This is a genomic window from Streptomyces populi, from assembly GCF_002911015.1.
Lineage (GTDB): Bacteria > Actinomycetota > Actinomycetes > Streptomycetales > Streptomycetaceae > Streptomyces > Streptomyces populi.
In genome coordinates this window covers 1-44535 of the sequence record NZ_KZ626908.1, presented here as the reverse complement: position 1 = coordinate 44535, position 44535 = coordinate 1, and the positions used below count along the sequence as shown (strand labels likewise).

Below are 44535 nucleotides of genomic sequence, written 5' to 3'. Positions count from 1 at the left end.
CCGGGTGCCGGGTGCCGGGTGCCGGGTGCCGGGTGCCGGGTGCCGGGTGCGCCCCACGGTTCCCCGGGGCTGTTGACCCGCGGGAAGCTCGCCGGATAGCTTCATTCAACGGATTGTTGATTCCGTGGCGCGGAAAACGGGAGGCTGCCGGATGGGCCAGGATCAGCAGGAGAAGGTGGCGACGAGCCTCTCGGACGCCGTCACCGAAGCGGCCGGAGCCTTCCTCGCCCCCGTCGACGCGGAGCTCGAGCGCCTCTATCCGGGAGACCCCGGCACCCGGCAGCCCGTCCACACCGTGTACGTCCCCGCGGACGCGTTCGACGCCGGCACGGTCCGCACCTGGGGCGACCGCGCCCTCGCCGCACTCGACGAACACGCCCCCGACCCCGCGTCCTTCGCCGCTGTCCTCGGCCTCACCGACGAACTGGCCGGGCCCGTGTACGACCGGGTACGGGCCAAGCTGGAGCGCGAACCCGTCGAAGACCTGCGCGTCGACTTCGAGGACGGCTACGGTCCGCGTCCCGACGCCGAGGAGGACACGGCGGCGGCCCGCGCGGCCCGGCTGATCGCCGGGGCGTTCGAGAACGGCACCGCGGCCCCGTACATGGGCATCCGCATGAAATGCATGGAGGCGTCCGTCCGGGACCGGGGCATCCGCACCCTCGACGTCTTCCTGACGGGCCTGATGGAGGCGGGCGGCCTGCCCGACGGGCTCGTGCTCACCCTGCCCAAGGTGACGTACCCGGAACAGGTCACCGCGATGGTCCGGCTCCTGGCGGAGTTCGAGAAGGCCCGGGGCCTGGAACCCGGCCGGATCGGCTTCGAGATCCAGATCGAGACCAGCCAGGCGATCCTCGCCGCCGACGGCACGGCCACCGTCGCCCGCATGATCCAGGCGTCCGAGGGCCGCGCCACCGGGCTGCACTACGGCACCTTCGACTACAGCGCCTGCCTCGGCGTCTCCGCCGCCCACCAGTCGAGCGACCACCCGGCCGCCGACCACGCCAAGGCGGTCATGCAGGTCGCGGCCGCCGGCACCGGCGTACGCCTCTCGGACGGCTCCACCAACGTCCTGCCCGTCGGGCCCACCGAGAAGGTCCACGCCGCCTGGCGCCTGCACTACGGCCTCACCCGCCGCGCCCTGGCCCGCGCCTACTACCAGGGCTGGGACATGCACCCCGCCCACATCCCGACCCGCTACGCGGCCGTCTTCGCCTTCTACCGCGAGGGCTTCGCGCAGGCCGCCGCCCGCCTGTCCCGCTACGCCGGCCGCGCCCCCGGCGACGTGATGGACGAACCCGCCACGGCCAAGGCCCTCAGCGGCCATCTGCTGCGCGGCCTGGACTGCGGCGCCCTGGACGTCGCGGAGGTGGCGCGGGAGACGGGCCTGACCCGCCCCGAACTGGAGGCCTTCGCGGCGCCGCGGCGGGGTGACCTCACCGCGACGGACCGGTAGCGGCGCCGGTCACGGCCCCGCCCGCGCCGGGTGCGCGGGCGGCCGCGCCCGAGCGGCCGGAGGCGGTGCGGCCGGGGCTCAGCTCGTCGGCGGCAGTTCCCCCGAGCCGCGGGTGATCAGCCGGGTCGGGAGTTCGATCCTCTCCGGGGCTATGAGGTTGCCGTCGAGCTGGCGGAAGAGGCGTTCGGCGGCGGTGCGGCCGAGGGCGGCGGCGTCCTGGGCGACGACGGTGACCCCGGGCTCCAGGAGGTCGGCGAGCTCGATGTCGTCGAAGCCGACGAGGGCGACCGGGCGACCGCGCTCGGCGATGACACGGACGACGGTCACGGTGACACGGTTGTTGCCCGCGAAGACCGCGGTGACCGGCGAGGGTCCGGACAGCATGTCCTCGGCCGCCTTGCGCACCCGCTGCGGGTCGGTGACACCGAGGGACATCCACTCGTCCTCGACCGGTATGCCCGCGTCCTCCATGGCGGCCCGGTAACCGCGCAGCCGCTCGGCGGCGGTGTGGATGCGCGGCATGTCGCCGATGAAGCCGATCCGGCGGTGGCCGTGGGCGATCAGGTGGGCCACGCCGTCCCGGGCGCCGCCGAAACTGTCCGACAGGACGACGTCGGCGTCGATCCTCCCGGCCGGGCGGTCCACGAAGACCGTGGCGACGCCCGCCTTCATCTCCGGCTCCAGATAGCGGTGGTCGTCGCCGGCCGGGATCACGACCAGCCCGTCCACCCGGCGCGCGCAGAGCGCGAGGACCAGTTCCTGCTCACGGTCCGGGTCCTCCGCGCTGGAACCGTTGATCAGCAGGGCTCCGTGCGCGCGGGCCACCTCCTCGACCGCGCGGCTCAGCGGCCCGTAGAACGGGTCCGCGAGGTCCTCCAGGACCAGCCCGATGCTCGCGGTGCGGCCCTTGCGCAGCACCCGGGCACTGTCGTTGCGGCGGAAGCCCAGCGCCTCGATGGCCTCCTGGACGCGGCGCTCCGTGTCCGGGGTGACGCCGGGCTCGCTGTTGACCACGCGGGAGACCGTCTTGAGACCGACTCCCGCACGCGCCGCCACGTCCTTCATGGTCGGACGGTTTCCGTAGCGGTTCTCGGATCGGCGGGCGGTCTCGGCCACGATGTGCTGTCCTGTCCTGTCGTCCACGGGGATGCGTAGGTCCATGGGGTTGTATGAGGATGTGGCGTCGAGCATAGAGCCTGGACAACGTTGTCAGATGCGGGAGACACTGTCCACCGCAATCTCCGGCCTGCGTCTTCCCCAGGGCGCGCGGTCCCCGTGGTCCGTCGGCGCGCCCCGCGCCGCGTACGACGGGGCCCGGTTCCGCCGGTTCCCGGCCGAAGACCCCGGACCCGCGGCGCGGCGGGCCCGGCACGACACCCCATGGGAGACCTGACTCTGATGCACACCGACCTCGTGGCCGCGCTCGACATCGGCGGCACCAAGATCGCCGGAGCGCTGGTGGACGGCCACGGACGGATTCTCCTGCGCGCGCAGCGCCCGACGCCCGCCAAGGAGGACGGCGGCACCGTGATGCGCGCCGTCGAGGACGTCATCGGCGAGCTGGCCGTCTCCCCGCTCTGGAGCAGGGCCGCGGCCCTGGGCATCGGCAGCGCCGGCCCGGTGGACGCCTCCGCGGGCACGGTGAGCCCGGTGAACGTGCCCGGCTGGCGGGGCTACCCGCTGGTCGAACGGGCCTCCGAGGCCGCGGGCGGACTCCCCGTCGAGCTGATCGGCGACGGTGTCGCCATCACCGCCGCCGAACACTGGCAGGGTGCCGCCCGGGGGCACGACAACGCGCTGTGCATGGTGGTGTCCACCGGTGTGGGCGGCGGGCTGGTCCTGAACGGGCAGCTGCACGCGGGTCCCACCGGGAACGCGGGCCACATCGGGCACATCAGTGTCGATCTGGACGGCGATCTCTGCCCCTGCGGTTCCCGGGGCTGCGTCGAGCGCATCGCCAGCGGCCCGAACATCGCCCGCCGCGCGCTGGAGGGAGGCTGGCGGCCCGGTCCCGACGGCGACACCTCGGCCGCGGCGGTCGCCGAAGCCGCCCGCGCCGGTGATCCGGTCGCCGTGGCCTCCTTCGAGCGGGCGGCGCAGGCTCTCGCGGCGGGCATCGCGGCGACCGCGACCCTGGTCGAGATCGACATCGCCGTGATCGGCGGGGGAGTGGGCAAGGCCGGCGACGTGCTCTTCGCGCCGCTGCGCCGGGCCCTGGCCGACTACGCGACGCTGTCCTTCGTCCGGCGCCTGACCGTGGCGCCCGCGCTGATGGGCACCGACGCCGGGCTGGTCGGCGCGGCCGCGGCGGCACTCACCCGCAGGCCACGGACGGCCGGGGCCCGCGTCTGATCCGGCCGCCCCGGGCCGCGGCTTCCCGCGTCCGGGGCCCGGACCGGAGGGAGCCGCGGTCCTCCGCCGGGTGCCGCGTGCGCCCGCGGTGCCGGCGCGCGGCCGTGGCGTCGGGTCCCACCGGGCGCCCGCCCGGACGGTCCCACCGGAGCGCCGGGCCCGGCAGAGGTGTCCGGACGCAGGTGTCCGGACGCAGGTGTCCGGATGAAGGTGTCCGGATGAAGGTGTCCGGATGAAGGTGCCGGATCCACCCGTGACCCCGTCCGGCCTTCGCAGTTGAACCGGGCATGAAGAAGCGCAGCATGCTCGCCATCGCCTCCCTCGCCACCGGGTTCGTCGTCGCGGCGATCACCCCGTCCCACGCCCTGAGCGGGGACTCCCTGAGCGATCAGAACGTCAAGGACACGCTCAGCTCGGTCGATCACGCCGTCGACACCGGCGACCTGGTGGCCGACGAGGGCGCTCTCGGCGTCCAGAACGGCTGAGGGACCGCCGCGCCGCGCCGGTGCCCCCGCCACGGGGGCACCGGCGCCGCCTCGTTCGCACCCTCATCAGCGGCTGGTTTCCGTGGCAGGGTGGAGCGGGCAAGCCTCAGGGGGCCACAGAAGAGGGGGAATCGTGATCGTCTGGATCAACGGTGCGTTCGGTGCGGGGAAGACCGCCACCGCACGGGAACTGATCGAGCTGATCCCGAACAGCACGCTCTTCGACCCCGAGGTCGTCGGGGGCACACTCGCGCAGCTGCTCCCGGCCAAACGCCTCGCCGAGGTCGGCGACTTCCAGGACCTGCCGATCTGGCGCCGGCTCGTGGTCGACACCGCGGCCGCCATGCTCGCCGAACTCGGAGGCGTCCTCGTCGTCCCCATGACCCTGCTGCGGCAGGAGTACCGCGACGAGATCTTCGGCGGTCTCGCAGCGCGCCGGATTCCCGTGCGCCATGTGCTCCTCGCTCCGGCTGAAACGATCCTGCGGGAGCGGATAGCCGGTCGGGAGGTGCCTTTGGACCTGCCCGACGGCGAGATGCGCGTGCGCCAGTGGTCCTACGACCACATCGAGCCCTACCGGGCGGCGCTCGCCTGGCTCGCCTCCGACGCCCACCCCGTGGACACCAGCACGCTCACCCCGTACGACACCGCCGTGCGCGTCGCCGAGGCCGTACGCACCGGGGAGGCACCCGTGTGCGACATCGTGCAGACCCCCGAACCCACCGCCGAGACGGTCGCCGCCGGAGTGCTCCTCTTCGACGAGGACGACCGCGTCCTGCTCGTCGACCCGACGTACAAGGCGGGATGGGAGTTTCCCGGCGGGGTCGTCGAGGCCGGCGAGGCCCCCGCCCGCGCCGGCATGCGCGAGGTCACCGAGGAGACCGGCATCACCCTCGACGAGGTGCCCACGCTGCTCGTCGTCGACTGGGAGTCGCCCGCACCGCCCGGCTACGGCGGTCTGCGGCTCCTCTTCGACGGCGGACGCCTCGACGAACAGGCCGTCCGGGGGCTCCTGCTCCCGGGCCCGGAACTGCGTGGCTGGCGCTTCGTCACCGAGCAGGAGGCGGCCGACCTGCTGCCGCCCGTGCGCTACGAACGGCTCCGCTGGGCACTGCGGGCCCGTGAGCGCGGCGCGGCGCTGTACCTGGAGGCCGGGACACCGCTCGGCTGACATCCGGTCCGTCCCGTCGCGCCGAGGTCCTCCGCGCCGTCGCCCCGCCGTGGCCCCGGCCGGTGGGACCTTCCCCGCGCCGCCCGGTCCGTACGACGGGCGCGTACGGACGGACCTCCGGTCGCCCCGGTGTCCACGCCGCACCACCACCGTGCGAGGCCCCGTGCCCCGTCGGCCCTCCGGGAGGGCTTCCCCCGTGGTGAACCGACCGGACACGGGCGGACACAGGCGGACACGGGCGGATACGGCAGGACGCCGCCGGACATGGGCAGGGCCCGCGCCGGCCGGCGCGGGCCCTGCCCATGTCCGCGGACGGTCAGCTCGCCGCGTAGTTCCGGAGGAACAGGGCCTCCGCGACCGACAGGCGCTCCAGCTCGTCCGGCGAGACGCTCTCGTTCACCGCGTGGATCTGCGCCTCCGGCTCGCTCAGGCCGATGAGAAGGATCTCCGTGTCGGGGTACAGCGAGGCCAGCGTGTTGCACAGCGGGATCGAGCCGCCCATGCCCGCCGACTGCATCTCCTGGCCGGGGTAGGCGACCGCCATGGCCTCGGCCATCGACGCGTACGCGGGGCTGGAGGTGTCGGCGCGGAACGCCTGGCCCTGTCCGATCCGCTCGGTGCTCACCCGCGCGCCCCACGGAGTGTGCGCCTCGATGTGCGCCTCCAGCAGCTTCGTCGCCTCGACCGCGTCGACGCCCGGCGGCACCCGCAGGCTGATCAGTGCGCGGGCACCCGCCTGCACCGACGGCGTCGCCCCGACGACGGGCGGGCAGTCGATCCCGAGGACCGTGACGGCCGGGCGCGCCCAGACCCGGTCGGCGACCGTGCCGGAGCCGATCAGCTCCACCCCGTCGAGCACCTTGGCGTCCTCGCGGAACGCCTGCTCCTCGTACTGCAGGCCGTCCCACGCGGCCTCGCCCGCCAGGCCGTCCACGGTCGTCGAACCGTCCTTCGCCCGCAGCGAGTCCAGGACGCGGATCAGCGCCGCCAGCGCGTCGGGCGCCGCACCGCCGAACTGCCCCGAGTGCAGGTTCCCTTCGAGGGTGTCCACCTGGACCCGTACGAGGGTCATGCCGCGCAGGGTCGCGGTGACCGTCGGCAGGCCCGCGCGGAAGTTGCCGGCGTCGCCGATGACGATGGTGTCGGCGGTCAGCAGCTCCGGGTGCTGCTCGGCGTAGCGCTCCAGACCACCGGTGCCCTGCTCCTCCGAGCCCTCGACGATGACCTTGACGTGCACCGGCACGCCGCCGTTCGCCTTCAGGGCGCGCAGCGCCAGCAGATGCATGACGACACCGCCCTTGCAGTCGGCGCTGCCCCGTCCGTACCAGCGGCCGTCGCGCTCCACCAGCTCGAACGGGGGTGTCGTCCAGGCCGCTTCGTCCAGCGGCGGCTGCACGTCGTAGTGCGCGTACAGCAGGACCGTCTTCGCGCCCTCCGGGCCCGGCAGGTAGCCGTACACCGACTGCGTGCCGTCCGGGGTGTCGAGCAGTGCCACGTCCTGGAAGCCCTCCGAGCGCAGCGCGTCCGCGATCCAGTTCGCGGCCCCCTCGCTCTCGCTCCTCGGGTACTGGTCGAAGTCCGCCACCGACTTGAAGGCCACCAGCTCGGCGAGTTCCGTCTTCGCCCGGGGCATGAGCGAGGCGACGGTCTCGGCGACCGGATTCGACGACATGGGCACGCTCCTTGTAGGTGCGACGTTGTACTTCTGTGTACAGATGATCGAGTGATGCGGACTGGTGTACAGGACGCATCCGTTGCAGATCCTCCCACAGCGGCTCGCGGTGACGCCCGCCGTAGGATGCGGGGGACAGGTGCGGCAGACGGCTGGACTGGGAGCAGTAGACCAACGTGAGCAGCGAGAACTCTCCGGCGGACGACGAGCGGCGCCCGGCGGACGACGAACAGCGGGTGTGGGACGTCGTGGTCGTCGGCGCGGGGCCGGCGGGCGCCTCGGCCGCCTACGCGGCAGCGGTCGCGGGACGCAGCGTCCTGTTGCTGGAGAAGGCCGAACTGCCCCGCTACAAAACATGCGGCGGCGGCATCATCGGTCCCTCGCGCGACGCGCTGCCCCCCGGTTTCGAGCTGCCGTTCAGGGACCGGGTGCACGCGGTCACCTTCTCGATGGACGGCAGGTTCGTCCGCACCCGGCGGTCCCGGAGCATGCTGTTCGGGTTGATCAACCGCCCGGAGTTCGACCAGCAGCTCGTCGAGTTCGCGCAGAAGGCGGGCGCCGAACTGCGCACGAGTGCCACGGTCTCGCGCGTCGAGCAGCACGGTTCGGCGGTCCCGGACCGGCGCACCGTCGCCGTGGTCCTCCAGGGCGGGGAGACGATCCTGGCGCGCGCCGTGGTCGGCGCCGACGGCAGCGCCAGCCGGATAGGAGCGCACGTCGGTGTGAAGCTCGACCAGGTCGATCTCGGCCTGGAGGCCGAGATCCCGGTGCCGGAGACGGTCGCCGAGGACTGGCGCGGGCGCGTCCTCATCGACTGGGGCCCCATGCCCGGCAGTTACGGCTGGGTCTTCCCCAAGGGGGACACGCTCACCGTCGGCGTGATCTCCGCGCGTGGTGAAGGCGCCGCCACCAAGAGGTACTTGGAGGACTTCATCGCCCGGCTCGGCCTCGCCGGCTTCGAGCCGTCCATCTCCTCGGGCCACTTGACGCGCTGCCGTGCCGACGACTCGCCGCTGTCGCGCGGCCGGGTGCTCGTCTGCGGTGACGCGGCGGGGCTGCTCGAACCCTGGACCCGCGAGGGCATCTCGTTCGCGCTGCGTTCCGGGCGGCTCGCGGGGGAGTGGGCGGTGCGGATCGCCGAGGCGCACGACGCGGTGGACGCCCGGCGGCAGGCGCTGAACTACGCCTTCGCGATCAAGGCGGGGCTCGGTGTCGAGATGAGCGTCGGCAAGCGTCTGCTCGCGGCCTTCGAACGGCGTCCCGGCATGTTCCACGCCGGCCTCACCGGCCTGCGCCCGGTGTGGAAGGCGTTCACGGGGATCACCCGCGGCTCCACCACGCTCGGGGAGATCGTCCGGACCCACCCGGCGATCGGGCGCGCCCTGACCGCCCTCGACCGGCGGCCCCCGGTGGCGGAGGCGGCGGCGGAGTAGCGGACACGGCCGGCGTCGGTTCCGGGGCGTGATCCGGAGGCGGGCGGGCGCGGCCGGTGTCAGCTCTCGACCGTGATCCGGAAGACCGGGTGGTCGGGGGCGATGCGCCGCAGCTCCTCGTCGGGGGAGTCGGGTCCGACGCCGGCGAAGAACACGCCGACCTCGGCCTTCCAGCGCTTGAGGTAGGCGCGCAGCAGCGGCACCTTGTCGTCGTCGGCGACCTCCACGGCGGTGAAGGTGTCGACCTTCTTGCCCAGGCGCAGTTCGCCCCCGCCGGCCGCCCGCATGTTGTGCGTCCACTGGACGTGGCCGCGGGGTGCGAGGAGGTACTGCTCGCCGTCCACGGTGAGCAGATTGACCGGGGTCGTCCGCCACTCGCCGCTCTTGCGGCCCCGGACGGCCAGGACGCGCGAGCCCCAGACGCTGAGACCGCGCCTGGTGATCCAGGCCACGACGCGGTTGAAGACGTTGATGGTGAACCAGCCGGGCTTTTGGACGTGTGCGGACACGGTGACCTCTCGGGGTGTGTGGGACGTGCGGGGTCTGCGGGACATTCGGTGAGAGCGCCGATCTGTTTTGTGAGCACTGCTCTCGCTCGAGAAGAGTCTGCATCGGATCGGTGATCCAATGCAAGAGCGGTGCTCTCGTTTTTGTGCGCTGCTCTCTTTGGTGACTGCTGATCGCCCTGCGGATCGCCGATCTGCTTTCGGATCACCGCTCTCGTTTGTGTGCACTGCTCCGAAAACGTGGGACACTGCACCGTATGAGTACCGCGCGAGGGGCACGTGCCCGAGCCAGGATCGAGGTCACGGCGGCCATCAAGGACGAGGCGCGCAGACAGCTCGCCGCGGAGGGTGCCGCCAAACTCTCACTGCGGGCGGTGGCCCGCGAGCTGGGGATGGTCTCCTCCGCGCTCTACCGCTACTTCCCCAGCCGGGACGACCTGCTGACCGCGCTCATCATCGACGCCTACGACTCCCTCGGCGGGGCCGCCGAGTCGGCGCACGCCGAGGTGGCCGCCGCAGGCCCCCGGGAGCGCTGGAACGCCGTGTGCGTGGCGGCGCGACGCTGGGCACTGGACCATCCGCACGAGTACGCGCTCATCTACGGTTCCCCCGTCCCCGGGTACGTCGCGCCGCAGGAGACCGTTCCGTCCGCCTCCCGGGTCGGCCTCCTCCTGATCGGAGTCGTCCGGGACGCGTACCGGGACAAGGGCGTGGCCCGGACGCCGCTGCCCGCCGGACTGAAGACCGAGGCGCGGCGGATGGCCGCCGATCTCGCGCCCGATCTGCCGCCCGAGGTGGTGGTGGCGCTGGTGGCCTCGTGGGCGCAGCTCTACGGACTGATCGGATTCGAGCTGTTCGGCCAGTTCAATCGGGTTGTGGAGGACCGTGAGCCGTTCTTCCGGCATGCCGTGGAGCGGCTCGCGCATGACGTGGGGCTGGTGTACCCGGAGCCGGACGGGACGCCCGGCGGGCCGCACTCGGCGTAGACCCCCGAAGCGGGCGGCACCACCCCCGAAGCGGACGGCACCGGGCACGGACCGTCGGCGCGGGCCGCGGACGGCGGGCGGCCCGCGGACGGCGTGGACCGGGCCCTGCGGTGCCGTGCTCCGGGGGGAGGCCGTACTCCGTGGGGAGTACGGGTGATCACCTCGCCCGGCGGACGCCGCCGCCGTGGTCGGCCGTCTAGCGTGACGGACATGGAAGAGCAGCACGCCCCCGCGGCACCGGCGCGGGGCGGTCCGCCGCGACGGCGCCGACCGCCCGGTTGGGACCGCTGGAACGACGAGGAGCGCCGCGCGCGATGGCCGTGGCGTTCCACGCTGCTGCTGACCGCTTTCGTGCTCGTCGGCTCCAACTTCGCGGCGCATGCCCAGCACAGCGACCGGCTCGCCCTGGCCCCCTTCTCCCGGGCGCTCCTCCTGGCCGGCTCCGGCCTGCTGCTCTGGCGGCAGCGGTACCCCGTGTCCGTCGTGTTCGGCACGGCCGCGGTGGCCCTGGTCTACGTGGCCGCGGGATATCCCTACGGGCCGGTCTTCCTCCCCGTCGCGGTGGCCTGCGTCAGCGCCGTGGCCGCCGGGCACCGCAAGGCGGCCTGGACGGCGGTCGGCCTGTTGTGGGCGGGGCACGTCCTGGTCTCCCACTGGCTGTACCGCCGGCTGCCCCCGGCCGGCGACCACCCCCCGTCGTGGATGCAGGAGGTCGGCATCGCCACCTGGGCCGTGGCGGTGCTGGCGCTGTCGGAACTGGTGCGCGTGCGCCGTGAGCAGTGGATCCGGGAAAGAGCCGAGCGCGCGCAGGCGGCCCGGCGGCGCGCCGACGAGGAACGGCTGCGGATCGCCCGGGAACTGCACGACGTGCTGGCGCACAGCATCTCGGTGATCAACGTCCAGGCGGGCGTCGGCCTCGCGCTCCTCGACTCCGACCCCGAACAGGCGCGTACGGCGCTCACCACCATCAAGGCGGCCAGCAAGGAGGCGCTCGGCGAGGTCCGGCAGGTGCTCGACACCCTGCGGGCACCGGGGGAGGCGCCGCGCACGCCCGCCCCCGGGCTCGACCGGCTGCCCGAACTGGTCGAGCAGGCGGCGGGTGCCGGTCTCACGGTCGAGATCGAGGGCGAGGTCCCGGCGCCGGCCCCCGGCACCGACCTCGCCGCGTTCCGCATCGTCCAGGAGGCGCTCACCAATGTCGTACGGCATTCCGGGTCGCGTCGCGCGCGGGTGCGGTTCGAGCACGAACGGGGTGTGCTGCGGCTGGTGATCGACGACGACGGTCCGGCCACCGGCGCGGACGCGGGCGGAAGCGGCAACGGGCTCGCGGGGATGCGGGAGCGCGCCGCCGCCCTGGGTGGCACGATCGAGGCCGGCCCGCGCGACGACGGAGGATTCCGGGTGCTGGCCGTACTGCCGTGGAAGGCCAAGGAGGAGAACCGGTGATCCGCGTACTGCTCGCCGACGACCAGTCGCTGGTCAGGGCCGGCTTCAAGGCGCTGCTCGACGCGCAGCCGGACATCGAGGTGGCCGGGGAGGCCGCCGACGGCGAGGAGGCGGTGCGCGCGGTCCGTGAGCTGCGCCCGGACGTCGTCCTGATGGACATCCGGATGCCCGTGCTGGACGGCCTGGCCGCCACGCGCCGCGTCACCGGCGACCGGGACCTCGGTGAGGTGAAGGTGGTCATGCTCACCACCTTCGAGCTCGACGAGTACGTCTTCGAGGCCATCCGCTCCGGTGCTTCCGGCTTCCTGGTCAAGGACACCGAGCCCGATGAGCTGCTGCGTGCGGTACGGGCGGTGGTCGAGGGCGACGCACTGCTCTCGCCCGGGGTGACGCGTCGGCTGATCTCCGAGTTCGCGGCGCGTTCCAAGGAGCCCGGGTCGGCCGCGTCCCTGGCCGAACTCACCGAACGGGAACGAGAGGTGATGGCGCTGGTCGGCATCGGGCTCTCGAACGACGAGATCGCCCGCCGACTGGTCGTCAGCCCGCTCACGGCCAAGACCCACGTCAGCCGGACGATGGTGAAGCTCGGGGCCCGCGACCGCGCCCAACTGGTCGTGCTCGCCTACGAGTCGGGGTTGGTGCGGCCCGGCTGGCTGGGCTGAGTCCCGGCGCCCTCCTGGCGGAAGCGGTACAGCACGGTGGCGACCCGGAGGGGGAAGAGGGTGGCGGCCAGGACGCCGCCGGCCGTCACGAGCATGTGGACCGTGCCCGGCGACAGAGGGAGGAAGAGGGCGGGTCCGGTGACGAACCCGGAGGCGACCGCGGCGACGAACGCCGCGCTGGCGAGGGCGTATCCGATCTCGACGGTGGCGGCGTCCCGCTGCGCCTGGCTCCTTCGTGTCCGCGTTATGTCCGTACCGCTGCGACAACTGTCCTTGTATGCCCCGTTGTTGTTCATGAGGTGAGTCAACAGTCGTGCGCCCGGAGGGGCAAGTTCCCCCGCCGGGCGCACGTTCTGGACTGTCACCGGTCGTGTACGGCGACGGGTTCCGTCATCGGCTCCGCCGTGGTCCGACCGGCCGGGCCGGCCTGACCGTCGTGTCCGGACACCGAGGGCAGGCCGGACCGGGCGACGACGACGGACTCCCGCGGCCGTCGCGTGCGCAGGCCGGGCAGCGTGATCAGCAGTCCGGCCAGGGCGATGCCGGTCACCACCACCAGGCCGGTCCGGTAGCTGTCGAGGACGTCCTGGGGCGAGGACCCCCCGGAGGAGCTCGCGGTGACGACGGCCGTCACGACCGCGAGGAAGAGCGCGCCGCCGACCTGGATGGAGGTGTTGAGCAGACCCGAGACCATTCCCTGCTCGCGGTCGTCGACGCCGTTGGTCGCCTGGATGTTGAGGGACGGGAAGACCAGGGCGCACGCGGCGCCGATCAGCAGCATGGTCGGCAGGACGAGCGTCGCGTAGACCGGGTCGAGGTCGACGCGCAGGAAGAGCGCGTACCCGGTGACCATCAGGGCGAAGCCCGCCGCGATGAGCCGGGGCGTGCCGAACCGGTCGACGACGGCGCCGACCTTCGTGGAGGACAGCGCCACCAGTGCTCCGGCCGGGAGGAAGGCGAGCGCGGTGTGCAGGGCCGACCAGCCCAGCAGCGACTGCATGTACAGCGTCACCAGGAACTGGAAACCGACGTACGAGCCGAAGAAGGCCATCGCGCCGAGCTGGGCCCGGATCTGGCTGCCGGAGCGCAGCACGCCGAGCCGGATCAGCGGGCTCGGGCTGCGGCGCTCGACACCGGTGAAGACGGTGAGCAGGACGGCGACGGCGAGGAAGCTCAGCAGGGTCCGCGCCGATCCCCAGCCGACCGTGGGCGCCTGGACGACGGTGAAGACGAGCAGCAGCATCGAGGCGGTGCCGAGGACGGCGCCGGGGATGTCGTAACCGCCGTGGTCCTTCTCGCGCTCGCTGCGCGGGATGAGCCGCAGGCCCGCGAGCAGGGCGACGACGGCGACGGGCGCGGGAAGCAGCATGGTCAGCCGCCAGCTCGCCTCGGTGAGCAGACCGGACAGGACCAGGCCCATGGAGAAGCCGGTGGCCGCGCAGGTGGTGTAGATCGAGAGCGCGCGGTTGCGCAGCGGGCCCTCGGCGAACGTCGTGGTGATGATCGACAGACCCGCGGGCGCGGTGAACGCGGCGCTCAGGCCCTTGATGAAACGGCTGGCGATCAGCAGGGGACCCGAATCGACGAGACCGCCGAGGAGCGAGGCGAGCGCGAAGACCGCGAGGGCCACGAGGAAGACCTGGCGGCGGCCCAGCAGGTCGGCGGTGCGTCCGCCGAGCAGCAGCAGCCCGCCGTAACCCAGGATGTAGCCGCTGACGACCCATTGGAGCGTCGAGGTGGAGAGGTCGAGTTCGGAGCCGATGGACGGCAGTGCCACGCCGACCATCGACACGTCCAGCGCGTCCAGGAACATCGCGGCGCAGAGCACGAGCAAGGTGCCCCACAGTCTGGGGGTCCAGCGTCCCGGCGCGGGGTGGGTGAGCGGAGAGGTCATGCCGCCGACAGTACATGCATGCGCATCAAATGCAAGCGCATTTAATTCCGATGCAACAAAGTCCGATCTTTGCTACGGTGCGGACATGGCGGCCGAGAATGCCGAGCAAGAGCTCGTGGACCAGTGGCGTGACATCCTGACGGTGCACGCCCGCACCCTCTGCGAGCTCGACCGCGAGCTGCATCCCCACGGTCTGGGAGCCAGTGACTTCGAGGTCCTCGACCTGCTGGCGGTGGGCACGGCGGCGGACGGCGGCCCCAGCTTCCGCGTCCAGGAGATCTCCGAGCGGGTCCACCTCAGCCAGAGCGCCCTGTCCCGGCTGATCGGGCGTCTGGAGAAGGACGGTCTCGTGACGCGCGGGATGTGCCCCGAGGACCGGCGGGGTGTGCGTGTGTGCGTGACGCCGAAGGGGCGTGAACTGCACGGTGAGGTGCTGCCGTTGCAGCGGGCGGTACTGGCCCGGATGCTGACGGGCTGACGGGCTGACGGGCTGACGGGCTGACGGGCTGACGGGCTGACGGGCTGACGGGCGGCCCGGAGGCGTCCGGCGTGTGAGCGGGTCTCCGGGCGGCCTCGTCGGCCGCCCGGAGACCCGGGCCCGGAGCTGTTCCTGAACCCCGGCCGTCCCGGAGGCCCGGGTTCCGGACGCGCGGGTCAGCTCCAGGTGATGGCGGACTTCTCCCGCCACAGGGTCGCGAGCGAGGCGTCGCCCGTCACGCCCGGGAACGGGGCGCGGTTCCACAGGGCCAGGTAGAGCCCCCCGGCCGGTCCCGCCAACTCGCAGTCGACGTCCGCGTCCTCGTCCGGTCCCGAGCGCTCGCCGGCCGGCGCCTCGGACGACAGCCGTACGGTCCACACGGCGTCCGGGCGGTCCGTGGCGCGCACGCGCAGCACGCGGGGCTCCTCGGTGCGCACCCTGCTCTTGTCCCGCGCGTGGAATCCGAGCAGCAACTCGTCGATCCCGTCGACCGCGAAGTCCGACGGGACGGCGGTGGGCTCCCCGCCGAGCGCCGACTCGGCGTCGACCCGGTGCACGGTCGTCTCGTGAGCCTGTCGACGCGCCCAGAAGGCCAGCGGAGAGGGTGCCGGCAGGAAGCTCCAGCAGCGTATGTCCGGCGAGGCGCCGGCCAGCGTGTCCACGAGCCGGCGGTGCCCGTCGCGGAACCAGGCCAGCAACTCGTCGTGGTCCAGGTCCGGCAGGCCGCCGTCGGGGTGGTACGAGGTGTGCCCCTCGGCGACGAACGCGGTGGCCCAGCGGTGGACCATGCCCGTGTGCCGCACCAGATCCCTGACCTGCCAGCCCGCGCAGGTCGGGACGTCGGCGTCGACGCCCGCCTTCTCCGCGGCGGCGGCCAGTGACCGGCCTTCCTGGTCGAGGGTTTCGACGAACTCCTGAATCTCCATGCCGAGAGTGTGCCCGACGCGGGCGGGCGGTCGTGGACCGGTTTCGCGGAGTGGAAGAGGGGGCGGGTGGCCTCCGCGGTCCGAGGTCACTCCACGGCGGCGCGGCGCGTCGCGAAGCCGATCAGGGCGGCCGCGGCCGCCAGCGCCGCGACGCTCGTGAGCGCCGTCGGCAGGGAGTACGAGTCGGCCATGAACCCGATCGCGGGCGGCCCGAGCAGCAGGCCGCCGTACCCGAGCGTGGAGGCGACGGCGACGCCGCTCGCCCCGGCGAGGGCGCCGGCCCGGTCCAGCGCCACGGGGAAGATGTTGGCGAGCCCCAGCCCGGTGACGGCGAAGCCGAGGAGCACGGCCCAGACGGAGGGCGCGAGGGAGCCGAGCAGCATGCCGAGCGAGGCCGTCGTGCCGCCCAGGACCAACGTACGGGTCCGGCCCAGCCGTTCGAGCAGGGCCGTTCCGCTCAGGCGGCCGATCGTCATGGCGAGGGCGAAGCACGAGTACCCGAGGGCGGCGGTCCCCGGACGCGCGTCCAGGTCCTGCTCCAGGTGGAGCGCGCCCCAGTCCGCGAGCGCGCCCTCGCCGTACGCGGTGCACAGGGCGATCAGTCCGAAGACCACTACCAGGCCGCGCGCGCGGGTGTCGGCGGGCCGCCGTCCCGCGGATGCGTCACCCCGCAGGCGCTCCGGTGGCACGGGGGCCGCCTCGCGGAGGAGCGCGCGTCCCGCGACGCCGGTGACGAGCAGGCCGACGACGGCGATCGCGAACAGATGGCGCGACGGTGACAGGTACCCGGCGACCAGTCCGCCGAGGCCCGCTCCGAGCATGCCGCCCAGGCTGTACGCGGCGTGGAAGCCGGGCATGACCGGGCGGCGCAGCGCCGCCACGAGATCGACGGCCGCGCTGTTCATGGCGACGTTGGCGCCGCCGTAGGCCGCGCCGAAGAGCAGCAGGACGAGTCCGAGGACGGTCACCGAGTGCGCGAGCGGGGGCAGGACCACGCTCAAGGACAACAGCGCCGCGCAGGCCACGCTCACCGGGTGGCTGCCGAACCGGCGGCAGAGCCGTCCGGTCAGCATCATGGTGACCACGGCTCCGGCGGAGACGCCGAGAAGGGCGAGGCCGAGGGCGCCGGCCGAGGCGCCGGTCTGGTGCTTGACGGCGGGGATGCGGACGACCCAGCCGGCGAAGACGAAGCCGTCGAGGGCGAAGAAGGCGGTGATGGCGATGCGGAGTCGGGTGAGGGAGCGATCCGGCACGGCGCTGTGCGGAACCATTTTGTTTATTAGCGGCACAAAATCACGTTAGACGGCTGCCACGCTCGGGGCAAGGGAGGGGAAGGGCCGGATTCGAGGGCCGCGGGTGATGAATGCGCTGGTGAGGCGATGTGAGGCCCTGGTCGGGCCGGTGCGGGCGGACGCCGGTGCGGAGGCGGGGCGCCGACGGGCGTCGCTCTGCGGGGGCCGCGGGGGCGGAACCCGTACGAACGAGGGGCGCCCGGGTTCCCGGCGGACGGGATTCCCTGGCGCCCCTCGTGGCGCGGCGGTCCGCCGTCCCGCCCGCTCGGACGGCGAACCGCGCGTGTCGCTCCCGGCTCAGACCGCCGGAGCCGGGAAGGTGGGGTACTCCACCCCGGAGACGTGCTGGACGACGCGGATGACCTGGCAGGAGTAGCCGAACTCGTTGTCGTACCAGAGGTAGAGGATCGCGTTGTCGTCCTCGACCTTGGTGGCGCCGGCGTCGACGATCGAGGCGTGGCGCGAGCCGATGAAGTCGCTGGACACCGCGTCGGGGGCGCTGATGAAGTCGATCTGGCGCTTGAGCGGCGAGGTCAGCGAGACGTTGCGGAGGTAGTCCAGGACCTCCTCGCGGGTGGTCGCGCGGCCCAGGCGCAGGCTGAGGATCGCGATCGAGACGTCCGGCACCGGAACGCGGATCGAGCTTCCGGTGATGGGGGCCTTGAGGTCGGGCAGCGCCTTGGCCACCGCGGAGGCGGCACCCGTCTCGGTGATGACCATGTTGAGCGGCGCGGAGCGGCCCCGGCGGTCGGAGCTGTGGTAGTTGTCCAGCAGGTTCTGGTCGTTGGTGAACGAGTGGACGGTCTCCACGTGGCCGCGCAGAACGCCGTACTCCTCCGCCATCGCCTTGAGCGGCGGCACGATCGCGTTGGTGGTGCAGGAGGCGCAGGACAGGATCTGCTCGTCCGGCTTGATCGTGTCGTGGTTGACGCCGTGCACGATGTTGGGGACGTCGCCCTTGCCCGGAGCGGTCAGGACGACCTTGTCGATGCCGGGACGCAGGTGCTTCGAGAGGCCCTCGCGGTCACGCCACTTGCCGGTGTTGTCGACGAGGATGGCGTCCTTGATGCCGTACGCCGTGTAGTCGATCTCGGACGGGTCGTTGGCGTAGATGACCTTGATCTCGTTGCCGTTGGCGATGATCGTGCTGCTCGCCTCGTCGACGGTGATCGTGCCCTGGAACTGGCCGTGGATGGAGTCGCGGCGCAGCAGCGAGGCGCGCTTGACGATGTCCTGGTCGCCGCCCTGGCGCACGACGATGGCGCGCAGGCGGAGGCCGTTGCCGGAGCCGGTCTTCTCGATGAGCAGCCGGGCGAGCAGGCGGCCGATGCGGCCGAACCCGTAGAGGACGACGTCGCGTCCCTCGCGGAGCTCGATCTTGTTCTCGCCGGTGGCGCCGGCGACCGCCTCGGCGGTGAACTCCTCGACGGACAGGCCGCGGTCGTCGGCCCGGTACGTCGCGGCGAGCATGCCGATGTCGATCTGGGACGGCCCGAGGTCGAGCGTGGTGAGCGTCTGGAGGAAGGGAAGCGTGTCGGTGACCGAGAGCTCCTCGCCGGCGATCTGCCGGGCGAAGCGGTGGGTCTTGAGGATGCTCACCACCGACTTGTTCACCAGGGAGCGGCTGTGCAGGAGGACGGTGACGTCCTGCTCCCGGTGCAGCCTCCCGATGATCGGGATCATCGACTCCGCGATCTCTTCGCGGGTCTTCCAGTTGGTGAACGCGTCGTCGTTGACAGTCACAGGAATCATCTTTCGAGCTAGGTGGCGCTCATATGGTAACCGGACCCTCTTTCCGGTCATTCATGAGGTGTCCATCAAGAGGGAAGGTGGCGTCTGCCGGGGCGTTTCACGAGGTCCGGGCCCCGCCCGCCCGCCCGCCCGCCGGACCGGATCCCGGTCCCCGGCCGGGAGACGGGTCCCCGCGCGGCGCGGACGGAAGGGAACGGGGGAGGCGCGGACCGGAAGGGGGCGGGGGAGGCGTGGGCCGGAGGAGTGGGGGGCGCGGACCGGAAGGAGCGGGGACGGGGCACGGTCCGCGGACCCGGCGGCTCCGGCGTCCCGCTCCGCGGGGTTCGAGGCGAGGCGACGGACGGGTCGCCCGGACGCGCGGACCGTCACCGGCGCCGGAGTCCATGGCGGGACCGGGCGTGTTCCACGGCGGGGCGGGGCGGGGTGTCGCGCCGCAGCGGTGAACCCGTCGGTCCTCCACCGTACGAAAGCCGCCTTCTCGGCGTCGGCGGAGCCGTCGGCCCCGGACTCTCCGGCCGTCGGACTCCCGCGCGCGGAACCGGAGTCGGCCGGGACGCGCGGGGGAGCGGCGCGCCCGCGGGCTGTCCGCGCTCCACGCCGGGGAGCGGCCGGCCCCGCCCGCCGCTCCGGGCCGGGGCCGTGTCCACGCTCCGGCCCGCCGTGCGCGACCCGGAGCTCCGTCGGTGCGCGCCCGTTCGGGCACGGGCACCTTCCGGCGGGAGCGCCGGAAGGTCACACCGCCATGACCTCGATCCCCGCCTCCTCGAACCGTCCGATCGTCTCGGGCCCCGCCGCCGCGTCCGTGACGAGCACGTCCACCGCCCCGGCCGCGCAGATGCGGGCGAACGCGCGCTGCCCCAGCTTGCTCGAGTCGGCGGCGACGATCACGCGCTCGGCCCGCTCGCACAGGAGACGGTTGACCGCCGCCTCCGCCTCGTCGTGGGCGGCGGCGCCGTGTTCGGCGTCGAAGGCGACCACGCCGAGCACCGCGACGTCCAGGGTGACCTGCCCCAGCACACCGTCCGCCAGCGGTCCGACGAGCTCGTACGACTGCGGTCGGGCGACCCCGCCGGTCACCACGATCTTGAACTGGGGGCGCACGGCGAGTTCGTTCGCGATGTTCAGCGCGTTCGTGACCACGGTCAGCGCGGGGGAACCCGAGGTCAGGTCCGGGCGGACGGCGAGGGCGCGGGCCACTTCGGTCGTCGTGGTGCCGCCCGTGAGGCCCACCGCCTCGCCGGGGGTGATGAGACCGGCCACCGCCTCCGCGACGCGCTGCTTCTCCGGGGCGCGCCGGGCGGTCTTGTAGCGCAGGGGGAGTTCGTAGGAGACGCCGTGCACGACCGCTCCGCCCCGTGTGCGCACGAGCATCTGCTGCTCGGCGAGCTGGTCGAAGTCGCGCCGGATCGTCGCCGCCGAGACCTCCAGCCGCGACGCGGCCTCCTCGACGTCCAGGCGGCCCTGCTCCACCAGCAGTTCCAGCAGTGCCTTCCAGCGGGCGTCCCGTGACATCAGGGCCCTCCCTTCCTCGATCCTCCGCGACCCTAACGCACCCCGCCCCGACTCGAATGCTTGATTGTGCTCGAAAGCTCGCTATATCTTGCAGAAACAAGCATCGCTGGGAGGGGTACGACATGACGCACGTCGAGGACGAGCTGAGCAGTCAGCCCGAGTGCTGGATCCGCGCCGCCGACGAGGCGGCGGCGCACGAAGCCGCGCTGCCGGCGGCGGGGGAGCGCGTCGCGATCGTGGGGTGCGGCACCTCGTTCTTCATGGCGCAGGCCGCGGCGGCGCTCCGCGAACAGTCCGGGCAGGGGGAGACGGACGCCTTCGCCGCCTCGGAGTTCCCCACGGGCCGCTCGTACGACCGCGTGGTCGCCCTGACGCGTTCCGGGACGACCACCGAAGTGCTCGAACTTCTCGGACGCCTGCGCGGACACGCGCGGACGACCGCGGTCACCGCCGATCCGCACACGCCCGTGATGGAGTCCGCGGACGACGTCGTCGTGCTCGGCTTCGCCGACGAGCGGTCCGTCGTGCAGACCCGTTTCGCGACCACCGCGCTCACCCTGCTCCGCGCCCACCTCGGCCTGCACGGCGACACCGTCGTCGCGGACGCGCGCACCGCGCTCGACGCCCCGCTGCCCGAAGGGCTCGTCGGCTGCTCGCAGTTCACCTTCCTCGGCCGCGGCTGGACCGTCGGACTCGCCAACGAGGCCGGGCTCAAGATGCGCGAGGCGTCCCTCGCCTGGGCCGAGGCCTACCCGGCGATGGAGTACCGGCACGGCCCCATCAGCGTCACGACCCACGGCACCGCCACCTGGATGCTCGGCGAGGCGCCCGAGGGGCTGGCCGGCCAGGTCCGGGAGACCGGCGGGCTCTGGGTGGACGGCGGCCTCGACCCGCTCGCCGAACTCGTCCGGGCCCAGCGTCTCGCCGTCGCCGTCGCCGCGGCGCGCGGCCTCGATCCCGACCGGCCCCGCCACCTCACCCGCTCGGTGATCCTCGGTCACTGAGGCGGCGCCGAAGCAGTCGGAAGCGGCGCCGAAGCAGCCGGAGGCGTCGAGTCACCGAAGCCGCCGATCCGGTTCGATCCCCCATGGAGCAGGAGGAGTTGTGTCGCTCGCAGCAACCGCCGAGCTGGTCGCCCGGACCGCCGGAGTCCGGACCGCCGTCGCCGCGTTCAACGTCATCACCCTGGAACACGTCGAGGCCGTCATAGCGGGGGCGGAATCGGCCGGCGCGCCCGTCGTGCTCCAGATCAGCGAGAACGCGGTCAAGTTCCGCCACGGCCGGCTGCTCCCGCTGGCCCGTGCCGCGACCGCCGCCGCCGAACGGGCCTCGGTGCCCGTCGCGTTGCACCTCGACCACGTGCGCAGCGACGACCTGCTGCGCCAGGCACCCGGTGCCGGGTTCAGCTCCGTCATGTACGACGCCTCGCGTCTGCCGTACGAGGAGAACCTCACCGCGACCCGGGCCGCCGCCGACTGGGCGCACGCCCGAGGCCTGTGGATCGAGGCCGAGTTGGGGGAGATCGGCGGGAAGAACGGTGAGCCGCCGCGGGACGCGCACGCCCCCGGCGCCCGCACCGACCCCGGGGAGGCCCGCGCCTTCGTGGCCGACTCCGGCGTGGACGCGCTGGCCGTGGCGATCGGCAGCTCGCACGCGATGACCACCCGGACCGCCGCCCTCGACCACGACCTGCTCGAACGCCTGGCCGCCTCGCTCGACGTCCCCCTGGTCCTGCACGGCTCCTCCGGGGTGCCCGACCGGGAACTCCGGGCGGCCGTCGAGGGCGGTATCGCCAAGGTCAACATCGGCACCGCGCTGAACATCGCGATGACCGGCGCCGTCCGGGAGTTCCTCGCGGCCGGTCCCGACGCCGTGGACCCGCGGAAGTACCTGGGCGTGGGGCGGGAGGCGATGGCGCGGACGGTGGCGGAACTCATCGGCGTGCTGCGGGGGTGAGACGCCCAGATGCCGCTACAGCGGGATATACGCCCCAAAGCGACCGCGTGGCGGGTGCCGCGTGGACCGGAAGCAACTTTCCGCACATGTGCTTTTGCTGTTACGGAGGTTCGAGTGGACGCCAAGGTGGCTAGGGTGAACAACCATGAGGAGGCCGAAAGAGCACGGCACGTTCGCGGGTGAGCCTTCGCCCCGGAGACCACCCGGGCGCGCGTCCGTACGCCTCATGGACGCGGGGGAGCAGGGGTTTGCGGTGTTTTCGGGGCAGGGCCGACGCTGGACCGGCCGGGGAACGGAGAAGGCCTTGAGCGGTCAACTTCTGGCTGATATCCGTATGTCGGCGCGCGACGACGAGTACGCCCCGGTGAACGGGGTGACGGCCGGACCGGGCCCGCGCACCGGCGCGCACCGGAGACCCGGCCCCCGCACACCTCTGGGCCCGATGTGAACGGACTGATCTACTATCTGGCCGCGGCCGTCCTCTGGATGGGGTTCGCCGCTCAGCTGCCCGACCTGTGGCGGCACCGCAGGGACCCGCTCAAGCGGTCGTTCTGCGCCGTCATCCTGCTGTCGGGCCTCTGCTTCGTGCTCGGCGCGCCGCCCACCGTCGCCCTCGTCAACCGCCTCACCGGCGTACCGAACATGGCGGCGCCACTGGCCTACGGCGCGGTGACCGCCTTCGGCGCGGCCTCCCTCATCCTCATCGTGCACTGGCGCGGCAGCGACCCCGTCCAGGTGCGACGCACGTCCCGGGCCTGGCTGTTCAGCTACCTCGGAGTGATCGTCGCCGAGGGCGTCCTGTTCTCGCTGGGCGACACCCCGGTCGAGCGCCGGGCCGACTTCGACACCTACTACGCCTCGACGCCGTTCATCCGGGAGATGATCGTGCTGTATCTGATGGCGCACACGGTGGCCGCGGTGACGACGACCATGCTGTGCTGGAGCTGGATAGGGAAGGTGAAACGCTGGACCCGGGGCTCGTTGGCCCTGCTCGTGCTGGGCTGGCTCTTCACCAGCGCCTACAGCGTCGTCAAGTTCGTGGCGCTGACCGCCCATTGGCTCGGACGCCACTGGGACGGGCTCAGCACCAGCGTCGCGCCGCTGGTGGCGGTCGGTTCCTGTCTGGCCTCGGCCGGCTACATCCTTCCCCTCGTCGGCCCGCGCATCGACTCGGCCGTCACGTTCGTGCGTCTGCGTCCGCTGTTCCGCCTGCTGGCGGGGCCGGCCGGCCGTCGGCGCTGCGTCACGGAACTGTCGTGGCGGACGATCGGCGACGTCGAACTGCGGCTCACCACACGGGAGACCGCCATCCGTGACGGCCTCAAGCGGCTCGCCGGACAGCTCGACGACCAGGTGCGGCAGACCGCCTACCGGGACGCGATGGCCGCCGGGTCCTCCGCGGCCGAGGCCGAGGCGATCGGGACGGCCGCGATGGTCGCCGTGGCCGCCCTCGCCGAGGCCCCGGCCTCCGTGCCGGAGACCGGCACCATCGGCATCTCGGTCGGTGACGTCGACGTGGTGGTCTCGGTCGGCGCGCGCGTGCGACGGCCGGCCGCCGGTTCGCGGTCGTTGGACACGTGCCAGCCGTCCTTGCTGAGCCTGTCCAAGGCGGTGCGCACGCCGATCGTGGACGCCGCGGTCCAGTCACGGATGACCGCGGTGCGACAGCTGTCCTGACCGCGCCCGGCACCAGGGTCCGCGCGTCGGCCGCCCGGGACGCCCGTCCGGACGCCCGTACGCCGACCGGGTGGAGGCCCGGAGGGCGAGGCGCCGCCCCCCGCCCGCCGTCGGACGGGCCGCGGGACCGAGCCCTCCGTCACACGGCGAGCGGGCCCATGGAGTTCACGAAGGCGCTCTCCTGGGGGGTCAGCGGCGGCCCGGTCAGGGGCTCCATGACGGGTCCCTTCAGCGTGGCCAGAAGCAGCTCGGGGTGGACGAGGCGGCTCGTGTCCTCCTGGAGCGTGATGACCTTGCACATGGCCGCGGACACGGCGTACGAGGTGGTCGCCACGCGCGCCATCCGGCCCATGTAGCCGCTGAGCAACCGGTCCACGAGCGTCGGAGCCCGGCCGACGACCTCCGGGAACCACTGGTCCTGGGAGGTGCTCATCGTGTAGGCGGCCGCGACGGACCTGGCGGCCGCCCGCTGCACGTCGTGGGCGAAGCCCGGAGCGGTGACGTCGGTCTGCCGCAACTGCCGGCTCAGTGCCAGGGCGCCCAGGGCCGCGACGGACATGCCCTGGCCGTAGACGGGGTTGTAGGTGGCGACGGCGTCACCGAGCACCACCAGGCCCTCGGGCATGGCCGCCTTCTCGAACTCGCGGCGCCTGTTGCGGGTGCTGCGGCTGAGGAACACCTCGCTGAGCGGCTCGGCGGCGGAGATGAGCTGCCCGATGAGCGGGTGGCGCAGGCCGAGGGCGAAGTCGGTGAACGCCCCGGGATCGGCGCCGGGTTCGCCGCCGCGGGTACCCGCCAGGCTGACCAGCCAGCGTCCGCCCTCGATCGGCACCAGATTCCCCGAACGCCCCGGCCGGGACGTGGTCGGGTCCGCCTCGACCTGCGTCAGCGGGAAGCCCTCGGCGCCCCACGGGACGCGGAACAGCCGGCTGGCGTAGACGAGACCCGAGTCGACCTCGTCGGTGGGCACGTCCGTCACGCCGAGCCCTTCGAGCCAGTGCTCGACACGTGATCCGCGTCCGCTCGCGTCGACGACGAGATCGGCGCGCAGGTCCTCCTCGAGACCTTCGGCGAGGATGCGTACACCGGTGACCCGGTCGGCGGTCCCGAGCAGGGACAGCGCCTCGGCCCGGCGGACCACGACGGGAGTGGTGCTCAGGACCGCGTCGCGCAGTGTCCAGTCGAGCAGGTCGCGGCTGCAGCAGGTGAGCAGCAGGTCGTCGGTCACGGTCGGCCAGCGCCGGTACCAGCCCTGCGGGCCGAAACCCAGCATGCCGGTCAGGGACTGTTCGTGAGCCCCCGAGGCGAGCAGGCGCCCGTGCACGTCCGCCACCGGAAGCAGCTCCCGGATGGCGTCGCGTCCGCTGGGCAGCAGGATGTGGGCATGCCGTGCCTGCGGGGTCCGCTTGCGCGGGGACGGCCCGTCGGGCAGTTCGTCGCGCTCCAGGACGATCACCTCGTCCATGGAGCGGAACAGGGCCGCGGCGGCGAGCATGCCGGCCATGCTCCCACCGATGACGACAGCGCGGCGCGACATGATTCCCCCGGTTCTCATTGGTGATCGGCATCACTCTACGGTCGTAGGCGCAGGTGTCCAGGGGTGATCATAAAGTGAGGGAATTCTGTCCTCCGCGAGGAGTTCGGGTCTCCCTCCGCGAGCCGGTTCCGGTCGGTCGGCCTACCTGCCCGCGTCCTTCTTCACGGCCCGGAGGATCACGAACTTGGCGTCGCCCGCGACCAGTTCGCTGTTGCCGAAGAGCCGGCGCAGCTTCAGGTGGTAGCCGAGGTGACGATTCCCGATCACCCACAGCTCGCCACCGGGCCGCAGTGCCCGCCGTGCGTGCGAGAACATCCGCCAGGCGGTCGTGTCCGTCGTCGCCTGGTGGGAGTGGAACGGGGGGTTGTTCAGGACGAGGTCGACACTCCCGGAAGGCACTCCCTCCAGCCCGTCGGTGACACGGAACTCGGCCCGTCCGCCGGCGTTCGCCCGGTGGGTCGCCTCCGCCGAGGCCACCGCCTGGTACGACTCGTCGGCGAACAGCACCTCGGCCTCGGGATTGACCAGCGCCATGGCCGTGCCGAGCACGCCGTTGCCGCAGCCCAGGTCCACGACCCGCTCCGCGCCCCGGCTGCGCGGCAGGTGCGCCAGGAAGAAGCGGGTGCCGATGTCGAGGCGGTCGGCGCAGAAGACGCCCGCGTGGTTGACGACCGTGCGGCCGGAGACCGGGCCGACGTCGTCGGGCAGCCGGTAGCTGTACGGCCAGGGGTTGGCCTTCCGGGCGATCCCCCGGAGCGGGGTGCAGAAGATCAGCCGGGCCTTCTTCTCGGCCAGCGACGTGCGCGTCGGACCGAGGATCCGCTCGAAGAGGTGCAGCGTCGAGGTGTGGATCTCCTTGACCATCCCGGTGCCGACGACGACCGTCCCCTCGTGCACGCCGGGCGCCAGCCGGTGCAGCTGGTCCTCCAGCAGGCCGAGGCTCTTGGGCACCCGTACGAGCAGCACGTCGATCCGCTCGGGAGGCGGGTCCTGGGTCGTGAGGAGCCGGACCGCGGACTCCTCGGCACCGGCCCGCGCCAGATTCGAGCGGGTCGCCTCCCGCGCCAGGTGGGAGTCGGTGATCTGCGTCGGCCGCCGCGCGGACAACGCGGTGGTGAGCGCGCCCCACCGGTCGCCGACGATCACGACCGGGCCCGTCAGCGGGGTGCCGCTCTCCGCGAGGTGCCGCAGCAGATACGTGTCGGCGGCGTCCCAGGCGCGCAGCCGGTCGCGGGGGTCCTCGGGGAAGCGGGCGAGGTCGTACTCGCCCCAGGGCGTCGTCATCCGGTCGTTCATGGTGGGTCAAGGCTAAGCGACCCGGGCCGCCCGGAGTGCGCGAGGATGGGGGCATGTCGATGGACGCGGAGCTGTTCCCGCGCGGCAGGAGGGAGATCGCGCCCGGCGCCGTGCACCTCCCGGACTGGCTGGACGCCGGACGCCAGCGGCACCTGCTGGAAGCCTGCCGCGGCTGGGCCCGCCCGCCCGCGGGCCTGCGCACGGTCCGTACCCCCGGTGGCGGCACGATGACCGCGCGGCAGGTCTGTCTGGGCCGGCACTGGTACCCGTACGGCTACGCGCGCACGGTGGTCGACGGCGACGGTTCGCCGGTGAAGCCCTTCCCCGGCCGGCTCGGCGAGCTGGCCCGCGAGGCGGTCACGGACGCCCTCGGCCCCGGCGCCCCCGGAGCGGATCCGGCCACCGTGTACGACATCGCGCTGATCAACTTCTACGACGCCGAGGCCCGTATGGGCATGCACCGCGACAGCGACGAATCGTGCGACGCCCCGGTCGTGTCGCTGAGCCTGGGCGACACCTGCGTCTTCCGGTTCGGCAACACGGAGTCCCGGACACGGCCGTACACCGACGTCGAACTGCGCAGCGGCGACCTCTTCGTGTTCGGCGGCCCGTCACGGCTCGCGTACCACGGAGTGCCGAAGGTGCACGCGGGCACGGCCCCCCACGAGTTGGGGCTGACCGGACGGCTGAACCTCACCCTCCGGGCGAGTGGCTTCCCGCCGGAGCCCGCGCGGTAGCGGCGGACACGCTCGTGGCCGCGCGGAGCCGTCGTGACCGGACGGGCCCCGCGCGAGCGGATCATGGGAGACTCGCCCTCATGAACGGCAAGGCGGGCCCCCGGACGGCGGGGGATGGCAGCACGCGGACACGGCTCGACCGGGGGCGCGGAGCGCTCGGACCGGCGCTGGAACTGGTGCACACCGGGCGCGCGCCGACGCGTGCCGTGCTGACCGCCGAGCTGGGCGTCACCCGGGCGACCGCGGGCGCGGTGGCCGCCGAACTGGAGGCGCTGGGGCTGATCAGGGTCGACGCGCGGCCGGGTGCCGCCGCCGGTTCGCAGGGACGGCCCTCGCACCGGCTGGAGGTCGCCGACGACGGACCGGTCGCGCTGGCCGCGCAGGTGCACGCCGACGGGTTCCGTGCCGCGCTGGTCGGTCTCGGCGGCCGGATCGTCGCGACCGCGCCCGGCTGCGAGACCGTCGACGCGGACCCGGCGAAGGTGCTCGGCTCGGTCGTCGACGCGGGCGCCGAACTGCTCCGCGAGACCGGGCGCCGCTGCGTGGGCGCCGGGCTCGCCGTACCGTCGGCCGTCGCCGAACCCGAGGGGCTCGCGCTCAACCCGCTGCACCTGGCCTGGCCCGCCGGCTCGCCCGTCCGGGAGATCTTCGCCGAGCGGGTGCGCGCCGCCGGGATCCAGGGACCGGCGTTCGCCGCCAACGACGTCAACCTCGCCGCCCTCGCCGAGCACCGGCACGGAGCGGGCCGGGGCGCCCGCGACCTGCTGTGCGTGGCCACCGGACACCGGGGCGTCGGCGGCGCCCTGGTGCTCGACGGGCGTCTGCACACCGGCAGTTCGGGGCTCGCCCTCGAGGTCGGCCACCTCACGGTCAATCCCGAGGGCCGCCCCTGTCACTGCGGAAGCCGCGGCTGCCTCGACGTCGAGGCCGACCCGCTGGCCTTCCTCACCGCGGCCGGCCGGACCCCGGGCCCCGAGGTGTCGCTGCTCCAGCAGTCCAACGAACTGATCCGCGACGAGAGCGCCGATCCGGCCGTGCGCACGGCCATCGAGGCGCTGATCGACCGCCTGGGCCTCGGCCTCGCGGGCCTGGTCAACATCCTCAACCCGGACCGCATCATCCTCGGCGGACTGCACCGCGCCCTGCTGGACGCCGACCCGGACCGGCTGCGCGCCGTCGTCGCCGACCGCAGCCTGTGGGGACGCAGCGGCGGGGTGCCGATCCTCGCCTGCACCCTGGACCACAACAGCCTGGTCGGAGCGGCCGAGCTGGCCTGGCAGCCGGTGCTGGACGACCCGCTGAAGGCGCTGCCCGTCTGACCCTCACGAGCGCCAGGGCACGGCGAAGGCGCGGCCGGCGTTCTCGGTGAGGATCCGGTCCACCAGCTCCTTCCCCAGGGCGAGTTCGAGCCTCGGGCGGACGCGGCGCAACAGGTACGGCATTCCCGGGCCGCCGTCGACCGAGCGGGCCGCCGCGGTCGTCGTGTCGCCGCCGAGCAGCAGCCGGTCGCCGAAACCGGCGTCGGCGAGGGCCCGTAGGGCATCCGGCATGCGCCAGTCGGTGCCGTGGTGGGCCCGGGAGGGGCCGTCGAAGGCGAGATAGGCGCCAGAGGCGGCGGCCTCGCGCTGCACCACGAGGTCCGGGGAGCGGTTGAGGTGGCCCAGGATCACCCGGTGCGGCGGCACGCCCGCCTCGCCGCACAGCAGGTCGAGCACGTCGAGCGCTCCGGTGCCCAGCTCCAGGTGCACGGCGATCGGCGCGCCGGTGGCGTGGTGGGCCTCGGCCGCGGCGGCCATCGTCCGGCGGGCGTGCGCGTCCAGGGCGTGGAAGCCGCCCGCGACCTTGACCAGCCCGGCCCGGACCCCGGTCGGCCCGATGCCCGTCGTGAGCTCGGAGACGAAGACGTCGGCCAGCCTCCCGCGCACCTCTTCGAGCAACCGCGGTGCGTAGTGGGCCGCTTGGTGCAGTCCGGTCGCCGCGACGACGTGGACGCCGGTGTCGCGGGAGACCGCCGGCAGGTCCGCGACGCGCCTGCCGAGCCCGTACGGGGTCCACTGGACCACGCTGCCCCCGCCCCGCGCGCGGAACGCGGCCAGTTCGGCCCGCGCGGCGGCCGCGTCGCACAGTTCCTGGCCCGGGAGCAGGGGGCTGGCGAAGAAGAGATGGTCGTGCGCGTCGCACACCCCGAGGTCCTCGGGGAGCACATCGCCCAGCACCGTACGGACCAGGGCCGCCGGGCTCACCACTGCCGGCCCCGGGGCAGCCGGTCACGGCCGGGCTCGGACACGTGCAGCACCTGGAAGACCTCTCCCGGCGCCGTCGGCCGGTCGTGGTCCCAGAGCGAGAAGTGCACGACCTCCCAGTGCCGTGGATCGACGGCGGCACCGGCGCACACCGCCCCGTCCAGCCCGGCCAGCCGTGCGGCCTCGCGCACCGCCTCCTCCATCGCCGCGGACAGCTCCACCTCCTCGGCGACGGGCCGGCGGCGGCGGACCGCGGCCCTGGCCGGCGATCCCGCGGCGCCGCCCTCCTCGTACGCGAGACCGGTCCAGTGCTGCACCACGGGGCGGCCGAAGTCGTTCACCAGGCCCTGGAACGCCCCGCCCCAGAGGAAGGAGTTCATGCCCTCGGCGGTGTCCCACAGGTAGAACGGCGCGTACTGGTTGACCGGGGAGCCGCCCACCCCGCGCTCGCGCATCAGATACGCCTTGACGCCGAGGCCGTCCCACGCGTCGAGCCGGTGGCCGACGCGGGCGACGCGGTCCCGGACGACGGTCATGTCGTAGTCGGCGGGAAACGTGACTTCGTACTGCAGGGCGTGCATGGAAAGGTCCTTCCTGGGGTTCGCGGGAAGCGCGGACGCCGGCCGGCCCTCGGCGCGGCGATGTCAGCCGAGGGGCGCCAGCAGGGCGAGCAGGCCCCGGACCGCCGTGTCGAAGGCGGCCGGTGAACCGGAGGCGCGCGCCAGGACGTAGCCGCCCTGGACGGTCGCGAGGATCGCCGAGGCGATCTCCCCGCTGTCGAGCGCGGGCGCGAACTGCCCCTGTTCCTTGCCCTCTTCGACGAGGGCGGCCAGCCGCCCTCGCAGCCAGGCCAGGGTCTCGTCGACCGGTGCGCGCAGTTCGTCGCTCGCGATCACGTCCGGGTCCATCGTGAGCCGCCCGACGGGGCAGCCGCGCAGGACGTCGCGCTCACGGCGCAGATAGGCCTCGATGCGCTCGTACGGCGATCCGGGCGAGCCGAGGACGCCCTCGGCCGCGGCCCGCATCTCCTCGGCGGTGCGGCGGATCGCGGCGAGCGCCAGATCGGGCTTGCCGCGGAAGTGGTGGTACATGCTGCCCTGCCCGGCGCCCGCGTGTTCCAGGATCGCCTTGGGGCTGGTGCCCACGTACCCGCGCTCCCACAGCAGTTCGCGCGTGGACTCGATCAGCCGGTCCGAAGTGCTCATGGACCCACTGTACATACCAGTAGGTACAGAAGGAGGGCGATCGGTCCACCACGGGGCGCCGGGCGGAGCAGCCCGGGGTGCCCGGCGTACTCCCCGGGAGGTACGCGCACGGCCGCTGGTCGTACGACGACGCGGACCCCCTGCCGGAGCGAGTCTCGAATCACCACCGAGAGATCCCGCGCCACGGCGTGGTTCCACCGAGGAGATGACCCGAGATGCAGACCCTGGCGAACTGGGACGGCGGCCCCGGCCCCTGGATCCTGTTCTTCCCGCTGATCTGGGCGGCCGTCGTGATCGGCGTCGTGACCGTCCTGCGGCGCACCGCCCGGTACGGACGCCGCGGCCCCTGGCGGGCGGCGGGCGGCTACGGCCCCGGCGGTTCCCCGGCCGCCGGTGACTCGCCGATCGCCGTGCTCGGCCGCCGCTTCGCCTCCGGAGAGATCGACGAGGACGAGTACTGGCGCCGCCTGTCCGTCCTCGACGAGCAGTTCGGACGCATGGACAAGGGCGGTACGGCATGACCACCGCGACCGCCCGCCCGGACGCGGCACGTGTCGTCGACGCCGTGAAGGTGTACGGCACCGGCGACACCGCCGTACGGGCCCTGGACGGGGTGAGCGTCGGCTTTCCGGCCGGCCGCTTCACCGCGATCATGGGGCCCTCCGGCTCCGGCAAATCCACCCTCATGCACTGCGCGGCCGGTCTCGACACCCTCACCTCGGGATCCGCCTACATCGGCGACACCGAGCTCGGCGCCCTCGACGACCGCCGGCTGACCCTGCTGCGCCGCGACCGGATCGGCTTCGTCTTCCAGGCGTTCAACCTGATCCCGACGCTCACCGTCGCCGAGAACATCGCCCTGCCCATGGACCTCGCCGGGACCAAGGGCTCCCGCGCGTGGACGGACGCCCTCGTCGACGTCGTCGGACTGCGCGACCGCCTCCACCACCGGCCGAGCGAGCTGTCCGGCGGACAGCAGCAACGCGTCGCCGTGGCGAGGGCGTTCGCCTCGGAACCCGACGTGGTCTTCGCCGACGAACCCACCGGCAACCTCGACTCCCGCTCCGGTCAGGAGGTCCTCGGCCTCCTCGGCCGGGCGGTGCGCCGGATGGACCGTACGGTCGTCATGGTCACGCACGACCCGGTCGCCGCCGCGCACGCCGACGAGGTGGTCTTCCTCGCCGACGGGCGTCTCGTGGACCGGATGGAGAACCCGACGGCCGACAAGGTCCTCGACCGCATGAAGGCCTTCGACGGCAAGGGCGCACCGGTATGAACGCCGCACTGCGCCTCAGCCTCTCGTCGCTGCGCGGCCACGGACGCCGTTTCGCCGGGACGTTCTTCGCCGTGTTCCTCGGCGTCGCCTTCCTGGCCGGAACCCTAGTCATGGGCGACACCCTGCGCGCCGGGTTCGACACGATGTTCGGCGAGGCGACCGAGGGCACCGACGCCGTCGTCCGCAGCGCGAACGTCATCACCACCCCGGGGGAGAGCCAGGGCGTCCGCGCGCCCGTCGGCACCGCTCTGGTCGAGACGATCGAGCGCGTCCCCGGTGTCGCGGCCGCGGCGCCCGACATCCAGGGCGCCGGCCAGCTCGTCGGCTCCGACGGCAGGCCCGTCGGCGGACAGGGGCCGCCCACCCTCGCGGGCAACTGGATCGGCGACCCGAAGCTCAACGCGTACCGGCTCGCCGAGGGCCGCGCCCCCTCGAAGTCCGGCGAGGTCGTCGTCAACAGGGGAGCCGCGAAGAAGGGCCGGCTGAAGATCGGCGACACGACGGTCCTGCGCACGCCCGACCCCGTCCGGGTGACGATCGTGGGCCTCGCCACCTTCGGCGGCGAGGACGGCATGGCCCAGGTGACGTTCACCGGAATGACACGGGCCGACGCCGAGAAGTACCTGACCGCGAAGCCCGGCGAGGCCACGGGCATCCGGGTGCGGGCCGGCCCCGGAGTCGGGCAGGAGGAGCTCGTCTCCGCCCTGACTCCCGTGCTTCCCAAGGGGGTCGAGGCCATCACGGGACAGGAGTCGGCGCAGGAGAACACCGACATGATCTCCAGCCGGTTCCTCACCCTGTTCACCACGCTCCTGCTCGTCTTCTCCGGCATCGCGCTCCTGGTGGCGACCTTCTCCATCCACAACACCTTCGCGATCGTCGTAGCCCAGCGCACCCGTGAGAACGCGCTGCTGCGCGCCCTCGGAGCCTCGCGCCGGCAGGTCACCGCCTCGACCCTGGCCGAGGCGAGCGCCGTCGCCGTGACCGCCTCGGCCGCGGGGATCGCGGGCGGGACCGGTATCGCGGCCGGACTCCAGGCGCTCTTTCCGGCCATCGGTTTCCCCTTCCCCGAAGGCGGCCTGGTGATCAGCGGCCTGTCCGTGCTGCTGCCGTTCTGCGTCGGCGTCGTGGTCTGTCTCGGCTCCGCCCTGCTCCCCGCCGCCCGCGCGGGACGGACCGCTCCGCTCGCCGCGCTGCGGGAGACGGCGGTCGACGAGTCCGGCGCCTCGCGCACCCGGGCCGCGGTCGGCGGGGGACTGGCCGCCCTGTCCGTGGGCGTCACCCTGACCGGTGTCCTGCTGACCCCATCCCTGTGGCTCGCCGGACTCGGCGCCGTGCTGGCCCTCGCCTCCTTCGTCGTCCTCGGCCCGGTCGCGTCCTCGGCCGCCGTGCGGGTGCTCGGTGCGCCGCTCGACCGGCTGCGCGGTGTCACGGGTTCACTCGCCCGGCGCAACGCGCTGCGCAGCCCCGGGCGGACCGCCGCGACCGCCGGCGCCCTGATGATCGGCGTCGCCGTCGTCTCGCTGTTCACGGTCTTCGGCGCCTCGCTCAAGGCCACCATGGACCGGACGGTCTCGCACTCCTTCGCCGGCGACGTCGCCGTCAGCACACCGTCGTTCGGAGCGGGCGGCAGCGGGCTCAGCCCGAGACTGGCCCCGGCTCTCGCACGGCAGCCCGCCGTCGAGCACGCCGTCGGACTGGGCAGGGGCGTCGCCGAGGTCGACGGCGAGGGCCGCGCACTGACGGTCACCGACCCCGTCACGCTCGGCGAGGTCTTCGACCTCGGCCACGTGCGGGGCTCACTGGGCGGCCTCGGCACCGACGGCATCGCGATCACCCGCCAGGAGGCCGCCCGGCGGCACCTGGACACCGGGGACACGACCCGCCTGACCTTCACCGACGGCCGGCGGGTGAACTTCACGGTCCGTGCCGTCTACGGCCGGTCGGAACTCGTGGGCGACTACGTCATCACCCGCGCCGCCTGGGCCCCGCACCGCACGCAGGACGCCGACACGCTCGTCGCCGTGGCCTTCGAGGACGGCGTGAGCACGGCCGACGGCAAGGCGGTGGTGCGGAAGGTCGCCGAGCGGTACGGCAGCCCCGAGGTGCAGACCCGGGACGAGTACGCGCGGTCGTCGGCGGCCGGCATCGACATGATGCTGACCCTGGTCTACGCGCTGCTCGCCCTCGCGGTGCTCATCGCCCTGCTGGGCATCGCCAACACCCTCACGCTCGCGATCCACGAGCGCACCCGGGAACTCGGCCTGCTGCGGGCCGTCGGACAGACCCGGGCGCAGTTGCGCGCCATGGTCCGCTGGGAGTCGGTCCTCGTGGCCGCCTTCGGCACGGCGGGCGGGCTCGCCCTCGGCGCCTTCCTCGGCTGGGTGCTGGTGGAGGCCTCCGACGGAGCGTCGGACAGTTCCTTCGCCTTCGCGCTCCCGCCGCTGCGTCTCGCGGTGGTGGCGCTGGTGGGTCTCGCCGCCGGCGCCCTCGCGGGACTGCGGCCGGCACGGCGGGCGGCGCGCCTGGACGTGCTGCGGGCCATCGCCACGGAATGAGCCGTCCGGTGCCGTACGGCGCCCCGTGGGCGGGCGGCGTACGCGAGGGGGTCACCGCCCGGTCAGCCGGCAACGGCCGACCGGGCGGGAGCGTGTTCCGGCCTGAGCACGTCGACGGTGTGCCGGAGCGTGACCTCGCTCGCGGTCTCGTACGGCGGACGGAGGGAAGCCGTCACCACGGGGGCGGACGCCGGAAGCGTGAACCACACGACCTTGCCCGACTCGCCGTCGGGCCGCACGCCCCAGCTCTCGCTTACCGCCGCGACCATGGCGAGGCCGCGTCCGCTGGTGGAACCGGGGTCGGCCTCGCGTATCACGGGAAGCCGGGGGTCGTGGTCGTGCACCGAGACCGTGAGGCGGTCGAGCAGCAACTCGATCTCGACGGTGCAGATCTTGTCCGGCCGGGCGTGCCGGTGGACGTTGGACAGCAGCTCGGTCACCCCGAGCGCGGCCCGGTCTATCAAGGGGTCCAGATGCCAGTAGCGCAACTGCGCAGATACGATTCTGCGGACCTGGCCGATCCGCGACGGCAGGGCTTGGAGCTCCACCGTGCAATGCCTGCTTGGCTGGCTGATCACGGCTGCGACTCCCCGAATTGAGGTCCGGAAGAAGACGGAGATCGGATCCAGCAGAGCGGTTGAGTGGAGCGGCCGCCTGCTGTGTGACCGGCGGGCTGGTTCGCAGCGTTATCGCCGGTAAACCCAGAGTGATGTTCACATCAGAGTGACCCAGGGGGCACGGTCCCGCAACTCGCGGTGCTCGTGGACGTGCGGCGGGCGCGGTCGGCGCGACCTCAGCCGCTGTGGCCCGCCGCCCTGCGGACCGCCTCGATGAAGCGGCGCGCCGACGGAGGTCCCGGCCGGCCGGGCGCCGGATCGTGCTCGCCGAGCGTGAGCGAGTACCGCGTGCCGTTGACGTCCGCCAACGCCCGGTCCTCGTGCGCGAACCAGGGTTTCGAGGCGCGCACCGCCTGCACCGGCGCACTGTCGATCTCGCTGCCGTAGCTGGTGAGCAGTTCCAGCCTGCCGTCGCTGATCCGGACCTGTCCGGCCCGGGTGAGCGAACGCAGCCTCTTCCCGATCCGCACGCCTGTGGCAGTGAACTCCGGCTCCGCCATGACGCTCCGCCCCCTCGTGGGCTCCGGCTGTGCCCTGTCGTGACCCAGTGTGCATCCGTGTCGGGGGCGATCGCCCCGCGCGGTGCAGTCTGCCCGCAGGTGGCGTCGAGCACCAGTGCGTGCGGCGAGGCGGTGCAGGTGGCGGGAGCAAAGGCCGGGATGCGCCCCCCGGACCCGGGTCCCCCCGCCCCCTGATCCAGGTTCCCGGTGCCTTGCCCCAGGGGTGTCTTTGGGCTGCTCAAAGGTGTGTTTATGCAGGTGAGAAGCTTGCGGAAGGTGCTTATGATCGAGGTGTCCGACCAGTTGAAGCGGCGTCGGCGCCCTGCGTTAGGAACCTTCCCGTGAGCACTGTCCAGCCGATCCGGACCGGCGAGACCCTCGATGTCGACCGCAGCGACGCGGAGTACCGGAGCTGGCTCAAAGAAGCCGTGCGCAAGGTCCAGGCGGACGCGAACCGCTCGGCGGACACGCATCTGCTCCGCTTCCCGCTGCCCGAGGAGTGGGGCGTCGACCTGTACCTGAAGGACGAGTCGACCCACCCCACGGGCAGCCTCAAGCACCGCCTGGCCCGTTCGCTCTTCCTGTACGGCCTGTGCAACGGCTGGATCCGGCCCGGCCGCCCGGTGATCGAGGCGTCCAGCGGCTCGACGGCCGTGTCCGAGGCCTATTTCGCGGGCCTCGTCGGGGTGCCCTTCATCGCGGTCATGCCCCGCACCACGAGTGCCGAGAAGATCAGGCTGATCGAATTCCACGGCGGGCAGTGCCACTTCGTGGACGACTCGCGCAAGCTCTACGAGGAGTCCGCCGCTCTCGCGGACCGGACCGGCGGCCACTACATGGATCAATTCACCTATGCGGAAAGGGCCACGGACTGGCGCGGGAACAACAACATCGCCGAATCCATTTTCCGCCAGCTGGCCCTCGAACGATTCCCGGAACCCGCGTGGATCGTCGCCACGGCCGGTACCGGCGGCACCTCGGCGACCCTCGCCCGCTACGTCCACTACATGCAGGCGGACACCCGTATCTGCGTCGCCGACCCGGAGAACTCCTGTTTCTTCGAGGGCTGGACCACCGGCGACGCGGACGTCACCTGCGACCGCGGTTCGCGCATCGAGGGCATCGGCAGGCCGCGTGTCGAGCCGAGCTTCGTGCCCGGGGCCATCGACCGCATGATGAAGGTGCCGGACGCGGCGAGCGTCGCCGCCGTACGCGCCCTGGAGCAGGCCATCGGCCGCAAGGCGGGCGGCTCGACCGGCACCGGCCTGTGGAGCGCCCTGAAGATCGTCGCCGAGATGGTGGCCGAGGGACGCAGGGGGAGCGTGGTGACGCTGCTGTGCGACCCGGGGGACCGTTATCTCGACAAGTACTACTCGGACGAGTGGCTGGCCGGACAGGGCCTGGACATCGCGCCGTACACGGCGGCGATCGACTCCCTGCTGGAGACGGGCGTCTGGCCGGCCTGACCGTGGACGGCGTGGCACATGGACACGGACGCGAGGCCGTCCGGCATCCCTGGGGGAGAGCCCGGTCGGTGACCAGGGGCCGGGCCGGAGACTTGAGACGGGGGCCGTCCCCCGAGGCGCGGGAGGTGACGGCCTGACGGCCGGGCCGACGGTTCAGGCGGACGTCGACGCGAGCCGCCGGTCCAGTGCCGTCACCGCGTCGCGGAAGGCGCGGCCCAGGCCGCTCCGTCCCGCGGTGAGCGTCGCCCGGAACAAGGCGGTTCCGTCGGCGGCGAAGGTCCACTGCACGCGCGTCCCCCGGCCCGCGGGCGTCAGCCGCCACTCCTCGACCAGGGCGCGGAGCCCCGGCGCGTTCGTGCTGTCCACCCGGTACGCGTACACCTCGGGAGCCCTGGCGACCAGGACGGTCTCCTCGAAACGTCCTCCGCCGCGGAGCCGCACCTCGCGCCCGGTGCCGTCGGCGGTGGGCCGGGCGAGCGTCACCGCCGAGAACCACTCGCTCCAGCCGGACACGTCCTCGGCGAGCGCGGAGAAGACGGCCTCGGGAGGGGCGGCGACCTCCCGGGCGAACACCAGCCGCAGCGCGGCGGTCTCGACGAAGCCGGGCCCCACCGGACGCAGCCGACGTGCCATGAGCGAACCCCCTCGCGGTCGGCCGCGAGCGGCGGCCCGGCGCACCCGCGCCACGGACGACGCCGACGGGGCGACCGGCGGCGCGGGCAGCGTCACCTTAGCTGGCGGGCCGTCAGATGTCTGTATCGTCCTCGGGTTCGCCGGCCACCACCAGGCGCCGCAGGTGCTCCGAGATCTCCGCACGGGCGTCGGCGGGCATGCCGCCGTCGGTCACCAGCGTGTCGACCTGGTCCAGCGCGGCGAACGAACTGAGGCCCACCGTGCCCCACTTGGTGTGGTCCGCGACCACGATGACACGGCGCGCGGACTGCACGAGCCGCCGGTTGGTCTCCGCCTCCGCGAGGTTCGGCGTCGACAGCCCCGCCTCCGCCGATATGCCGTGCACACCGAGGAAGAGGACGTCGAAGTGCAGGGCCGCGATGGCCTGATCGGCCACCGGTCCGACGAGCGAGTCGGAGGGGGTGCGCACCCCGCCGGTCAGGACGACGGTAGCGGCCCCCTGGCGCTGACCGGAGGTGCGCTGCGCCGAGTGGAACACGTCGGCCACACGTACCGAGTTGGTGACCACGGTCAGATCCGGGACGTCCACCAGATGATGGGCCAGCGCGTACGTCGTCGTACCACCGGAGAGGGCGATCGCCGAGCCCGGCGCGACCAACTCGGCCGCGGTCCGCGCGATGTCCTCCTTGGCGGTCAGCTCCAGACCCGACTTGGCCTCGAAGCCCGGTTCGTGCGTGCTCGCCTCGGCCACCGGTACCGCGCCGCCGTGCACCTTCTCGACGGCACCCTGACGGGCCAGCGCGTCGAGGTCACGGCGGACCGTCATGTCGGAGACGCCGAGCCTTCGCGTCAGCTCGTTCACACGGACACCACCACGGCGACGCACCTCGTCGAGGATCAGGGCGCGACGCTGCTCCGCGAGGAGGTTCTGATTCTCACTCACGACCGCTCCGGTCCTTTCGCCGCTGCCTGCCCGACTCCGTCCGAACCCACTCCCACGTGGACATTCTCCTTGCCCGAGGTCTGGAGGATGCCCCATCCTCGCACGGGACACCCTCGGTCGCGCCACTGCCTGCGCGCCCGCTGTGCGCCTCCTGTGCCGCCGCATTCACACGTATCGGGGAGATTTGGTGCCTCCGGGTGTGCACGAGGACCGGAGCGCGAGAGCCTTGTGCCTGCACATGACACCTGAGACACGCGTGGCACGGGGAAGTGCGGAACAGTGGAACGTGCACGGGAACACGCCGTCGACGGGGAGCCCGGCAGCCCCGTACGGCGGCCCGCAACGGCCGACAGTGCCCTGGAACTCCTGGTCCACGGGGTAGGCGGCACCACGCCGGAGGAGATGCTGAACGACCCGCGGACGGTCCGGATCACCGGCGACGCGACGGCCGCCGTCTTCCGGCGCGCCGACGACACCGACGCCGAGGAGCGCCCCGGGGACCACCGCGGGGGACCGGTGCGCGAGGCGTACGTGTGGTGCAACCTCACCTCCGGCAACGGCGCCCGTGCCCTGTGGCTCCTGCTGCTGCCGTTCATGGTCGTCAACCTCGCGCACTGGATGCGCCCCGCCTCGCTCGGTCACGGACGGACGGTGCGCCTGTACGGGCTGCTGGTCCGCCTCGCCGGACTCACGCTCACGGTGCTGCTGGTCGCCGCGGCCTGCGAGGTCGCCCTCGACCTGGCCGCCTGGCAGTGCGCGGGTACCCGCCTGTGCGTGCGCAACCACTCCTGGCTCGGATTCCTCTCCCCGGACCGGTCCGACGCCGGCTGGTGGAGCCAGCCGGGCCGCCGTCTCGCCCTGGCCTCCCTGGTGCCCGCGGCGCTCACCACGCTCCTGTGGTACCTGTCCCACCGCACCTGGAGCGCGTACGAGTCGCAGCAGCCGATGGCCCGCGCCGCCGAGCACGACGAGGAGACCGACGGCACCGGACTCGGCCGCCCCGGCTTCTGGTACGGACGCCGCCTGGTGGCCCGGCTGCGCGCCGCGCACACCGCCGCCGGATTCCTGACCGTCGCCGCGGCCGTGGGCTCCCCGGCCGCCCACCACGACCGCGCCCGGGGCGGGCCCGCCGCACTGGAGGTCCTGGGCGGCCTCCTGAACGCAACGCTCGTGGCGGCCGGGGCCGTTGTGCTGTGGGTGGTCTGCCGCCGCGGACGCAGCGAGAACCGGATCGACCACGGACGCGACCTGGCGCTCGTGCGCCGGCTGCCGCTGGGCTCGCTCGCCCTGCTCGTCCTCGCCCTGGTGTACGCCGGCTGGTCGCGGCCCCACTGGCACTCGGCCGGGCGTCTGCCGGGCGACGCCACGTTCGGCGGCCTCACCCTCGCGCAGGGTCTGCTCGTGATCGCCCTGTGCGTGGTCGCCCGGACCCTGTACCGCACGGCCCCCCGGGCCGCGGACGCGTGCCGGACAGCGGGCGGCACTCCCGCCCCGCGCGCCGCGATGCGCGGCTTCGCGGGGCCCGCCGTCGCCATGCTGGCCTGCGCGCTCGGCGGCGTGATGTCCGGAGGGGTCTCCCAGCGGGTCGCCGACTGGCTCGACGGCACCCGCCACTCGATCCCCGGCCCGCCCGTCCTGCTCACCTGGCAGGCCTCCGTGATCCCGCCGCTGCTCGTCGTCCTGCTCGCCCTCATCGGCTGGCTCGCCCGGCGTACCTGGCAACTGCGCCGCCGCGAGATGAGCGCCGTCGAAGGCGAGTACCCGGGCGAGGCCGAGGACTCCGCTCGTACCCGCCGTATCGCGAGCACGCGCGCGATGGCCGCCCTCACCGACCGGGCGCCGCTGATGGTCGGCGTCGTCTCGTCAGCGACCCTGCTGCTCGGGGCCTGCGCCCTGGCCGGGGCCCTCGCCACCGGCGACGCCCCGAGCGAGGCGGCGCGAGGGACGAACGGCTTCGTCCACGGCGCGGCCGAGACCGCACAGGCACTGGGCTCCTGGCTGATCGGCCTCGGCTTCATCCTGTTCGTCACCTGGGGCCGGCGCGCCTACAAGGACCCGGCCGCCCGCCGCACCATCGGCATCCTCTGGGACGTCGGCACCTTCTGGCCGCGCGCCGCCCACCCCTTCGCGCCGCCCTGCTACGCCGAGCGCGCCGTCCCGGACCTCACCTGGCGCATGGCCACGTGGACCCGGGCGACTGGCGGACGGCTCGTCCTCTCCGGACACTCCCAGGGCAGCGTGCTGGCGGCCGCCGCGGCCTGGCAGCTCGAGCCCGCGGCACGGGGGAGGGTCGCGCTGCTCACCTACGGCTCACCGCTGGAGCGCCTGTACGGCCGCTGGTTCCCGGCCCACTTCGGTCCCGCGGCGCTGGCCTCGCTGCACCGCGAGGTCGCCTGCTGGCGCAATCTGTACCGTCGCACCGACCCGATCGGCGGGCCCGTCCGGCTGCCCGGCGACTGCGGTCCCGAGGTCGACCACGAACCCTTGAAGGACCCGCTCGCCTACGGCCGCACCGAGTGGCAGCCGCTGCCCGCGCCGGTGCTCGGCCACTCCGACTACCAGGCGGACCCGGTCTTCGCCGACGAGCGCGAACTCCTGCTGGAGCGACTGCTGCCCGAGGTGCCGGACCAGCGCCCCCGCGAGAACGCTCAGGGCAGTTCCGGAAGGTCCTCCGAGTAGAGCAGGGTCAGGTCGTCCGTGCTCGGCTCCTCCAGCTTGGCGACCCGGCCCGCGTGCCGCTCCAGCATCGCCTCGAACGTCTGCCGCGCGGTGCGGCCGTTGCCGAAGGCGGGCCCTCTCGGGATGGAGGTGAAGTACTTCAGGACCGCCTCGGGCGCGCCCGGACCCAGCCGGTACTCGTGCTCCTCGGCCTGTTGCTCCACGATCCGCAGCAACTCGGTGGGGAGGTAGTCGTTGAAGGTGATCGTCCGTGAGAAGCGGGACGCCACACCGGGGTTGACCGACAGGAACCGCTCCATCTCGGCGGTGTACCCGGCGACGATCACGACCACCGCGTCCCGGTGGTCCTCCATCAGCTTCACCAGCGTGTCGATCGCCTCGCGCCCGAAGTCGCGGCCCGAGTCCTCCGGCGACAGTGCGTACGCCTCGTCGATGAACAGCACACCGCCGCGCGCCCGATCGAACGCCTCCTGGGTGCGGATCGCGGTCGATCCGATGTGCTCACCGACCAGGTCCACCCGGGACACCTCGACGAGATGTCCCTTCTCCAGCACGCCCAGCGAGGCCAGGATCTCGCCGTACAGCCGGGCGACGGTCGTCTTGCCCGTGCCGGGGGAGCCGGTGAAGACGAGATGGCGCCGGGCGGACGCCGCCTTGAGGCCCGCCTGCTGCCGGCGCCGGCCCACCTCGATCATGTCGGTGAGGGCACGTACCTCGCGCTTGACGTTGTCCAGGCCCACCAGCGTGTCGAGTTCACCGAGGACGATCTTCGATCCACGGGTCGCGGGGGCGGGCTCCGCGCCGGTGACGAGCGGTTCCCGCTCGGTGCTGCGCTGGCCGGGGATCGTGCCCGGCGGACTCACGGACGAAGCCGAGGTCTCGACGGCCGTCGCGTGCGCCGGGGTGCGCAGCGAGGCGCTCTCGTCGCTCGAGCAGTCCTCGACCACGGGCCCCGAACCGGGGGCCGAGCCCGGGTCGGCGAACTCGTAGCCCCCGCGAGCGCACCGCTCCGTCCGGCACTTGCGCAGGGTGGCCCGGCAGCCGTCGATCACATGGAAGCCGTAGCCCCCGCTGTCCGCCACCCGGCAGTTCAGGAAGCTGCCCCGGCCGTCCGCCGACACGTAGAAGCCCGCCTCGGCGGGCGAGGTGACCGTGCAGCGCTCGAAGGCCGGATCGGCGCCCTTGGTGACGATCACGCCGGTCTGTGTGGCGTCGATGACGCAGCCGGACAGATTGCCGCCGCTGCCGTGGTCGCGGAACCAGGCTCCCGTCGCGGCCTCGCGGATGCGGCAGTCGTCGAGCTGCGCGGTCGCGCCGTCGCTCACCGACACCGCGGTGTTGCGCACCTGGGAGATGTCGCAGTCGACGACGTCCGCGCGTGAGCCCCGGTCGAGGACGAACAGGGCGTCCGGCACGTCGTGCACCCGGCACGAGTCCAGTACGGCGGTCGCCCCGTCGCTCACCCACACCGCGGGATAGTCGCCCGTGCTGTCGAAGATCTCGCACTGGTTGGCGTCCACCCGGGTGCCCGGGTCCCAGACCGACAGGCCGTTGCGCCCGAACTGCCGCACGCTCGTACGGGTCAGGGTGAGCACCGAGCGGGAACGCAGGTCGACGGCGTTCTCCGGGATGTCGTGGATGCGGCAGTCGGCGAGCGTGAGCACGGCGTCCGTGTCGAGGGTGACGCCGTCCGCGGTCGTCCGGTGCACGTCGCAGTCGGTGAGGTGGGCCGTGGCCCGGGCGGTGATCTGCACCCCGGAGCCCTTGACCTCGTACACCTCGCAGCCGACCGCCTCCAGCGAGGAGTTCTCGCCGGTCGCCGACAGCCCCGCACCGGATGTGTGGTGCACCCGGCAGCGCTCGAGGCGCGGACGCGCGCCCCCGCGGACCACGACCCCCGACTGGCCGGCCGCCACGACCTCGCACTCCTCGAACACCCCGCCGCCGCCGTCCAGTACGGCGATGCCGACGCCCGCGGGGTTGTCGACGCTGCAACGGCGCACGGTCGGGCGGGCGCCGCCGCGGACCTCGATCCCGGCCGCGGAGCGCGTGACGATCCGCACGTCCAGCAGTTCCGGGGTGCCCTCCTCGACGAGCAGCGCGGGCGAGGCGGAGTCCTGGCCCTCCACATGCAGGTCCTGGACGACGGCGGAGGCGCGCAGGGTCAACGCCACACCGTCGATCGGCGCGATCCGCACGGAGCCCGGGGAACCCTCGGGGCCGCGCAGCGTCACCGCGCGCTCCACCACCAGGTTCTCCCGGTAGGTGCCGGGAGCGACGGTCAGCACATCACCCTCGGCCGCGGCCTCCAGGGCGGCGGCCAGCGAAGCGTACTCACCCGTGCGGCGCCGCCACCGCGAGGTTCCGGTGTGCGTCACCTGGACCGTGCCCTGTGCCATGGCGCTGTTGTGCCCCCACCTCGTCGTACGCGGGTCCCGCGAGGTCGTGCTGATGCCCCGTCGGCGGGGATCCCGGCCCTGCCGGACAGCCTCTCACGACGGTGCCGAACGGTTCGGCCGGTCCACCGTAGCGTGCGCGGGGGTGCCCGGTTGACCGGAGCGGCAAGGCGTCAGCTGCCGGTGTCTGCCTTGCCCCAGTCGGGACCCGCCTCGGCCCAGGCCCGGTCCCATCGGGCGTGACGCCGGCGGATCATGTGCCACAGGATCAACCGCCTTGTGCCTTCGAGGAGTCCGGCCGACAGCACGGCCGCACCGAAACCGGCCAGCGCGGAGTGCGCGGTCGCGGTGGCACCGTCCAGCGGGCGGCCCATTATTCGGCCGTGCCGGTCGGTCCAGATCGAGAACCGGTCCCCCGGGAGCGGCGATTTGAGGCCGGCGATCACCGTGCCGTGCCGAGGGGTGCCGTCCGGCGCCGTCCAGTCGGCCACGACCCGGCTGTGCGCGCCCCGTCCCGACGGGGTCTCGGGATCGGGCGCGAGCGGGCCCCGGGACAGCTTCCTGACGACGACGGCCGCCACGTGGTGCCGGTCCTTGCGCTGGTCGCGCACGGCCTTCTGCAGCGTTCCCTGCACCGAGACCCCCACGGCCGCTCCGGCCAGGGGCGCCGCGACCAGCACGAGCAGGAGCGCGGCCAGGGCCAGCCAGGCTTCCACGAGATCCGTCGTACGGCACAGTGGATTGCGCCGCCAGCGCCAGAGACCGATGATCGCGCGCACCGTCCCGCACCCCC

39 protein-coding genes are annotated in these 44535 nt (G+C 73.1%); 19 read left to right on the top strand and 20 right to left on the bottom strand.

What is annotated here, in order from left to right; genetic code table 11:
• Positions 1-151 precede the first annotated feature (151 nt).
• Positions 152-1456, top strand: coding sequence for a DUF6986 family protein (locus tag CW362_RS28665; RefSeq protein WP_103552502.1), 1305 nt, complete (start codon positions 152-154; stop codon positions 1454-1456).
• A 78-nt stretch (positions 1457-1534) separates the two neighbouring features.
• Here CW362_RS28665 and CW362_RS28660 read toward each other — a convergent pair whose 3' ends face one another.
• On the bottom strand, positions 1535-2617 hold the full coding sequence (locus tag CW362_RS28660; protein WP_206301076.1) for a LacI family DNA-binding transcriptional regulator: 1083 nt from the start codon (positions 2615-2617) through the stop codon (positions 1535-1537).
• 237 nt (positions 2618-2854) lie between these two features.
• On the opposite strand from CW362_RS28660, the gene CW362_RS28655 reads away from it, so the two are divergent.
• From CW362_RS28655 to CW362_RS28645, 3 genes are all read left to right on the top strand, one after another.
• Complete coding sequence (locus CW362_RS28655) at positions 2855-3808, top strand: ROK family protein (protein ID WP_103552508.1); 954 nt, start codon at positions 2855-2857, stop codon at positions 3806-3808.
• A gap of 287 nt (positions 3809-4095) precedes the next feature.
• Positions 4096-4293: a hypothetical protein gene (locus tag CW362_RS28650; RefSeq protein WP_103552500.1), complete on the top strand. Its 198-nt coding sequence runs from the start codon at positions 4096-4098 to the stop codon at positions 4291-4293.
• A 130-nt stretch (positions 4294-4423) separates the two neighbouring features.
• A complete protein-coding gene (locus tag CW362_RS28645) occupies positions 4424-5464 on the top strand; it encodes an NUDIX hydrolase (protein WP_103552507.1) in 1041 nt (346 codons plus the stop codon).
• Positions 5465-5780: 316 nt separating this feature from the next.
• Here CW362_RS28645 and CW362_RS28640 read toward each other — a convergent pair whose 3' ends face one another.
• Positions 5781-7136, bottom strand: a complete 1356-nt coding sequence (locus CW362_RS28640; RefSeq protein ID WP_103552499.1) for a dipeptidase — start codon at positions 7134-7136, stop codon at positions 5781-5783.
• 176 nt (positions 7137-7312) lie between these two features.
• On the opposite strand from CW362_RS28640, the gene CW362_RS28635 reads away from it, so the two are divergent.
• Entirely contained in the window at positions 7313-8569 is a 1257-nt protein-coding gene (locus tag CW362_RS28635; RefSeq protein WP_103552498.1) for a geranylgeranyl reductase family protein, read from the top strand.
• A gap of 59 nt (positions 8570-8628) precedes the next feature.
• Here the strand turns inward: CW362_RS28635 and CW362_RS28630 are convergent, their stop codons facing one another.
• A complete protein-coding gene (locus CW362_RS28630) occupies positions 8629-9078 on the bottom strand; it encodes a nitroreductase family deazaflavin-dependent oxidoreductase (RefSeq protein WP_103552497.1) in 450 nt (149 codons plus the stop codon).
• 254 nt (positions 9079-9332) lie between these two features.
• On the opposite strand from CW362_RS28630, the gene CW362_RS28625 reads away from it, so the two are divergent.
• The 3 genes from CW362_RS28625 to CW362_RS28615 all read left to right on the top strand — a co-directional run bounded on the left by CW362_RS28625 (position 9333) and on the right by CW362_RS28615 (position 12169).
• Positions 9333-10061, top strand: a complete 729-nt coding sequence (locus tag CW362_RS28625) for a TetR/AcrR family transcriptional regulator (RefSeq protein WP_103552496.1) — start codon at positions 9333-9335, stop codon at positions 10059-10061.
• A 210-nt stretch (positions 10062-10271) separates the two neighbouring features.
• Positions 10272-11507: a sensor histidine kinase gene (locus tag CW362_RS28620; protein ID WP_103552506.1), complete on the top strand. Its 1236-nt coding sequence runs from the start codon at positions 10272-10274 to the stop codon at positions 11505-11507.
• Positions 11504-12169, top strand: coding sequence for a response regulator transcription factor (locus CW362_RS28615; protein ID WP_103552495.1), 666 nt, complete (start codon positions 11504-11506; stop codon positions 12167-12169). Before CW362_RS28620 ends, CW362_RS28615 begins: the two co-directional genes overlap by 4 nt.
• On the opposite strand, the gene CW362_RS28610 is transcribed toward CW362_RS28615, so the two are convergent.
• Entirely contained in the window at positions 12130-12465 is a 336-nt protein-coding gene (locus CW362_RS28610; protein ID WP_103552494.1) for a DUF6332 family protein, read from the bottom strand. The genes CW362_RS28615 and CW362_RS28610 overlap by 40 nt on opposite strands.
• Positions 12466-12530: 65 nt before the next feature.
• A complete protein-coding gene (locus tag CW362_RS28605; protein ID WP_240658081.1) occupies positions 12531-14063 on the bottom strand; it encodes an MFS transporter in 1533 nt (510 codons plus the stop codon).
• Positions 14064-14148: 85 nt separating this feature from the next.
• Between CW362_RS28605 and CW362_RS28600 the strand changes: the two genes are divergently transcribed.
• Positions 14149-14541, top strand: coding sequence for a MarR family winged helix-turn-helix transcriptional regulator (locus CW362_RS28600; RefSeq protein WP_103552493.1), 393 nt, complete (start codon positions 14149-14151; stop codon positions 14539-14541).
• A 176-nt stretch (positions 14542-14717) separates the two neighbouring features.
• Here the strand turns inward: CW362_RS28600 and CW362_RS28595 are convergent, their stop codons facing one another.
• The 4 genes from CW362_RS28595 to CW362_RS28580 all read right to left on the bottom strand — a co-directional run bounded on the left by CW362_RS28595 (position 14718) and on the right by CW362_RS28580 (position 20023).
• Positions 14718-15467, bottom strand: a complete 750-nt coding sequence (locus CW362_RS28595; RefSeq protein WP_103552492.1) for a maleylpyruvate isomerase family mycothiol-dependent enzyme — start codon at positions 15465-15467, stop codon at positions 14718-14720.
• A gap of 86 nt (positions 15468-15553) precedes the next feature.
• A complete protein-coding gene (locus CW362_RS28590) occupies positions 15554-16738 on the bottom strand; it encodes an MFS transporter (protein WP_103552491.1) in 1185 nt (394 codons plus the stop codon).
• Positions 16739-17056: 318 nt separating this feature from the next.
• Positions 17057-18502, bottom strand: coding sequence for a glyceraldehyde-3-phosphate dehydrogenase (locus CW362_RS28585; protein ID WP_103552490.1), 1446 nt, complete (start codon positions 18500-18502; stop codon positions 17057-17059).
• A 741-nt stretch (positions 18503-19243) separates the two neighbouring features.
• A complete protein-coding gene (locus CW362_RS28580) occupies positions 19244-20023 on the bottom strand; it encodes a DeoR/GlpR family DNA-binding transcription regulator (RefSeq protein WP_103552489.1) in 780 nt (259 codons plus the stop codon).
• Positions 20024-20145: 122 nt separating this feature from the next.
• Here CW362_RS28580 and CW362_RS28575 point away from each other — a divergent pair, with 122 nt between their 5' ends.
• From CW362_RS28575 to CW362_RS28565, 3 genes are all read left to right on the top strand, one after another.
• Complete coding sequence (locus CW362_RS28575; protein WP_103552488.1) at positions 20146-21027, top strand: SIS domain-containing protein; 882 nt, start codon at positions 20146-20148, stop codon at positions 21025-21027.
• 100 nt (positions 21028-21127) lie between these two features.
• On the top strand, positions 21128-21979 hold the full coding sequence (locus tag CW362_RS28570) for a class II fructose-bisphosphate aldolase (RefSeq protein ID WP_103552487.1): 852 nt from the start codon (positions 21128-21130) through the stop codon (positions 21977-21979).
• Positions 21980-22423: 444 nt separating this feature from the next.
• On the top strand, positions 22424-23656 hold the full coding sequence (locus CW362_RS28565; protein WP_240658080.1) for a DUF6545 domain-containing protein: 1233 nt from the start codon (positions 22424-22426) through the stop codon (positions 23654-23656).
• A 139-nt stretch (positions 23657-23795) separates the two neighbouring features.
• Here the strand turns inward: CW362_RS28565 and CW362_RS28560 are convergent, their stop codons facing one another.
• Both CW362_RS28560 and CW362_RS28555 read right to left on the bottom strand, forming a co-directional pair.
• Complete coding sequence (locus CW362_RS28560; RefSeq protein ID WP_103552486.1) at positions 23796-25193, bottom strand: FAD-dependent oxidoreductase; 1398 nt, start codon at positions 25191-25193, stop codon at positions 23796-23798.
• Positions 25194-25334: 141 nt separating this feature from the next.
• The gene (locus CW362_RS28555) at positions 25335-26489 is read right to left on the bottom strand and encodes a methyltransferase (RefSeq protein ID WP_206301075.1); all 1155 of its coding nucleotides are present in this window, start codon (positions 26487-26489) and stop codon (positions 25335-25337) included.
• A 59-nt stretch (positions 26490-26548) separates the two neighbouring features.
• Here CW362_RS28555 and CW362_RS28550 point away from each other — a divergent pair, with 59 nt between their 5' ends.
• On the top strand, positions 26549-27226 hold the full coding sequence (locus CW362_RS28550; RefSeq protein WP_103552504.1) for an alpha-ketoglutarate-dependent dioxygenase AlkB family protein: 678 nt from the start codon (positions 26549-26551) through the stop codon (positions 27224-27226).
• A gap of 80 nt (positions 27227-27306) precedes the next feature.
• The gene (locus CW362_RS28545; RefSeq protein ID WP_103552484.1) at positions 27307-28545 is read left to right on the top strand and encodes an ROK family protein; all 1239 of its coding nucleotides are present in this window, start codon (positions 27307-27309) and stop codon (positions 28543-28545) included.
• A gap of 3 nt (positions 28546-28548) precedes the next feature.
• Here CW362_RS28545 and CW362_RS28540 read toward each other — a convergent pair whose 3' ends face one another.
• From CW362_RS28540 to CW362_RS28530, 3 genes are all read right to left on the bottom strand, one after another.
• Positions 28549-29472, bottom strand: a complete 924-nt coding sequence (locus CW362_RS28540; RefSeq protein WP_240658079.1) for a phosphotriesterase family protein — start codon at positions 29470-29472, stop codon at positions 28549-28551.
• Positions 29466-30050, bottom strand: coding sequence for a DUF4865 family protein (locus CW362_RS28535; RefSeq protein WP_103552483.1), 585 nt, complete (start codon positions 30048-30050; stop codon positions 29466-29468). The genes CW362_RS28540 and CW362_RS28535 overlap by 7 nt, the downstream gene beginning before the upstream one ends.
• A 63-nt stretch (positions 30051-30113) precedes the next feature.
• A complete protein-coding gene (locus CW362_RS28530) occupies positions 30114-30689 on the bottom strand; it encodes a TetR/AcrR family transcriptional regulator (protein WP_103552482.1) in 576 nt (191 codons plus the stop codon).
• Between the two features lie 200 nt (positions 30690-30889).
• Between CW362_RS28530 and CW362_RS28525 the strand changes: the two genes are divergently transcribed.
• The 3 genes from CW362_RS28525 to CW362_RS28515 are packed head-to-tail and all read left to right on the top strand — an operon-like array spanning position 30890 to position 34508.
• Positions 30890-31195, top strand: coding sequence for an SHOCT domain-containing protein (locus tag CW362_RS28525; RefSeq protein WP_103552481.1), 306 nt, complete (start codon positions 30890-30892; stop codon positions 31193-31195).
• Positions 31192-31950: an ABC transporter ATP-binding protein gene (locus CW362_RS28520; protein ID WP_103552480.1), complete on the top strand. Its 759-nt coding sequence runs from the start codon at positions 31192-31194 to the stop codon at positions 31948-31950. The genes CW362_RS28525 and CW362_RS28520 overlap by 4 nt, the downstream gene beginning before the upstream one ends.
• Positions 31947-34508: an ABC transporter permease gene (locus CW362_RS28515; RefSeq protein WP_103552479.1), complete on the top strand. Its 2562-nt coding sequence runs from the start codon at positions 31947-31949 to the stop codon at positions 34506-34508. The genes CW362_RS28520 and CW362_RS28515 overlap by 4 nt, the downstream gene beginning before the upstream one ends.
• A 62-nt stretch (positions 34509-34570) precedes the next feature.
• On the opposite strand, the gene CW362_RS28510 is transcribed toward CW362_RS28515, so the two are convergent.
• Positions 34571-35086, bottom strand: coding sequence for an ATP-binding protein (locus CW362_RS28510; protein WP_103552478.1), 516 nt, complete (start codon positions 35084-35086; stop codon positions 34571-34573).
• A 215-nt stretch (positions 35087-35301) separates the two neighbouring features.
• Positions 35302-35625: a hypothetical protein gene (locus CW362_RS28505; RefSeq protein WP_103552477.1), complete on the bottom strand. Its 324-nt coding sequence runs from the start codon at positions 35623-35625 to the stop codon at positions 35302-35304.
• Between the two features lie 341 nt (positions 35626-35966).
• Between CW362_RS28505 and cds1 the strand changes: the two genes are divergently transcribed.
• On the top strand, positions 35967-37091 hold the full coding sequence (cds1, locus tag CW362_RS28500) for an L-cysteine desulfhydrase Cds1 (protein ID WP_103552476.1): 1125 nt from the start codon (positions 35967-35969) through the stop codon (positions 37089-37091).
• A gap of 153 nt (positions 37092-37244) precedes the next feature.
• On the opposite strand, the gene CW362_RS28495 is transcribed toward cds1, so the two are convergent.
• Both CW362_RS28495 and CW362_RS28490 read right to left on the bottom strand, forming a co-directional pair.
• Positions 37245-37724 carry an SRPBCC family protein gene (locus tag CW362_RS28495; RefSeq protein ID WP_103552475.1) on the bottom strand — a complete coding sequence of 160 codons (480 nt, stop codon included), beginning with the start codon at positions 37722-37724 and terminating at the stop codon, positions 37245-37247.
• Between the two features lie 112 nt (positions 37725-37836).
• The gene (locus tag CW362_RS28490; protein WP_103552474.1) at positions 37837-38667 is read right to left on the bottom strand and encodes a DeoR/GlpR family DNA-binding transcription regulator; all 831 of its coding nucleotides are present in this window, start codon (positions 38665-38667) and stop codon (positions 37837-37839) included.
• A 279-nt stretch (positions 38668-38946) separates the two neighbouring features.
• Here CW362_RS28490 and CW362_RS28485 point away from each other — a divergent pair, with 279 nt between their 5' ends.
• Positions 38947-41346, top strand: a complete 2400-nt coding sequence (locus CW362_RS28485; protein ID WP_103552473.1) for a hypothetical protein — start codon at positions 38947-38949, stop codon at positions 41344-41346.
• Here the strand turns inward: CW362_RS28485 and CW362_RS28480 are convergent.
• Both CW362_RS28480 and CW362_RS28475 read right to left on the bottom strand, forming a co-directional pair.
• Positions 41316-43745: a right-handed parallel beta-helix repeat-containing protein gene (locus CW362_RS28480; RefSeq protein ID WP_103552472.1), complete on the bottom strand. Its 2430-nt coding sequence runs from the start codon at positions 43743-43745 to the stop codon at positions 41316-41318. The two genes, CW362_RS28485 and CW362_RS28480, sit on opposite strands and share 31 nt — an antisense overlap.
• 170 nt (positions 43746-43915) lie before the next feature.
• Positions 43916-44521, bottom strand: coding sequence for an Rv1733c family protein (locus CW362_RS28475; RefSeq protein WP_103552471.1), 606 nt, complete (start codon positions 44519-44521; stop codon positions 43916-43918).
• Between the last annotated feature and the right edge of the window lie 14 nt (positions 44522-44535).

Bases quoted from the DNA above. Each gene is read 5' to 3' on its own strand.
- CW362_RS28590 (WP_103552491.1), bottom strand. From the start codon at position 16,738: ATGGTTCCGCACAGCGCCGTGCCGGATCGCTCCCTCACCCGACTCCGC.
- CW362_RS28620 (WP_103552506.1), top strand. From the start codon at position 10,272: ATGGAAGAGCAGCACGCCCCCGCGGCACCGGCGCGGGGCGGTCCGCCG.
- CW362_RS28655 (WP_103552508.1), top strand. From the start codon at position 2,855: ATGCACACCGACCTCGTGGCCGCGCTCGACATCGGCGGCACCAAGATC.
- CW362_RS28665 (WP_103552502.1), top strand. From the start codon at position 152: ATGGGCCAGGATCAGCAGGAGAAGGTGGCGACGAGCCTCTCGGACGCC.
- CW362_RS28495 (WP_103552475.1), bottom strand. From the start codon at position 37,724: ATGGCACGTCGGCTGCGTCCGGTGGGGCCCGGCTTCGTCGAGACCGCC.
- CW362_RS28610 (WP_103552494.1), bottom strand. From the start codon at position 12,465: ATGAACAACAACGGGGCATACAAGGACAGTTGTCGCAGCGGTACGGAC.
- CW362_RS28660 (WP_206301076.1), bottom strand. From the start codon at position 2,617: ATGGACCTACGCATCCCCGTGGACGACAGGACAGGACAGCACATCGTG.
- CW362_RS28650 (WP_103552500.1), top strand. From the start codon at position 4,096: ATGAAGAAGCGCAGCATGCTCGCCATCGCCTCCCTCGCCACCGGGTTC.
- CW362_RS28480 (WP_103552472.1), bottom strand. From the start codon at position 43,745: ATGGCACAGGGCACGGTCCAGGTGACGCACACCGGAACCTCGCGGTGG.
- CW362_RS28550 (WP_103552504.1), top strand. From the start codon at position 26,549: ATGGACGCGGAGCTGTTCCCGCGCGGCAGGAGGGAGATCGCGCCCGGC.
- CW362_RS28505 (WP_103552477.1), bottom strand. From the start codon at position 35,625: ATGGCGGAGCCGGAGTTCACTGCCACAGGCGTGCGGATCGGGAAGAGG.
- CW362_RS28525 (WP_103552481.1), top strand. From the start codon at position 30,890: ATGCAGACCCTGGCGAACTGGGACGGCGGCCCCGGCCCCTGGATCCTG.
- CW362_RS28560 (WP_103552486.1), bottom strand. From the start codon at position 25,193: ATGTCGCGCCGCGCTGTCGTCATCGGTGGGAGCATGGCCGGCATGCTC.
- CW362_RS28600 (WP_103552493.1), top strand. From the start codon at position 14,149: ATGGCGGCCGAGAATGCCGAGCAAGAGCTCGTGGACCAGTGGCGTGAC.
- CW362_RS28555 (WP_206301075.1), bottom strand. From the start codon at position 26,489: ATGAACGACCGGATGACGACGCCCTGGGGCGAGTACGACCTCGCCCGC.
- CW362_RS28545 (WP_103552484.1), top strand. From the start codon at position 27,307: ATGAACGGCAAGGCGGGCCCCCGGACGGCGGGGGATGGCAGCACGCGG.
- CW362_RS28625 (WP_103552496.1), top strand. From the start codon at position 9,333: ATGAGTACCGCGCGAGGGGCACGTGCCCGAGCCAGGATCGAGGTCACG.
- CW362_RS28580 (WP_103552489.1), bottom strand. From the start codon at position 20,023: ATGTCACGGGACGCCCGCTGGAAGGCACTGCTGGAACTGCTGGTGGAG.
- CW362_RS28595 (WP_103552492.1), bottom strand. From the start codon at position 15,467: ATGGAGATTCAGGAGTTCGTCGAAACCCTCGACCAGGAAGGCCGGTCA.
- CW362_RS28535 (WP_103552483.1), bottom strand. From the start codon at position 30,050: ATGCACGCCCTGCAGTACGAAGTCACGTTTCCCGCCGACTACGACATG.
- CW362_RS28520 (WP_103552480.1), top strand. From the start codon at position 31,192: ATGACCACCGCGACCGCCCGCCCGGACGCGGCACGTGTCGTCGACGCC.
- CW362_RS28605 (WP_240658081.1), bottom strand. From the start codon at position 14,063: ATGACCTCTCCGCTCACCCACCCCGCGCCGGGACGCTGGACCCCCAGA.
- CW362_RS28530 (WP_103552482.1), bottom strand. From the start codon at position 30,689: ATGTACAGTGGGTCCATGAGCACTTCGGACCGGCTGATCGAGTCCACG.
- CW362_RS28575 (WP_103552488.1), top strand. From the start codon at position 20,146: ATGACGCACGTCGAGGACGAGCTGAGCAGTCAGCCCGAGTGCTGGATC.
- CW362_RS28640 (WP_103552499.1), bottom strand. From the start codon at position 7,136: ATGTCGTCGAATCCGGTCGCCGAGACCGTCGCCTCGCTCATGCCCCGG.
- CW362_RS28515 (WP_103552479.1), top strand. From the start codon at position 31,947: ATGAACGCCGCACTGCGCCTCAGCCTCTCGTCGCTGCGCGGCCACGGA.